The sequence below is a fragment of the Aeromonas sp. TS_SC_11 genome, assembly GCF_057318915.1.
Genome location: NZ_CM170470.1, coordinates 1,643,725 through 1,699,121 on the forward strand (window position 1 = coordinate 1,643,725; position 55,397 = coordinate 1,699,121).

A 55,397-nucleotide genomic window follows, 5' to 3' on the forward strand; every position below is an offset into this window, starting at 1 on the left:
CAGGATGTGACGGGCGGGCATGAAGACAACGGCGCCGTTTTCGCGCAGGCGCAGCTTGAGACCGGCGCGCATCACGTCGATGATCTCGGCGTTGAACACCTGATCGGTGCCGGCGGCAGCCTTGAGGTAACGGACATAGAGCCAGTCGCCGATGTCGCGTTCCACCATGCGGTGCAGGCGACGACAGGCGGTCAGGTGCTCGGTCAGTTCCTGGCTAGGACGATCGCCCGGGGTCTTGCCGGCGATGACGGCTTTGAGCAGGCGATGGTTGACCATGTCGCCGTATTTGCGGATCGGGGAAGTCCAGGTCGCGTAGGCATCCAGCCCCAGGCCGTAGTGGGCACCCGGCTCGGAGGACATAAGCGCATAGCTCTGGAAGCGGCGGATCTTGCCATCCAGCCAGCGGGTGTCCAGGTTGTCTATCCAGCGGCGCAGGGCGCAGAAGCCGGTCAGGCTGGCGATCTCGTCGCGCTCGAATGGGGCCTCGGCGCTTTTCAGCAGGTCGATGGCGCCGTCGAGGGACTCTTCATCGAACCCTGTGTGGACGTTGAAGATGCCGTAGCCGACGCTCTTGCCCAGCACGCGACCGGCGCAGATGTTGGCCGCGATCATCGACTCTTCGATCATGCGGTTGGCGATGCGGCGCGGTTCCACGTGAATGGCCAGCACTGCGCCATTTTCCCCCAGCTCGAAGTCGTAGTCGGGTCTGTCCGGGAACACCAGGGCGTGCTCGGTACGCCACTTGATCCGCGCCTCCGTCATGGCCTTCATCAGCGGCAGCTGGGCCATCACGCCGGCGTCGATCTCGAGAGGTTTACCCTGTTCGGCCCAGTCGGAGACCTCGTCATAGTTGAGACGGGCATGGGAGATGATGCGGGCGGCGAAGAACTCGGTCTCCTCCAGCAGCAGGCCATCTTCGGCGATCAGCAGGCGGGCGCAGAGCGTGTTGCGCTCCTCGCCCTCTTTCAGGGAGCAGAGCTCGTCCGAGAGGGTGCGCGGTATCATGGGCACGTTGCGACCCGGCATGTAGACGGTGAAGGCGCGCTGGGCAGCTTCCTTGTCCAGCTCGCTGCCTTCGGCCACATAGGCGGTCGGGTCGGCGATGGCGACCAGCAGCTCCCAGCCGTTGTCCAGTTTGCGGATGGCCAGGGCGTCATCCATGTCCTTGGTCTTGGCGCCGTCAATGGTGAAGAAGGGGGTCGCGGTCAGATCGGTACGTGGCAGCTCCTCTTCCTCGATCACCTTCCACTCCGGCAGATCAGCCGGTTCTATCTGGGCCAGGTTATGGCGAGCCAGCACCACCCACCAGGGCACATTGTGGTCTTCCTGATCGGCGATCTTTTCGATGATCTCGGCAGAGAAGTTGCCATCACTCAGGGCGTGGCGCTTGAGGGTCGCAACCACCCAGTCCCCTTCCTTGAAGGACTTCTCATCCAGACCCTTCTTGGCGCGGGCCTTGATGGCATCCTTGATGAGGGGGTGGTCCGGCACCACGTTGAGGCGGTCACGGAACATTTTGACGCGACCGACGAAACGGGTCACTGCCTGCTCCAGCAGGGCATCCGGCTCGGCCACTTCCTTATCTTTTTCGGTACGGATCAGGGCGCTCACCCGGTCACCGTGCATCACCTTTTTCATGTAGGGGGGCGGCACGAAATAGCTGGTCTTCTCATCGACTTCCAGAAAGCCGAAGCCCCGGTCCGAGGCGCGGATAACACCCTCTTTCTTGGGGATGTTTTCGCGGATTTGTTGCTTGAGCTGGGCCAGCAGCGGATTGTCTTGGAACATAAGTGAGGAACCTGAGTGGAGACCTGATGAAGAAACGCCCAGCACTATACGATTTTACCCCCTCAAAGCCAAGGTGAATGGCCCCGTCAACCGGGTTGCAGTGTGCGGCGCCCCTCGCTGATCAGACGCTGGGAGATCTGTTTGTGCAACCCGCGCTCCAGCACCCAGCGGTGCCAGTAGAGGCGCTCAATGAGGTGATGTGAGGGGCTGAGATCGAGCAGTCTCCCCTGTGCCAGCTGCTGGCGGATCTGCAGTTCCGGGATGAGACAGTAGGCGAGTCCCTGCTCTGCCATGGCGACGAAGGCTTCCGACGAGCGCACCGTATGGCAGGGATAGCCACCGGGTTCCAGCCCGAAGTGGCGCTCCATGAAGCTCACATGCATGTCGTCGCGCTGATCGAAGGCCACCGCCGGTGTCTTTGCCAGCGCTGCCGGGGTGAGCCCGGCGGGAAAGTGACGGGCGACGAAGGCGGGGCTGGCGGTGAGCAGGTAGCGCATCTCGCCGAGCTCGTCCACGCAGCAGCCCGCCAGTGGCTGGCCGTGCAGGCTGACGGCACCGAAGGCCTGACCCTCGCGCACCCGATCCAGGGTGCGGCATTCGTCATCCACCAGCAGGTTCAGCTCTATAGGGTGCTGCTCCAGCAGAGGTGCGAGGGCTGGCAGGAACCAGGTTGCCAGGCTGTCGGCGTTGACCGCTATGCTGACCCGGATCGGGGCCTGCGGTTCGTCGGGCGCGATCTCGCCGGCCAGCTCCAGTTCCAGCTGGCGTACCTGGCGGTAGTGGGCCAGCAGCTTTTGGCCAAGAGGGGTCGCCTGTAGTGGCTGGCTGCGAATGAGCAGCGGCTCGGCAAACTGTTGTTCCAGCTGCTTGATGCGCTGTGAGATGGCGGACTGGGTGATGTGCAGGCGCTGGGCGGCGCGCTCGAAGTTCTGCTCCTGCATTACGGCATCCAGCGCCAGCAGCAGCTTGTAGTCCAACGCCTTCATCAGCATTCCTTATCAGAGAGGGTATTGAGAAGAGATGCTACTGGAGTGATGGCAGGACGACAACGAAACTCTGACCGGATCGCCGAGAGGCACGGCTGGCGTGGTGTGCGGGGTGAAAGCGGGTTTGTCACTGCGAGATGTGACAGTGGTGGTCAAAAGGTATTCAGGAGATACTCTTTTGCGTCCGTTTTTGCATGGGGTGGAAACGGGCCATAGCGAGAACTTTTAATCCCGGGCCTTATCCCGGGATTTTTTTATGTGGCGTTTACTCGGTGACCAGTTCCCTGGCATCGGCATACTCGCCCTGCATGGGGTGGCCGACGGCACGGGCGAAACGTTCATCCAGATGAAAGCGGATTCCGACCCCGCGCACTGCGCCCAGATCCACGGCCTGACGGTGACCGAGTCGCTCTATGGGCAGGCCGAGACGGCGGAAGATACGCTCCACCGGCAGGCTGACCACGGCGACCAGTTCCCGGATCCCCTTCGCCCTGGCGAAGGCATAAACCTCGCGGAAGATGACGCAGGTCAGCTCGCTCACCCCGTTGCCCATGCGCGGCGCCCGGTTGGCGTCGATGGCGAGGCGAGTCAGTTCCCACACATCGCTGCTGCGTGGTGCCATCTCCCCGGCGAGAGCGGTGGGGAATATGCTGGGCAGCATGTAATCCTGGGCGCAACTGAGCAGACGGATGCAGCCGCACAGGCCTTCTTCGTCCTCGATCAGCACCCAATGGGTGTCTGGGGTGTCGAAGCTGTCCTGCTCCAGACCACGGTGAGACTCCACATCCCAGCCGAGACGATCGGAGAAGACGCGATTACGGAAGCGATAAAGCTCGTTTTCTACCTCCCATCTGGGGTGTTCTTTTAATTTTCCTTTGAAAACAAGCATTCAGATGTCTCCATTTCAGTGTTCGGCGCTATAATCGAGGCCCTGGCCAGGGGGGCTAGCATATGAAACAAGACCAACTGCTTGAGTACCTCGAACATTTCACTTCGGTAACAGACGGGGATCGTTTGGCCGAGTTGATCGGTCGATTCACGCTCGGTATGGGCTATGACTACTACCGGTTCGCACTGATCATTCCCATGTCGATGCAAAGGCCCAAGGTGGTGCTGTTCAATCAGTGCCCTGACTCCTGGGTGCAGGCCTATACGGCCAACCATATGCTGGCCTGTGATCCCATCATCCAGCTGGCCCGCAAGCAGACCTTGCCCATTTATTGGAACCGACTGGATGAACGGGCGCGTTTTCTGCAAGAGGGCAGTCTGGATGTGATGGGGTTGGCGGCGGAGTTCGGGCTGCGAAACGGTATTTCGTTTCCGCTGCACGGTGCGGCGGGGGAAAACGGCATACTGTCGTTCATCACCGCCGAGCGGGCGTCAAGCGATCTGCTGCTGGAGTCCTCGCCCATCCTCTCCTGGATGTCCAACTACATCTTCGAGGCGGCGATCCGGATTGTGCGGGTCAGTCTGCGGGAAGATGACCCTCAGGAGGCCCTGACTGACCGTGAGACCGAATGCCTGTTCTGGGCCAGCGAAGGGAAAACGTCGGGTGAAATTGCCTGCATCCTGGGGATCACGGAACGTACCGTGAACTACCACCTCAATCAGGTCACCCGTAAAACGGGGTCGATGAATCGCTACCAGGCCATCGCCAAGGGGGTGAGCAGTGGCATTTTGCTGCCCAATCTGGAGCAGGTCGTTGTCACCAACTTCCCCAAGCTGATGCAATAAAACCCAATGATTCTCGGGGCAGAGCGACAGGCTCACAATTGTCAGATCATGCAATTGACAGTTGGTGCCGGATGGAATTCATCCCTGCCCTCAGGATCCCGCTTGATTAGAGAAATGAATCACTCAGCAGATTAATGAATTTCTCTGAACACCCCACCGCCCTTTATAGTGCCGTCCACTCACTCTTCTGGACGGTTTATCCATGTTCGCGACCACTCTGCAAGGCTTCACCCTTGGCCTTGCCATGATCATTCCCATTGGTGCCCAGAACGCTTTCGTGCTGAGCCGGGGCATACATCGCAATCACCATCTGCTGGCTGCGACCCTCTGCTGTCTGTGTGATCTCATCCTGATCGGGATTGGGGTATTCGGCGGGGCCAACCTGCTGGCAGCCAGTCCCATCGGGCTGGCGCTGCTGACCTGGGGTGGTGTGCTGTTTCTTTGCTGGTTCGGCATTCGCTCCCTGCGCAGTGCCTGGCAAGGGCAGGGGGCTGCGCTGGTGGATTCACCCCGGCTGATGGGGGTCAAGAGCGTGCTGGCCATGACGCTCGGGGTGACCCTGCTCAATCCTCACGTCTATCTGGATACCCTGATGCTGCTCGGCTCCTTTGGCAGCCAGTTTGCCGAACCGTTGCGCCCGGCCTTTGCGGCAGGGGCCATGCTGGCTTCCCTGGTCTGGTTCTACAGTCTCGCCTTTGGTGCGGCCGCGCTCTCACCCTGGCTTGCACGGGGCCGGGTGCAGCAAGCTATTGATACTATTGTTGGTTTAATCATGTTGGGACTGGCATTGCAACTGGCGAGTGGGGCCTTGCTGGCCTCATAAGGCTATTTTTGTGCCACACCTCATAAAAATTAATCCCGGCTTCATGCCATGACATATTCGTCTGTTAAATTCCCGTCGCTGGTAAAGCGACACTCATAATAAAAGGGAAAAAACAGTGAATAAAACCATGAAGCTGGGTGCTATTGCAGCCATAGTGCTGTTGTCTGCCTGTAGCAATGAAAGCGACAGCAAGACGCAACCGGGCGCTGTGGCCCTGCGTCTGATCCAGACCTCCGATATCCACTCCAACGTGCTGGGATACGATTACTACCAGAACAAGGAAGATCGCAAGTTTGGCCTCTCCCGTACCGCCTTGCTGATCCGTGCGGCGCGCTCGGAAAATCCCAACAACCTGCTGCTCGACAACGGTGACCTGCTCCAGGGCACGCCGCTGGCGGATTACATCTTCGAGCAATCGGGCGCCGGTTACCTCGACAAGCAGGCCCACCCCGTGTTCAAGGCCATGAACGAGCTGGGTTATGATGCCGGAAACCTGGGCAACCACGAATTCAACTATGGGCTGGATTACCTCACCAAGACACTGCAGGGTGCCAAGTTCCCCTATGTGAACGCCAACGTGTTCGAGGCGGGCGCCTTCAAGCGCGATGCCAAGGGGCAGATCGACTGGAGTGGCAACAAGTTCACCCCTTACCTGCTGCTGGAGCGTAAGGTGAAGGATGACAAGGGGCAGGAGCAGACCGTCAAGGTGGGCATATTGGGGCTGACTCCGCCGCAGGTGCTGCAGTGGGACAAGCGTCATCTGGAAGGCAAGGTGGTGGTGGCCGACATGGTCGAGACCGCCAACCACTATGTGCCAGAGTTGCGTGCCAAGGGCGCCGACATAGTGGTCGTGGTCGCCCACACCGGCATCAACGCCAGCAGCTACGAAGCCATGATGGAGAACTCCGCCTGGCACCTGGCCAAGGTAAAAGGGGTGGATGCCCTCATGCTGGGGCATGCCCACAAGAACTTCCCCGGTGATTTCCCGGATCTGCCGGAGGTGGACAACCAGGCCGGTACCCTGAGCGGCGTGCCAACCGTGATGCCAGGCTATTGGGGCAACCATCTGGGCATCATAGACCTCACCCTGGAGCAGGTTGAGGGCAAGTGGCAGGTGAAGCAAAGCCAGGCCAGCCTGCGCAAGATCGATTCCAGTGAAGGCAGCGCCGTGGATCAGCGAGTCGTCGATCTGGTGCAGGCGGATCACGATGCCACCAACCAGTGGCTGGATGAACCGCTCGGCAAGATCACCTCCTCCATCCACAGCTTCTTCGCTCTGGTACAGGACGACCCTTCGGTGCAACTGGTGAGCGATGCCCAGCGCCGCTATGCCGAACAGCTGCAACAAGACGGTCTGCTCAAGGAGTCCTACCCCATTTTGTCGGTGGCGGCCCCCTTCCGTGGCGGTCGCAACGGCATCAATGACTTCACTTATGTGGCCCAGGGCGACATCTCCCTGCGCAACGTCTCCGACCTCTATATCTATCCGAACACCTTGCAGGTGGTCGAAGTGAACGGGGCCACCGTCAAGGAGTGGCTGGAGATGAGCGCCGGTCAGTTCAACCAGATCGACACCGGCAAGACAGAGGTGCAGTGGCTGGTGAACGAGAAGTTCCCCACCTACAACTTCGATGTGATCGATGGCGTGAACTATGAAGTGGATATCACCCAGCCGGCCCGGTACAACAAGGAAGGGGACAAGGTCAGCAACGGCCAGCGCATCAGTGCGCTCACCTTCAACGGCCAGCCCATTGACCCGGTCCAGAAGTTCTACGTGGTGACCAACAACTACCGCGCCAGCGGTGGCGGTCATTTCCCGGGCATAGACGGCAGCAACATAGTGCATGAAGATCCCTCCGAGACGCGGGAGATCATTGCCCAGTACCTGAAGGCCCAGTCTGCCGACAACCCGGGTGGTTTCAGCCCGGCGGCCAACAACAACTGGCACATGAAGGCCCTGCCCGCCAACGTGGACGTGCGGCTCTACTCCTCTCCCCGCGAGGAGGCCAAACAACTGGCCGGCGCGGATCTGGAGTACAAGTCCACCCTGCCGATGGACGATGCCAAGCATCCGGGCTACGCCATCTTCCGCCTGATCCGTCAGTAACCCTGGCTGGAAAACACGATAAAAAAAGCCCTCGCAGTGCGAGGGCTTTTTCGTGGGCGGCTGGTGGTCTGTGCTTAGTTCACCACGGCCACGTTGATGCTGCCGTTGCCTTGGGTCATGCGTACCCGGGCGCCAGGTACGAAGGTGGGGCTGGCTTTTTGCACCACCACGATGGATTCGCCGTTCTCTTTCTTGATCTCGAGCTCGACACCGTCAACCTGATTGAGCTTGTCGCCGGCAGCTTTACCGGCGGCGGCACCTGCGATGGCACCACCGGCGGCGGCGATATCGCTGCCCCGGCCACCCCCTATGGTGCTGCCGAGCAGGCCACCGACCACGGCGCCGCCTATGGTGCCGACCAGAGAGTTCTCATCGGCCTGGATCTTGACCGGGCGGGTGGAGAGTATGGTGCCGTAGCTCACTGTCTGGACCTGCTTGGCACGATCCTTGGTGTAGACATCGCCGGAGTAGACATCGCTGTTGGCACAGCCGCTGAGGGTGGTGGCAGTGGTGGCGGCCAACAAGGCGATAAGGGTCATACGTTTCAACATGATGGGCCTCCTGGGCTGGCATCTAATCTGGTTAATTCGGTCAGTGAGTGCAACTTTACGCCAACCGGATTGAGCATGAAACCAGCAAAGTGTAACCAATTATGAGACTCGGGGACGGGAGGCGACGCCTGCAGCGGGATTAGCCGAGGCTTTTTTCCAGCAGCAGGCGATCTTCACCCGGGCCGAAATAGTCGCGCTCCTCGGCAACTTGCTGATAACCGAGTCGAAAGTAGAGGCGTTTGGCCGGATTGGCCGGATCCACCGTCAGTCTGACGCGTTCGACCAGCACCTGGGTCAGTGCCTGCTCCAGCTGCAGCATCATGCGCTCGGCAAGACCGAAGCCGCGCGCCTCGGGCAACACAGCCAGGGAGAGCAGCCAGCCTTGCGACCGATCCTGTCCCAATCCACCCAGGGCATAGCCAAGCAGCTTGCCATCCAGTTCGGCCACCAGCAGCAGCTCGGGCCAGAGATCCATGGCCTGGCGAAAGAAGAAGCCTGGATAGACATCCTCCCCGAAGACGTTGACGTCTATCTGCCAGATGGCGTGCATGTCGGCGTGGGTGGCCACTCTCAAAACGGGGGGCTGATGCATCCGGGCTCCTGTCATTGCATTCGTGCTGCCGTGCGGCAGTCAAAGGAGTCACAGGTTAGTGGGCCATCCTGGCTGATGCAAGCTTACCTGATGATGTCGGGCGCGCGTGGTCGAAGGTCTGTGTCAGGGCGGCAGGGGCCGGCTGTTGGGCAATCTTGGGGCCTTGCGGCGGCTGTCCAGCAGATGGCACAGGGCAAGCCAGGGGTGACGCCACAGCATGCGCGGGCCGCTCCATTTCATGATCTGCTGGATCTGTTTGCGCATGGCGGGGGCATAGCAGTGGATGTGGCAGTTGGCGCAGGTCGGTTTGTGGCCGTGACCATAACGGCAGCGCCGCAGTCGCTGGTGGGCGAAGGCTTGCAACTGCTGGCAGTGCCGACAGGCGGGATCCTGATGGTGGTGGTGGCAGTAGAGGCGGATCATGGCGCTGACCGTTTGCTGCTCCCGCTTGAGCCTGGGGTGCTCGGATGCCTTGCTGGCACGAGTGCTGTGCATTGAGTCGGGATCATGGGGTTTCATGGCGGTCATTGTCCTGACCTGAGGGGACTGGGTGTTGATACAGGTCAAGACGTGAGGCAAAAAAACAGGGCCCGCAGGCCCTGTGTCATCAGATGAGGCTGGTTGCTTGTTCCAGCCAGAGGAGATCCTCGCCCTCCAGCATGGGGCTCAGGCGGCGGAACACCTCGACATGGTATTCGTTGATCCAGCGGAACTCGGCCGGGCTCAGCAGGCTGCGATCGATGAGGCGGGTATCGAACGGCACATAAGTCAGGCGCTCGAAGCCCAGCATCGCCAGTTCGCCCATCTGTTCCTGTTCGGTCACGACCACCAGGTTTTCGCAGCGGATGCCGAACGCATCTTCCCGGTAGTAACCCGGCTCGTTGGAGAGCACCATGCCCGGTTGCAGCGCCACCAGGCTCCCCTTGGGCGCGATGCGCTGGGGGCCTTCGTGCACGCTCAGGAAGTGACCGACACCATGGCCTGTGCCGTGGTCATAGTTGTAACCCGCCTGCCACAGCGGCATGCGGGCCAGCACGTCGAGCTGGATGCCGGCGGTACCGCGCGGGAAGCGGGCCTGATCCAGCGCGATATGGCCCTGCAGCACCCGGGTAAACATGGCCTTGTGCTCGTCAGTCACCTCACCCACCTTGACGGTGCGGGTGATGTCAGTGGTGCCGTCCAGATACTGGGCACCGGAATCCACCAGATAGATGCTGTCCTGACCGAAGGGGCGTGGTGTGCCGTTGGTGTGACGGTAGTGGCACATGGCGGCGTTGGGCCCCAGCGCCGAAATGGTGTCAAAGCTCGGCTCGACGTAGTGTTCCTGCTCGTGACGGAAGGCTTCCAGCTGATCTGCCAGGGTGCCTTCATCCACCCCCTCGAATTCGCCGGAGGCGATCAGCCGATCCAGCCAGGCGAGGAAACGGGTAACGGCGACGCCGTCACGCAGGTGGGCGCGCTGCATGCCGGCCAGCTCCACCGGGTTCTTGCACGCCTTCGGCAGCATGGTCGGATCCTGACCGGCCACCAGGATGGCGCCTGCCTCTTCCATGATGAGCTGGGTCCAGGCGTTGGCCGTGTTGGGATCGGCCAGTACTCTTTGCTGGTTTTCACCAATGCGTTGCAGCACATCACCCAGCTTGTCGATGGGGTAGACGGAGACATCCTGTCCCACATGTTTGGAGAAGGCGATGCAGTCAATCTTGTCGGTGTCGACGAAGAAATCCATGCTGGTGTTGGCGTAGAGCACCGCAAAACCCAGCACTACCGGCAGACGCTCCACGTCACGGCCACGCAGGTTGAGCAGCCAGTTGATGGGCTCGGCCTGGGTCAGCAGTACGGCATCCAGCCCGCGCTTGCGCAGGTCTGTGGCCAGCAGTTCGCGCTTGGCCTGGCTCGACTGGCCTGCCAGCTCTTCGCTGTAGAGAATGACAGGGGTTTTGGTCGGCGCGGGGCGATCGCTCCAGTGCAGGTCGATGGGGTTCTCATCGACCCGTACCAGCTCGATGCCACGTTCGGTCAGCAGGGCCTTGGCGTGTTGATACCAGGCCAGGCTGTGCAGGCGGGCGTCAAAGCCGACCCGGGAACCGGACGGCAGTTGTTCAGCCAGCCACTGCACATGGGGATCTTCGTTCAGGTGAAGAAACTCGAATAGCTCGGCCGGTGCCTGCATGCGGGCCTGCACCGTGTAACGACCGTCGATGAACAGGGCCGCCCGCTGCGCCATTATGATGGCGAGCCCGGCGGAGCCGTTGAAACCCGTGATCCAGTCCAGACGCTCTGCGTAGGCTGGAATGTATTCGCCCAGGTGCTCGTCATCGTGGGGGACTATGAAGGCGTCCAGCTCTTGAATGGCCAGAGCGGCCCTGACCTGGGCGACGCGGGTTTCAATAATCTCGAAATGATTCATGTCGTTAATGCCAGATTGTAGTGATGTGAGTGTTCAGTGGTTGTGGCCGCTGTCCAGGATCCGTTTGATCGACTGGCCAGCCGCCTCGATATGTTGTTTGAGCAGCACCACAGCCTCGTGTTTGCGGCGGGCGCGACACAGCGCCAGCAACTGGGCGTGCTCACGTTCGGCCTTGTCCACTCCGTCGCTGGCAAACAGCAGCTCGAAGCGTACATAGCGGTCACAGCTCAGATTGATCTGGGCAATCAGCTCCAGCGCCTGGGGGCGACCGGCAGCCTGATAGAGGGTGGCGTGAAAACTGTGGTTCAACTCTGCCCAGTGTTCGATCTGGGTGCCTGACTCGAGCGCCTGATCAAACTGGGCCAGGATGGCCTCTGCCTTGGCAAAGGTCTCCTCCGTCATCAGGTCGACGGCGTGAAACAGGGTATCGGCTTCCAGCAGGGCTCGCAAATAAAAGAGCTCCTCGATGGCCGAGGCGTCCAGCATGGTGACCACGGCGCCGCGGTGGGCCTCGAATTTCACCAGTCCCTGGGCCTCCAGTTGCATCAGGGCTTCCCGCACCGGAATGCGGCTCACCGCCAGCTCCTTGGCGATGGCATCCTGACGAAGAGGGGCGCCGGCGGGAAACTCCCCACGCAGGATCCGGCCGCGGAGGTTCTCCATCACCATCTGGGTTCGGGTCTTGTAGGGTGGGGTCATGGTCGGGTCACAGGGGAATCGTTACAAAATTGTATATTGTATAAAGTTGGGCTGAATCTAACGCGCAACCGCCCACAAGGCAAGGTTTGGGGGGGATCAAACGCCGCCATCTGGTTAAAAAAATACCGGTCAGCAGGGCTGACCGGTATTGGAGTTTGCAAGAAGACGGGTGCTGGCGTTACAGCTGCGGACCTGCCGCGACCAGGCGCTTGCCCTCTTCGTTGTCGGTGAAACGCTCGAAGTTCTTGATGAAGCGCTGGGCCAGATCCTCTGCCTTGGCGTCCCACTCGGCCTTGTCGGCATAAGTGTCACGCGGGTCGAGGATCGCCGGGTTCACGTCGTGCAGTGCGGTCGGCACTTCCAGATTGAAGACCGGCAGTATCTTGGTCTCGGCTTTCTCGATGGAACCGTCCAGGATGGCGTCAATTATGGCGCGGGTATCCTTGATGGAGATGCGCTTGCCGGTGCCATTCCAGCCGGTGTTGACCAGATAGGCTTCCGCGCCGGCCGCTTCCATCCGCTTCACCAGCTCCTGACCGTACTTGGTCGGATGCAGGCTGAGGAAGGCCGCACCGAAGCAGGAGGAGAAGGTCGGAGTCGGCTCTGTGATGCCGCGCTCGGTACCGGCCAGTTTGGCGGTGAAGCCAGACAGGAAGTGGTACTTGGTCTGCTCCTTGGTCAGCTTGGAAACCGGGGGCAGCACGCCGAAAGCGTCGGCAGTCAGGAAGATCACCTTGTTGGCATGACCCGCCTTGGAGACCGGCTTGACGATGTTCTCGATGTGATAGATGGGGTAGGAGACACGGGTGTTCTCGGTCTTGGAGCCATCATCGAAGTCGATGGTGCCATCGGCAGCAACGGTCACGTTTTCCAGCAGCGCATCGCGACGGATGGCGTTGAAGATGTCCGGCTCGGCTTCTTTGGAGAGCTTGATGGTCTTGGCGTAGCAGCCCCCTTCGAAGTTGAACACGCCGTCATCGTCCCAGCCGTGCTCGTCATCGCCGATCAGCTGACGCTTGGGATCGGTGGAGAGGGTGGTCTTGCCGGTGCCGGAGAGGCCGAAGAAGATGGCAACGTCGCCGTCCTGACCCACGTTGGCGGAGCAGTGCATGGAGGCAATACCGCGCAGGGGCAGGAAGTAGTTCATCATGGAGAACATCCCTTTCTTCATCTCGCCACCGTACCAGGTGCCGCCGATGAGCTGGATCTTCTCGGTGAGGTTGAAGGCAACGAAGTTCTCGGAGTTGAGACCCTGTTCCTTCCAGTTCGGGTTGGTGCATTTGGCACCGTTCATCACCACGAAGTCAGGTTTGAAGGCTTTCAGCTCTTCATCGCTCGGGCGAATGAACATGTTCTTGACGAAGTGAGCCTGCCAGGCCACCTCTGTGATGACGCGCACGGCCAGACGGGTATCCGGGTTGGCACCGCAGAAGCCATCGACCACAAACAGGCGCTTGCCGGAGAGCTGTTTGGTCACCAGGGATTTCAGATGTGACCACACTTCCGGGGTAATGGCTTTGTTATCGTTTTTACCCTGGTCAGACCACCACACAGTATTCTGGGTGGTGGCGTCTTTGACGATATATTTATCTTTCGGGGAGCGGCCTGTAAAGATACCGGTGTTGACATTAACGGCGCCCAGTTCAGTCACTACACCGCGCTCGAACCCTTCCAGGTCAGAACGTGTCTCTTCCGCGAACAGCTGCTCGTAGGAAGGATTGCGAACGATTTCTTGGCTGTTTTTGATGCCGTACTGGTCCAGTTCTAATTGTTGGGCCAGGGTGGGTTCTGCCACGATTGTCATTGTATTCTCCTGGGTTCAGAGGTTGGTAGGGTTCTATCTGGCATTCATCCTATCACTTAGGTGGTAGAGTTTAGAGATCGCCATCAAACTTTATAAAATAGGGTATTTTTTTGTTATTTAAGTTAAAGGCGGGTTTTGCCCGCCTTCAATTAGTGTAACTTGTTTGCATCATTATCGGGAGCCCTGCTGAACAGGGTTTCGACGTCGATCCCATCAAATTGGTACTGGGCGCCGCAATAATCACAGTGCATGTCGATCTTGCCGAGCTCCTGCACCATCTCCAAGACTTCTTCCTTTTCTATCTGCAGCAGGGCCCCTTCACAGCGTGCGCGGGAGCAGGTGCAACGGAATTCGACTGCCTGGGGATCGAACACCCGCACCTTGTCCTGGTGGTAGAGACGGTAGAGGATCTCTTCCGCTTCCAGCCCGAACAGCTCTTCATCCTTGATGGTGGCGGTAAGCTGGGTCAGGTGATCGAAATCTGCGCTGTGATCCTCGCTCTGGGCGGGCAACGCCTGCAGCAATATGCCGGCGGCGCGCGGTTCACCCTGGTGGTAGCCGGTACGGATCCAGAGCTTGGTGGCCAGCTGTTCGGATTGGGCGAAGTAGTGCTCCAGGCAACCTGCCAGGGTATCGGCGTCCAGGGCTATGATGCCCTGATAGCGCTCGCCCTGCTCCGGAGTGATGGTGATGATCAGCTGGCCGTTGCCAATCAGGCTCTGCAGCTTGCCATCGCTCGGCAGCTCCCCTTCATAGCGGGCCACGCCGCGCAACTGCTGGTTGTTGTCACCGTTGATCACCGCCAGACGGACAGGGCCATCACCCTGCAACTGCACAGTGATGGAGCCTTCGAACTTGAGGGTGGCGGTCAGCAGGCTGGTGGCGACCAGCAGTTCACCCAACAATTTTTGCACCTGCACCGGATAACTCTGGGCTTCCACCACGTGGCGGTAGGTGTGATCCAGCTGGACCAGCTCACCCCGGACTTCGTACTCTTCAAACAGATAGCGATACAGGAGATCTTGGTTACTCATCATGCATTCCTGGGTTTTTAGGTGAGGTGAATAGATAAAAACAATAATAAACAGGTGGTTAGGAACTTATCTCGCCCCCTGTCGTCATAAAAGGGCCACGTTGGCGAGTCAGTATTGCTTGACCTTGATCAGCTGGCGCCGCTCCTGCTTGTCGGGACGACGCTCGGGGCTTGGGGCAAACTGGCTGTTGAAGCGGCGCGCCTCGCTGTTCTCGGCCCGTTTTTTCAGGCTGGCTTCCGTCTCTTCATAGAGCAGCTGGGCCAGCGGGGCGGACTTGCGCTGTTCGCTCACTTGCAGTACCCGCACCTCCCGCTCGTCCTGGCCCTGCCAGACACGGATGAGGGCGCCGGCTTCAACGGCCTTGCCAGGTTTGCTGCGCTGGCCGTTATAGTGCACCTTGCCCCCTTCAATCTGATCGCGGGCCAGGCTGCGGGTCTTGTAAAAACGCGCGGCCCACAACCATTTGTCGAGGCGGACCTGGGTTGTGGTTTCTGCGGGATTCGGCATGAATCGACTCCGGGATGGCTGAAAGGGGAGCCTGATTATACCAGAGGCAGGCCTCGGGATAGAAACAGGGGGCTGATGGTGTGACGGAATGTCAATTTTCACAGCTTGATACCATCCGGTCGGTTGTCTCTGGGTCCATTGCCGTACACAATAGCCAACCGATTTGGAAGCCAGAATATATTGATAAACATGACGCTACCGTTCAGGGATGACTTGTTGAGCTCCCTTCTGGCCCGTTGCAAAACCGTGCCGCTCTCCCGTTTCAGCCAGCCCCTGTTCTGGCTCTTGCTGCTGTTGCTGGCCCACCAGTGCGCCGGTCTTACCTGGCGGCTGCTGGATCTCGGTAGCCAGCAGAGCAGTCAGCCCTGGCAACCGGCCGTGGCAGGCAGTCAGGGTCAGGGCAAGGCCCGGCTCGATCTCGGCGGCGTCAGCCGGCTGGCACTGTTTGGCAAGGCGAAGCAGCAGGCCCGGGCGGCCGATGCTGTCGCAGCCGACGCACCCAAGACCCAGCTCAATGCGCAGCTCAACGGTGTGCTGGCCAGTTCCGATCCCGCCAAGTCCATTGCCATCATAGCTCACAGCGGTGTGCAAAATTCCTATGGCATAGGTGACTTCATCGATGGCACCCAGGCCAAGGTTCGCCAGGTGTTTGCCGACCGCGTCATCATAGAACGTGACGCGCGTGACGAGACTCTGATGCTGGACGGGGAAGAGTACGGCAAACCCCTGCCCAAGCAGGGCAACCCGGATGAGAAGCTCTCCTCGGTGCGCAGCGAATTGCTGGGCAACCCCGGCAAGATCACCGATTACCTCAATATTTCACCGGTACGAGTGGATGGCCGCATGGTCGGCTATCGCCTCAATCCGGGCAGCAATCCAGAACTGTTCAATCAACTCGGTCTGGTCGCCAATGACATGGCGGTCAGCATCAATGGTCTGGATCTGCGGGATAACGCTCAGGCCATGCAGGCGATGCAGCAGGTGGCAGGCGCCACGGAAATGACCGTCACCGTCGAACGGCAGGGACAGCTCTACGACGTTTATGTCGGCTTGTCAGAATAATGATTTGGAGTAGCACCAAGAATGATAAATAAAGGGAAGAGCTGGCGTCTTGCCACGGTCGCGGCGGCGCTGATGATGGCAGGCTCTGCCTGGGCCACCGAGTATTCTGCCAGCTTCAAGAATGCCGACATCGAAGAGTTCATCAACACGGTCGGCAAGAACCTGAGCAAGACCATCATCATAGAGCCTTCGGTGCGCGGCAAGATCAACGTCCGCAGCTACGACCTGCTCAACGAAGAGCAGTATTACCAGTTCTTCCTGAGCGTGCTCGACGTCTATGGCTTTGCCGTTGTGCCCATGGATAACGGCGTGCTCAAGGTTGTGCGCTCCAAGGATGCCAAGACCTCGGCCATCCCCGTGGTGGATGAGACCAACCCGGGCATTGGCGACGAGATGGTGACCCGGGTGGTGCCGGTGCGCAATGTCTCGGTGCGTGAACTGGCCCCCTTGCTGCGTCAGCTCAACGACAACGCCGGTGGCGGCAACGTGGTGCATTACGATCCCTCCAACGTGCTGCTCATCACCGGCCGTGCCGCCGTGGTCAACCGTCTGGTGGAAGTGGTGCGCCGGGTCGACAAGGCGGGCGATCAGGAAGTGGACATCATCAAGTTGAGATATGCCTCCGCCGGCGAGATGGTGCGACTGGTGACCAACCTCAACAAGGATGGCAACACCCAGGGCGGCAACACTTCCCTGCTGCTGGCGCCCAAGGTAGTGGCCGATGAGCGCACCAATTCCGTGGTGGTCAGTGGTGAACCCAAGGCGCGGGCTCGCATCATACAGATGGTGCGCCAGCTCGACCGCGACCTGCAGAGCCAGGGCAATACCCGGGTCTTCTACCTCAAATATGGCAAGGCCAAGGACATGGTGGAGGTGCTCAAGGGCGTCAGCACCAGCATAGAAGCGGACAAGAAGGGGGGCGGCACCACGGCCGGTGGCGGCAACGCCAGCATAGGTGGTGGCAAGCTGGCCATCTCGGCCGACGAGACCACCAATGCGCTGGTCATCACGGCCCAGCCGGATGTGATGGCCGAGCTGGAGCAGGTGGTTGCCAAGTTGGATATCCGCCGTGCTCAGGTGCTGGTGGAGGCGATCATCGTCGAAATCGCCGACGGTGACGGCCTCAACCTGGGGGTTCAGTGGGCCAATACCAACGGTGGCGGAACCCAGTTTACCGACACTACTCTGCCCATTGGCTCGGTGGCCATCGCCGCCAAAGACTACAAGGATAATGGCACCACCACAGGTCTGGCTGCCTTGGCAAAAGACTTCAACGGCATGGCCGCCGGTTTCTACCATGGCAACTGGGCTGCACTGGTGACGGCGCTCTCCACCAACACCAAGAGCGATATTCTCTCCACCCCGAGTATCGTCACCATGGACAACAAGGAAGCCTCCTTCAACGTGGGTCAGGAAGTGCCGGTGCAGAGCGGCTCCCAGAGTTCCACCACCAGCGATCAGGTGTTCAATACCATAGAGCGCAAGACGGTGGGCACCAAGTTGACGGTGACGCCGCAAATAAACGAAGGGGATTCAGTGCTGCTCAATATCGAGCAGGAGGTCTCCAGTGTCGCGCAGAAACAGGCTACAGGTACGGCTACCTTGGGTCCCACCTTCGATACCCGCACCATCAAGAACGCCGTGCTGGTCAAAAGTGGCGAAACCGTGGTGCTGGGCGGTCTGATGGATGAGCAGACTCAGGAGAAGGTCTCCAAGGTGCCTTTGCTGGGCGACATTCCCGTGCTGGGCTACCTGTTCCGATCTACTTCCAACACCACCTCCAAGCGCAACCTGATGGTCTTTATCCGCCCCACCATATTGCGCGATGCCAACGTCTATTCGGGGATATCCAGCAACAAGTACACCCTGTTCCGCGCTCAACAGCTGGAGGCGGCGGCTCAAAAGGGATATGCCACCTCGCCGGATCGGCAGGTGCTGCCCGAATACGGGCAGGTGCTGCCCGAATACGGGCAGGATGTGGTCCAGTCGCCCGAGATACAGAAGCAGATCGAGCTGATGAAGGCCCGCCAGCAGGCGACGGCCGATGGAGCACAGCCGTTCGTACAGGGTAACAAGTAATGGCGGCGTACCAGCTTGATGGAACGGATCTGCCAGCAGCCCTGCCCGAGCTGCCGTTTGCCTTTGCCCGCAACTTCGGTGTCATTCTGACCGAACGGCAGGGGACTCCCTTGCTGCTCTGTCGTCAGGGGGTCGCGCCGCAAACCCTGCTGGAAGTTCGGCGGGTAGCGGGCTGCGCCTTCGAGGTGGAGCAGCTCGAGAACGATGCTTTTGAAGAGTTGCTGATGGCTCACTACCAGCGCGACTCTTCCGAGGCGCGCCAGCTGATGGAAGATCTCGGCAACGAGATGGACTTCTTTGCCCTGGCCGAAGAGCTGCCGCAAAGCGAGGATCTGCTGGACGCCGATGACGACGCCCCCATCATTCGCCTCATCAACGCCATGTTGAGCGAGGCGATAAAAGAGGAGGCGTCCGACATCCATATCGAGACCTTCGAACGGGTGCTGGTCATTCGCTTCCGCATCGATGGCGTGCTGCGGGAGATACTGCGTCCCCATCGCAAGCTGGCCTCCCTGCTGGTGTCGCGCATCAAGGTCATGTCGCGGATGGACATCGCCGAGAAGCGGGTCCCACAGGATGGCCGCATCTCATTGCGTATCGGTGGTCGGGCGGTGGACGTGCGGGTTTCGACCATGCCGTCCAGCTATGGCGAGCGGGTGGTATTGCGTCTGCTCGACAAGAACAACGTGCGCCTCGAGCTCAAGCAGCTCGGCATGACGCTGGCCAACCGCAACATCATCAGCGAACTCATTCGCAAGCCCCACGGCATCATATTGGTGACGGGCCCGACCGGTTCGGGCAAGTCCACCACCCTGTATGCGGCGCTCTCCGAGATCAACTCGCGGGACCGCAACATACTGACGGTGGAAGATCCCATCGAATATGACCTCGAAGGGGTGGGCCAGACCCAGGTCAACACCAAGGTGGACATGACCTTCGCCCGCGGCCTGCGCGCCATCTTGCGTCAGGACCCGGACGTGGTGATGGTGGGGGAAATCCGGGATCTGGAAACCGCCCAGATAGCGGTGCAGGCGTCGCTGACCGGTCACCTGGTGATGTCGACCCTGCACACCAACACTGCCATCGGCGCCATCACCCGAATGCGGGACATGGGGATAGAGCCTTTCCTGCTCTCCTCATCCTTGCTGGCGGTACTGGCCCAGCGGCTGGTGCGTACCCTCTGTCCCGATTGCCGCACTCCACGCCCCATCACTGAGCAGGAGCGGGAGGCCATGGGTATGGAGCTGGCGCCGGATCAGCAGGTGTGGCGCCCGGTTGGTTGCGAGCAGTGCAACCACACCGGCTATCGCGGCCGGACCGGTATTCACGAGCTGGTGGTGATCGACGAGGCGGTGCGCGAGGCGATCCACAGCGCCAGCGGCGAACTGGCCATAGAGCGGCTGATCCGCGGTCATACCCCCAGCATCCGCCGGGATGGCATCGACAAGGTGCTCAAGGGCCAGACCAGCCTTGAAGAAGTGCTGCGGGTGACCCGGGAAGATTGATGTTCGGTCAGGCAAGTGATTTGAATCGGGATAGCAAGACGTCACAGTGCTAGGGCAGAGGAGCAAGAGTATTGTCAGCATTTGAATACAAAGCCCTCGACAGCAAGGGGCGCCAGAAGCAGGGGGTGACCGAGGGCGATTCGGCCCGTCAGGTACGCCAGCAACTGCGCGAGCAGGGGCTGACCCCGCTCGAGGTGAACGAGACCACAGAGAAGGCAAAGCGGGAAGCGAATCGCTTCGTGCTGTTTCGCCGTGGTGCCTCCACTTCCGAGCTGGCCCTCATTACTCGCCAGTTGGCGACCCTGGTTGGTGCAGGCCTGACTATCGAAGAGGCGCTGCGGGCAGTGGCCGAGCAGTGCGAAAAGGCTCACTTGCGCAGCCTGGTGGCAACCGTGCGCAGCAAGGTGGTAGAAGGCTACTCGCTGGCCGATTCGCTGGGGGCCTTCCCCCACGTGTTCGATCAGCTGTTCCGCTCCATGGTGGCGGCAGGGGAGAAGTCCGGTCATCTGGAGAAGGTGCTGAACCGGCTCGCCGACTACACGGAGCAGCGCCAGCACATGCGCACCAAGCTGCTGCAGGCGATGATCTACCCCATAGTCCTCACTCTGGTGGCGGTCGGGGTCATTTCGATCCTGCTCACTGCCGTGGTACCCAAGGTGGTGGCCCAGTTTGAACACATGGGCCAGCAGTTGCCTGCGACGACCCGTTTCCTCATCGGCACCAGCGAGCTGATGCAGCATTACGGCCTCTGGTTCCTGCTGCTGCTGTTCCTGGGTGGCTTTGTCTGGCGCTGGTGGCTGACCGACGAGAAGCGTCGCCGTCACTGGCATCAGGTGATTCTGCGCTTGCCGGTCATAGGCCGGGTCAGCCGTGGTCTCAACACGGCCCGCTTCGCCCGCACCTTGAGCATCCTCAATGCCAGTGCCGTGCCCTTGCTGGAGGGGATGAAGATCGCCGGCGAAGTGCTCTCCAACGACTTTGCCCGCACGCGCATTGGTGAGGCCACCGAACGGGTACGTGAGGGGACCAGCCTGCGCAAGGCGCTGGATGAAACCAAGATTTTTCCGCCCATGATGCTGCACATGATCGCCTCCGGCGAGCAGAGCGGCGAGCTCGACAACATGCTGGAGCGGGCGGCGGACAACCAGGACAGGGAATTTGAAACCCAGGTGAACATAGCCCTCGGCGTGTTCGAGCCCCTGCTGGTGGTCTCCATGGCGGGGGTCGTGCTGTTTATCGTGATGTCGATCCTGCAGCCGATCCTCGAGCTCAACAACATGGTGAATCTGTAAGGTTCGGGTGTCCGAATACGCTTCGCTATTCGAACCTACAAATCCAATCGAACTCGCAGGTTCGATTAGCCGGCAGGCGTAATCGAACGATCGCGGTTTAACAGTTAATCGTTGATGGTTCATGCCATCTCATTTCGTTAGGGAGTAAGTCATGCAAAAGCGTCGTCAATCCGGTTTTACCCTGCTGGAAGTCATGGTGGTCATAGTGATCCTCGGGATCCTGGCCAGCCTGGTGGTGCCCAACCTGATGGGCAACAAGGAGAAGGCTGACCAGCAGAAAGCCGTCTCCGATATAGTGGCGCTGGAAAATGCCCTCGACATGTACAAGCTGGACAACAACCGTTACCCGACCACGGAGCAGGGCCTGGATGCGCTGGTCAACAAGCCGACCGCCGCCCCCGAGCCGCGCAGCTACCGTGACGGCGGCTACATCAAGCGCCTGCCGCAGGATCCCTGGGGCAATCCTTACCAGCTGCTGAGCCCGGGCCAGTTCGGCAAGATCGACATCTTCTCCATGGGGCTGGATGGCGAAGCCGGTACCGATGACGACATCGGCAACTGGAATCTGAAGGATTTCCAATAAGTGATTGATTGCGCTGCCATCAAGGTGCTGTGGGCGAGGCTGCCGTGAGGGGCTCCTCGTCTCGTCATCGCCAAGCCGGTTTCACCCTGCTGGAAGTATTGCTGGTGGCCATGCTGATGGGGCTGGTGGCCACTGCCGTCACCCTCAGCATGGGAGGGGCCAGAGGCGATCGCGAGCTCGACAAGCAGGCGCGCCGCTTCATGGCGACCCTGCAACAGGCGCAGGAGTATTCAGTGATGGATGGTCGGCTGGTGGGGCTGCGTATCGAGGCGAACGGCTGGCAGTTCATGCAGCGCGGGGCCAAGGATCGCAAATGGCAGGCGTTGACCGATGACAAGATCCTGGGGCAGGTCACACTGCCGGACGAGATGACGCTGGCCATCGAGCTGGAAGGGTTCAGCTGGCGGACCGAGTCCGACGAGAAAACCGAGCAGGGTCGGGACGAGAAGGAGCGCACGCCCCAGGTGCTGATCTTCCCCGGTGGCGAGCTCAGCCCTTTCGTATTGACCCTGACCCAGCAGAATGAGGACGTGCGCTACCTGCGGACTGTCAAGGCGGATGAATTCGGCCGTTTGCGACTGCTGCAGGACGAGGAGGAAGAGGAGTGAACGCCCGTGGCATGACATTGCTCGAGGTCATGGTTGCACTGGCGGTGTTTGCCATCGCGGGTCTTGCCGTGATGAAAACCGCCAGCGAACACCTCTCTGCACTCAGTTATCTGGAAGAGAAGACGCTGGCGACCTGGGTGGTGGAAAACCAGCTGGTGCAGCAGAAACTCGAAGCCAAGTGGCCCGGCGACAGCTGGGTGGAAGGGGACGAGAAGATGGCTGGGCAGACCTGGTATTGGCGCTATCGCGGCGTCGCCACCGCCGACAACAACTTCAAGGCACTGGATATGGAAGTGCGTACCGCCCCCAAGGCCGAGAGTCCTGTGGCCATGATCCGGACCTATATCAGCCGATGAGCCTGGTCAACGACACCCAAATGAAGTCCCGTCAGGGTGGTTTTACTCTGCTGGAGATGCTGGTGGCCATCGCCATCTTCGCCAGCCTCAGCATGGGCGCCTATCAGGTGCTGCAGGGGGTGCTCACCAGTGACGAGGTGGCCAAGAAGAAAGAGGCCCGTCTCTCCGAGTTGCAGCTGGCCTTCACCCTGATGGAGCGGGACATCACCCAGATGGTACCCCGCAGTGGCCGTATCGATGGCGAGAACAACAAGGTGCTGCTGGCGGCATCCCGTTTTGGCCAGCAGAGCGATGACTGGGGCATGGCCTTCATTCGCGGTGGCTGGCTCAATCCGGATGGTATGCTGCCACGCTCCGGTTTGCAGCGGGTTGGCTGGCGTCTCAAGGATCACAAGCTGGAGCGGCTGAGCTACCTCTATCCGGATCCGGTGATCGGCACAGAGCCGCGCATTCAGCCCATGCTGGATCGGGTGACGGCGCTGCGGCTCTATTTTTACGACAAGGGTGCCTGGAAGGAGGAGTGGACCCAGCGCAACGTGCTGCCTTACGGCCTGGCGGTGGAGCTGGATCTGGAGGATTACGGCACCATCCGCCGTCAGTTCCTCATCGGGGCCGGTGGCCAGAGGGCTGACAATGGTAATTGATCGTCGTTTTCCCCTGAGCGTTACTGAAGATGACGGCACAATTCGTCGCTGTCAGTGCCTGATAGGGGCCGGTGGCCAGAGGGCTGACAATGGCAACTAGGGGCAATCGGGGAGTGCACGCAGCCAGACCGGGTCGTCAGGGCGGCATGGCCCTGCTGGTAGTGCTGCTCATCTTGTCGGTGATGGTGATCATCGCCAGCAACATGAGCGGTCGCTTGCAGCTGGAACTGCGCCGCACCGGCAACCTCACTGCCGGCAAGCAGGCATGGTGGTATGCCATGTCGGCGGAGGCGCTGGTGAGCAAGGTGCTGGCTCAGGATTTTAAAGACGACCCCAATGTGGTGAGCCTGGGCCAGAACTGGGCCAGGCAGGATGCTGTCTTCCCGGTGGATGACGGCAAGCTGACCGGTCGGGTGCGGGATCTGCAATCCTGCTTCAACCTCAACAGCCTGAGCGTGCCCCTGAAAGACGGGGTGAGCGGCGATGACCTCGAGAAGCAGCCCTATCAGGTCAAGGCGTTTCGCGCCCTGCTCAAGCAGCTCGAAGTCGAGGATTACGAGGCGGTGCAGCTGACCGATGCCATCCGCGACTGGACCGACAAGGATACGGCGCTGGTCTCCAGCTACGGTGCCGAAGATGCCTATTACGAAGGGCTGACGCCCCCTTATCTGACCGCGAACCAGTGGATGATCAGCACGGATGAGCTGAGGGCAGTACGCGGTGTGAGTGCCAAACTGTATGCCCGGCTGGCGCCCTATGTGTGCGCCTTGCCGACCGACAAGCTGGTGGTGAATATCAACACCATCAAGCCGGATCAGGCCGCGCTGCTGGTGGCGCTTTATCAGGACAAGGTTGGTCTCGATGACGCCAAACGGGTGCTGACCAGCCGCCCCCAGAAGGGGTGGAAGGATAAGAAAGCGATGACGGATCAGATGCCGGTGCAGGTGAGCACCATCCAGGGGCTGGATGCGGCGCTGGACGTCAAGAGCAGCTATTTCGAAGCCAAATTGATCGCCGAAGTCGGTGATACCCGGGCCAGGCTGGAGAGTGTCTTCGTGCGTGGCAAGGACAACAAGCTGGTGATGCTGCGCCGCCTCAGCGGTGGCGCCGAATAACAAACAGGTGTGGGTGACGGCTGATGGCCGAACCCGCTCTGAATCCGTATTGGACAGCAGCCAAAGGCTGCGCTCCCGCCCATCCCCTGGATGCGGACGGGAATGGCAGGAGAGATATTTGTGAGCGAGAGTCTGGTCATCCGTCTGGGGACCAATGCGCAGCAACCGGTCGAGTGGCTGGTGTGGTCGGCGAAAGAGGAGGAGATCATTGCCTCTGGTACCCTGGCCTCGGCCCATGCCCTCGGCGAGCTGCGGGAGCGTGCCGGTGGCCGCCCCGTGGTGACCCTGGTGCCGGGCAGCGACCTTATCTTCCGGCGGGTTAGCCTGCCGGGCAAATACAGTCGCCAGGCCGCGGCCGCCTTGCCCTATCTGCTGGAGGAGCAAATCGCCTCCGATGTGGATGAGCTGCATCTGGTGGTGCTGGTCCACGAGGGCCACGATGTGGACCTGATGGCGGTCGACAAGGAGAAGATGCAGACCTGGCTGGGCTGGCTGGAGGCGGCGGGCCTCAAGAGCCAGCAACTGCTGCCGGACGTGCTGGCGCTGCCTCAGGCCGCAGACGGCTGGTCAGCCCTGCAACTGGGCAAGGAGTGGCTGCTGCGCCAGGGCCCTTGCCAGGGCATAGTGGCCGACGAGCCGCTGCTGGCCATGTTGCTGGCGGTCGAAGCCGAACCGGTCACCATCCACAGCCATACCCCGGTACCGCCGATCCCGAATGCCAATTGGCAGGCGGCGGATCCCGAACTGCCCATGCTGCTGCTGGCCAAAGGGGCGTTGAACTGTCAGGCCAACCTGTTGCAGGGCCCCTACCGGCCGCAAACCGAATACTCCCGTTACTGGTTGCAGTGGCGCAAGGTTGCCGTGGTCGCCGGCTTGCTGCTGTTGGTGGCGCTGACCCAGCGCGGTGTGCATCTCTATCAGCTGGCGGAGCAGGACAAGGCTCTCAAAGCCGAGATCCGGCAGGTCTACACCCGCATCTTCCCGGGGGAGACCCGCATCGTGAACGTGCGCAGCCAGATGGTTCAGCACCTCAAGTTGCTGGGGCAGACGCCGCAGGATGGCGTGCTCTTGTTGCTGACCGAACTGGCACCCACCTTCGCCGAGGTGCCGGGTCTCAAGCCGCAGGTGCTGCGTTTTGACGCCGCCCGGGGCGAGCTGAGATTGCAGGTGACTGCGCCCGGTTTCACCGAGATAGAGCGTTTTCGCGAGCTGGCGGGCAAGCGTTTCGAGGTGCAGCAGGGTGAGGTGCGCAGCACAGAAGGCAAGGTTGAGGGGGCACTGGTGCTGAAAGGTAAATCATCATGATGGACAAACTACAAGGCTGGTGGCGCAGTATCAGCGCCCGCGAGCAGCGGCTGGTGGCAGTAGGTGGCAGCTGCTTGCTGATCGGGCTCTTCTACTGGATCGTCTGGCAGCCCATCGCCAACCGCATCGCCGAGCGCGAGCGGCAGGTGCTGAGTCAGCAACAGACGCTCGCTTGGCTGAAAGAGAAGGGGGAAGAGGTGCTGGCGATGCAGGGCGGTCAGGGCCGCCAGATCGACACCAGCGGCACCCTGGAAGGTGTGGTGAACCGCACTGCCTTCAACCAGAAGATCAAGATTGCCCGTCTGCAACCCCAGGGTCAGGAGCTGCAGGTGTGGATCGACACAGTGCCGTTCGATGATCTGCTGATCTGGCTGGCGAGCCTAGCCGATCAGCACGGTGTACAGGTGCAGGTCATAGAGGTGGCCCGTGAGAATCTGGCCCCGGGTCTGGTCAAGGTCAGACGCTTGCAGTTGAGTCGTCCCCAATGACATCCAGCGGGCTGAGTGCCGCCGAGTGCCCGGTATTTCGTCCCTGTGGAGCTCCGGGCCTGGTCAAGGCCAGACATTTTCAGTTGAGTCATTTTCTATGAAGAAAAAAGTACTGATCGCCGCCCTGTTTCTGGTGGCCTATCTCGGTTTTCTGTTGGTGAAGCTGCCCGCTACTCTGGTGGTGAGCCATCTGCCGTTGCCGCCCAACCTGGTGCAGCTGGAAGGGGTGAGCGGCACCCTCTGGAGCGGCCAGGTCGCCCGGCTGCAATATGCCAGCGAGTCGCTGACCCAGCTGCGCTGGGAGCTCAACGGCTGGTCACTGCTGCGCTTCGCCCCTGAGGTCTTTCTGCGTTTCGGCGATCGCAGCGGCCTCAATGGCCAGGGTGTGGTCGGCTGGAACGGCGCCGCCTTTGGTCGCGACATTACCCTCAATGTGCCCGCACCCTGGGTGCTGGATCGGGTGCCCATGCGGCTGCCGTTCCCGCTGACGGTGGCGGGTCAGTTGCAGCTCAAGGTCGATCAGTTTGCCCAGGGCAACCCCTGGTGTGACAACCTCTACGGCAACCTCTATTGGTATGGCGCCGATGCAGACACCTCGGCCGGCAAGCTGCCGCTGGGGGATCCCGAGATCAAGCTGACCTGCATCGACTCCCGTCTGGTGGCCGAACTCAAGCAGAGCTCGGAGGCGGTGCAGGTGATGGGCAAACTGGAACTGCAGGCCAATCGCCAGTACCTGTTCCAGGGCTCTCTCAAACCTGGCCCTGAGCTGCCGGAAGAGATGAAGCAAGGATTGCCCTTCCTCGGTCAACCCGACGGTCAGGGCCGTTTCCCGCTGCGCTACCAGGGCCGTATCTGACGATACTGTCTGGTATTGTGGACGCATGATGAAAATAACCCCGCTTCTGCGGGGTTATGTCGTTATGGGGTTTGTATGTCGCCAACCGGCGCCGTGATCAGGTGGTTCAGAAAGAGATTGAACAACTCGGCGCGCGAGCCGAGCCGCAGCTTGCCATAGAGGTGCTTGCGGTGATTCTTCACAGTGCCGCCGCCAATCCCGAGCTCCGCGGCAATCGCCTCGGTATCCAATCCCTGCAGCAGCAACTCCGCCACCTGCCGCTCGCGCCGGGTGAGCAGATCCCCCCCGACACTCGACATAGCCTGCTCCACCGCACTCCGGAGGCTGGCGCTGTCTGGCAGCGCAGTGCTCTGGGCCAACAGCGGCTGGCTCTGCCGCCACTGCTGGCGACAGAGCGAATGCACCAGCGGGAACAGCTGCTCCAGCCTTACCAGCTCGTCACGGCTGAGGGTACTGCGCTTGTCGAGGCGACCGAAAAACAGCATCAGCGTCAGCCCGTCCCGCACCGGCAGGATCAGTCCCACCTCCTCCTGCCAGCCGGTGGCCTGATAGAAGTGATGGCGATATTCGGGATCGAGCCGCCCTTGGGAGACCTGCGCCAGGGTCCAGACGCCGGCAGGCAAGCCCTGCTCCAGCGCCTGCATAAAGGGATCCTGACTGAAGTGGCTGGTGAGGTAGCGATCAAACAGCAGATCCCGCTGATGATTGAGGTTGTCGTAGAGGTAGACGGGCCGCTGCCCCACCCCGAGCAGCAGGGCGCAATCAAACGCCACCTGCTGCTGGATCAGCCGCACCAGCGCCGCAGGAAAGGCGCTGCTATGCAGAGCATCGACCACCTCTGTCATGCTGCGGGTCAGGGCATCAGTGGCGAATGGCGGAGTCATGGTCGTTGAGTCACGGTGGTGGATTTCCGGTGGCGGGGAGCATCTCCCCACTATGGCTGGATGCTAGCACGAGAGTGGCAAAACTGTCCCTCAGGGGACATATCCGCCACCGACCAGAACAGCGAGGATGACGGCTTTCCCCCTGCTGTTGGAGCACCCATGATCAACCCCCACCTGCTCGATGAGCTGAGCCAGCGCGGCCTGGTGGCCCAGAATTCCGACCCGGCGGCCCTGGCCGACCACCTCGCCACCCCGCGCACCATCTATTGCGGGTTCGATCCCACCGCCGGCAGCCTGCATATCGGTCATCTGGTGCCGCTCTTGATGCTGCGCCGCTTTCAGTTGGCGGGCCACACCCCGGTGGCACTGGTGGGCGGGGCAACCGGCCTTATCGGCGATCCCAGCTTCAAGGCGACCGAGCGCAGCCTCAACAGCGCCGATACCGTGCTGGGTTGGGTCGCCAGCCTGTCGGCCCAGATCAGGGCGCTGCTGCCCGCCGATGACGGCCTGTCCGCCCCGCAACTGGTCAACAATGGCGACTGGATGGGGCAGATGTCCGCCCTCGATTTTCTGCGGGATATCGGCAAGCACTTCTCGGTCAACGCCATGCTGGCCCGCGAATCGGTGCGCCAGCGGCTGGCCCGTCCGGATCAGGGCATCTCGTTCACCGAGTTCTCCTACGCCCTGCTGCAATCCTACGACTTTGCGGTGCTGCACCAGCGGCTCGGCTGCACCCTGCAGATTGGCGGCAACGACCAGTGGGGCAATATCACCAGTGGCATGGATCTCACCCGTCGCCTCCATCAGGCGCAGGTGCACGGCATGACGTTGCCGCTCATCACCAAGGCGGACGGCACCAAGTTCGGCAAGACGGAGGGGGGCGCAGTCTGGCTGGATCCTGCGCTCACCTCGCCCTACGCCTTCTACCAGTTCTGGCTCGGCACCGCGGATGAGGATGTCTACCGCTTCCTGCGCTACTACAGCTTTATGTCGCTGAGCGAGATTGCCGAGCTGGAGGCGGAAGATGCCAAGCGGCAGGGGCGCAAGCAGGCCCAGCAGGTGTTGGCAAACGAGCTGACCGAACTGGTGCACGGCAAGGCGGCGCTGGCGGCGGTGCAGCGCATCAGCGAGCTGCTGTTTAGCGGCGACGTGGCCCGCCTCGGCGAGAGCGATCTGGCCCAGCTGGCGCAGGATGGCATGCCGAGCAGCACAGTCAGCGGCGAGACTGATCTGGTCAGCCTGCTGGTCAGCTGCGGTCTGGCGAACTCCAAACGCATCGCCCGCGAGCTGCTGGCGGCGGGGGCCATCAGCCTCAATGGCACCATCAGGCAGGATGAGCAGCTCAGTGCCGAGGAGCGGCTGTTTGACCGCTACCTGCTGCTGCGCAGGGGCAAGAAGCAGTACCAGCTGGTGGCGTGGTTGGGCTAGCCAGCTTCCCGACATCAACGAGAAAGGGCTGCCCGGGCAGCCCTTTCCATTGTGCGTCCCCGTCTGTCAGCCGCTTGGTATGCTGGGGAAGGCGGTGAATTCTGTCCCCGTATCGGCATCAAATAGTCAGCGGCAGCAATTCGGCGTAGTCACGGAATACATCGGGGAGGGTGGTGAATCCTGTCCCCGTATCGGTATCAAGTAGCCAGCGGCAGCAGTTCGGCGTAGTCACGGAATACATCGGGGAGGGTGGTGAATCCTGTCCCCGTATCGGTATCAAGTAGTCAGCGGCAGCAGTTCGGCATAGTCACGGATCGCCGGGAAGGCGGTGATGTGCTGCTCGGGCTGGCAACTGTCCGGATTCTGGATGGCAAGCTGATAGCCGATGCCGTAGTCGGCGGCGGCGCGCAGGATCCGCTCGCTGTCATCCACAAACAGGGTGCGGGCCGGATCGAACGCCAGTCGAGCAGCCAGCGCCTGCCAGCAGTGCTGGCTCTCCTTCGACCAGCCCAGCTCGTGGGTGCTCACCATCAGGTCCAGATGCCCGGCGAGCCCGAGCCGCGCCTCCTTGACCGACAGGCTGGCGGGGTGGGCGTTGGTAAACAGCACCAGCTGCTTGCCAGCCGCCCGCAGCTCGGCAAGGAAGGGGATGACGTTGGGCCGCCACTGGATCTTCTCCAGGATCTCCTGCTTGAGGGCGCGAATATCCAGCCCCAGGGTCTGGCTCCAGTAATCCACACAGTACCAGTCGAGGGTGCCGCTGACGGCGTGATAGTGGGCATCGATCTGTGCTCTGGCTTGGTCCAGCGGCAGGTCGAGTCGCTCTGCGTAGCGTGCCGGCACCAGTTGTTGCCAGAGGTGGTTGTCAAAATGGAGATCGATCAGGGTGCCATCCATATCGAGCAAAACAGTATCTATCTGGTGCCAGGGCAGCTGGGTCGGCATGGGGCCTCTTGGTGTCAATATTCGGGAGGAAAACGGGGCGGCATTATAACGGATTTTTCCGTCCGTTTTCCCGTCCTTGCCCCGTGGTGTTCGGTGTGGGAGTCGTTTACTCTTGAAGCACTATTTTTTAACGAGCAGCCAACGCCCGATGAGTGACCACCACAAGAGCAAGCCCGAGCATATCTGTGTCGAGACCCTGGATCTCGACAAGAACAAGCCGGAGATCCTCAAGGCCGAGATAGTGGCCGAGAGCCGGCTGTTCAAGGTGGAATCCCTGCACCTCAAATTCTCCAATGGCGAGGAGCGAGTTTATGAGCGGATGCGGGGAGGCAACCGGGGCGCCGTCATGGTGGTGCCCCTTTATGACGCCCACACCCTGCTGCTGGTGCGCGAGTACGCGGCTGGCACCCACTCCTACGAGCTGGGCTTTCCCAAGGGGCTGATCGACCCGGGTGAGAACGCCTTCGAGGCGGGCAACCGGGAGCTGATGGAGGAGGCCGGTTTTGGCGCCAACAGCCTGATCCCCCTCAAGCAGGTGTCACTGGCGCCGGGTTACTTCTCCAGCCGGATGGACATACTGCTGGCGAGGGATCTCTTCCCCGAGCAGCGGGTCGGCGATGAACCCGAGCCTCTGGAGGTGATCCCCTGGCCGCTCAACCGGATTGATGAATTGCTGGCGCGTTCCGACTTTACCGAGTCGCGCAGCATCAGTGCCCTGCTGCTGGCCCAGAAGTGGCTGGCGGAGCAGGAAAACTAGCCCGAACGTGGGCAAAGGCAATAAAAACAGAGGATAACAAGATGCAGGAGTTGTTGGCCTGGGTTCCAGGGGTCAAGGAGATCGCCCGCGAAGCGGGACGTATCCTTCACGAAATCTATCACGGCGGTCAGTTCGAGCGTCAGCTGAAGGAGGATGCGACCCCGGTCACCAGTGCCGATCTTGCTGCCGATGCCTACCTCAAACAGGCGCTGTCGGCGCTCACCCCCCATGTACCTGTGCTGACCGAAGAGGCGGCTGATGTGCCCTTCAGTCAGCGATCCAACTGGCGGCAGTACTGGTTGGTGGATCCCCTTGACGGCACCGGCGAGTTCATTGCCGGCAGCGGCGATTTCGCCACCCTGATCGCCCTGGTACGGGACAATGTGCCGGTGCTTGGTGTCATCTACGCCCCCGAGTCTGACGTGCTCTACTGGGCGGTGCGTGGTCACGGCGCCTTCAAGGAGGTGAACGGCGAGACCTTGCCCATCAGCGCCATGCATCACGAACATGACCAGCCAGACTCTCTGGTGGTGGCCATCAGCCGTCGCCAGAAGCTGGAGAATCTGACCCGTCGCCTCAATCCGGCCATCAACTACGAGCTGATACCGCTCGGTTCCAGCTCCCTCAAGTCCTGCCTGGTGGCGGAAGGGGCTGCAGATTGCTATGTGCGACTCGGCCCCACCGGCGAGTGGGATACCGCCGCTGCCCAGTGCATCGTCGAGGCGGCCGGTGGCCGTATCCTCAGCCTGGCGTTGCAACCGCTCAGCTACAACGAAACCGAGTCGCTGGAGAACCCGGACTTCATAGTGATGGGAGATCCGGATCTCGCCTGGGGCACTATTCTCGCTCACTGAGTTGCCTGACATGTCATCGCAAGACTCAATCAGGCGACCTCATGGTCGCCTGATTGTCTGGTGTGATCCGCTGCTTTTATCCGGCATGCATAGGAGTATCCACTGGCAAAGAACGTGAATGACAGTGGAACGTCATCATCGAGCGGGAAGATTTGGCATGGATTTTCAGGTAATCCTGCGAACGATCATTTGGTCAAAATAAAAAAGTGAGTATGGATGTAAATTTGGATTTATATATCGCAATTTTTCTGTTTTGTAGTTTTACACGATTATCCAATCCCGATTGAATTCCCTATCTCACTGGCTTGAGCGCGTTATGGTAGTGATATGTTTCAGTCCCTTATTTTGAGAATTAAATCCTGATAAACCACAATATGCTCAGATTAAAACACTGACAAAAAGTGGATTAGTAATGAGTTTATCTGTAGATGTCGTCAAGGAGCTGTCTGCTTCCCAGCCAGCCGTTACCAGCACTGCCCGTTGGCGCAGCCATGATACCCACTGGGTGATCAGCCTGTTTGGCACCGCAGTTGGTGCCGGCATACTCTTTCTGCCCATCAACCTGGGCCTGGGCGGTATCTGGCCCCTGGTCATAGTCGCCGTACTGGCTGGCCCCATGACCTTCCTGGCTCACCGCGGGCTGGCCCGCTTCGTGCTTTCTTCCTCCCGTCCTCATGCTGACTTCACCGAGGTGGCCGAGGAGCACTTCGGCAAGATGGCCGGTCGGCTCATCTCGGCGCTCTATTTCCTCTCCATCTTCCCCATACTGCTCATCTACGGCGTCGGGTTGACCAACACGGTCGAGAGCTTCATGGTCAACCAGCTCGGCATGGCGACCCCGAACCGGGTGATGCTCTCCGGCATGCTGGTGTTTGCCATGATCGCCGTGATGATGGCCGGGGAGAAGGCGATGTTGCGCGCTTTTGCCTTCATGGTCTATCCGCTGGCTGCCATTCTGGCGGCGCTTTCCTGCTATCTCATTCCCCAGTGGCAGTGGCCGGAAGTCACCGCCTTTGATGGCGGCAGCTTCCTTAATACCGTCTGGCTGGCACTGCCGGTGACAGTGTTTGCCTTCAGCCACGCCGCCGCCATCTCTGGCTTTGCCAATGTGCAGCGCCGGGAATATGGCGAGCAGGCCGAGGCCAAAAGCGGCCTGATCCTGCGCAACACCACCATAATGCTGGTGGGATTCGTGCTCTTCTTCGTCTTCTCCTGCGTGCTAAGCCTCACTCCGGCCCAGCTTGCCGAAGCCAAAGCCCAGAACGTCTCGGTGCTCTCCTATCTTGCCAACATCACCGACAACCCTGTGATAGTGACGCTAGGGCCGCTCATCGCCTTTATCGCCATCAGCTCCTCCTTCCTCGGCCATTTCCTCGGTGCCCGCGAGAGCCTCAAGAGCCTGATCGCCAAGCCCACCGGCCTGTCGCTGGCCAAGGCGGACAAGCTGGGCATCGCCCTGATGTTCTTTGCCATCTGGGGTGCAGCCGTCATCAACCCGGGTATCCTGGGTCTGATGGAGACCCTCTCCGGCCCCGTCATCGCCATGATCCTCTTCATCATGCCGGTGATAGCGGTCTACAAGGTGGAGGCGCTGGCCCGCTTCCGCCAGGGCTGGACCAACGGCTTTATCCTGCTGACCGGGGCGCTGGCGGTGTCGGCGCTGATCTTCAGCCTGTTGAAGTAACGGCGAGCGGCGGTAAAAAATGAGAGAGGCGACCCCGGAGTCGCCTCTCTCATTTCATGGGGCCAATGGTATCAGCCCAGCTTGGCGCCATTCTCCACCTCCCGCTCCGGGATGGCCATTACCACGGCGCCATCCGCCCGGTAGAAACCGGTCAGTAGAAACTCCGACTGGATGGGGCCTATCTGTTTGGGGGGAAAGTTCACCACGGCGACTATCTGGCGGCCCACCAGCTCCTCAGGTCGATAGAGGTCCGTTATCTGGGCGCTGCTCTTGCGTACCCCGAGCTCGGGACCGAAATCCGCCCACACCTTGTAGGCGGGCCGGCGTGCCTCGGGGCAGGGCTCGACCCGCACCAGGGTGCCCACTCTCAGCTCTATCATCTCGAACTGCTGCCAGCTTATGGTCTGCATCTTGGCTCCTCGTTTCATACACCTTGCATTGGCCTCAGCATGCCTCGAAACGGCGCTGGCTGTCTTCGGTGACTGGCCGCCCTGTTACGGCAAAAGGCCGTTTTGCTGGCGCCAGAGGGAAGGGGTCAGCCCGCTCTCGGTCAGGAAGCGCTCGGCGAAGGCTCCCTGATTCTGGTAGCCGCAGCGACTGGCGATCTCGCCTATGGGCAGTTGGGTGTGGGAAAGCAGGGTGCGTGCCAGTGTCATGCGCCGTGCCCGTATGTAGTGGGAGACGCTCATCCCCAGCTGCTGGCGAAAGGTGTGCTTGAACTGACTCTGACCGAGGCAGGCGATGGCGGCGAGCTGCTCATTGCCAAGGGGCTCGGCGAGATGGGCCTCGATATGGCGCTGCACCTTGAAGATACGGGCGGCAAGGCGAGGAGGTACAGAGGAGTGCATTTCTTGCCCTTGTGCCAGCAGGGAGAGCCACACCTGCTCCATCCCGGCGACCTGTCGACCCGCTGCCACCATGCGGTGCAGGAAGGCGAGGTAGTGGCGCTGGGGCTCGTCCAGCTCGATAAAGGGGCGGGCCGCCAGATCGCCGGGGAGCCAGTCGCTCTCCTGCACCAGAAACGAGAGGGCCGGATCGGCGGCGTAGTCGTGCCGCTCGCCGGGGGCTATCACGCAGATAAAACCGGGGGCAAGGCGACGTCCCTGGCCCTGCACCTCGATCTCGAGGGGGCCGTCCAGGGGGATCACCAGCTGGGCGAAGTCGTGGCTGTGGCTGCTGATGTCGCTCTGGTAGTGGCGCAGGCTGAAGGGGGAGGAGGTAGATAGCAATGACGCGGCCTGGGGCCGCGTCATCTTCAAAGAGGGATTGCTGTTTGGCATAGGTCGCAGGTATTACTCTGCGTCGAAATCTTCGATCTCTTTGCCCAGCGCTTCCATGATGGCGCGCACCTCGGCGGGGACGCTGTCCGGATGATCCTTGCGCAGATCGTCGTCGCAGGGCAGCGGCTGACCGGTGAAAGCGTGCAGGAAGGCTTCACAGAGCAGCTCACTGTTGGTCGCATGACGCAGGTTGTTCACCTGGCGACGGGTGCGCTCATCGGTCAACACCTTCAACACCTTGAGCGGGATCGAGACAGTAATCTTCTTGACCTGTTCGCTCTTCTTGCCGTGTTCTGCGTAGGGGCTGACGTAGTCGCCGTTCCACTCTGTACCCATGATTCACCTGTTCTCATTTGGCCGTGAGCGCGGATTTTAACCCTTAAGGAAATTAATGGCAATCCAACAGCAAAGCCATTTAGACGTCCAGAAGTGTTGACGGCTTTTTTGCAGTGGCGTAGTGTGGTTCACCATGAGCCAGCAATGGCGGGGATGAGTGTGGCAGAGAAGCCGCAGACACAGTCCCGAGACACATCAAGGAGAGCGGAAATGACCCACAAGGCTACCCTGCCGGTACGTTGCATCGGAAATCGAGCCGGATCAATCGCCCAGTCACAAAGCCAAGGAGAGCAGCATGAGTCATAAGGCCACCCTGGCGGTACGCACCGGGATTGAAACAGACACGCAGCACGGTGCCGTGGTGCCGCCCATTTACCTCTCCAGCAACTACACATTTGCCGACTTTGGCGAGCCTCGTCAATACGATTATGCCCGCTCCGGCAACCCGACCCGCACCAATCTGGCGGACGCCCTGGCGGCGCTGGAAGGAGGCGCTGGCGCCGTTGTGACCGGCACTGGCATGGGGGCCATTCATCTGGTGACCACGGCTCTGCTCAAGGCGGCGGATCTGCTGATCGCCCCTCACGACTGTTACGGCGGTACCTGGCGCCTGTTCGAGTATCTGGCTGCCAAGGGCCACTATCGGGTGCAGTTTGTCGATCAGGGTGATGAGGCCGCACTGGCAGAGGCGCTGACACAGAAGCCGGCGCTGGTGTGGGTGGAGACCCCTTCCAACCCCTTGCTGCGGGTAGTGGACATCGCCGCCATCGCCGCCGCCGCCCATGAGGTGGGTGCCCAGGTGGTGGTGGACAACACCTTCCTCTCTCCGCTGCTGCAACAGCCGTTGTCGCTGGGTGCCGATGTTGTGGTGCACTCCACCACCAAGTACATCAATGGCCACTCCGATGTGGTGGGGGGCGTGGCCATTGCCAAGGATCCCGCGCTGGCTGAATCACTGGTATGGTGGGCCAACTGTCTGGGACTCACCTCCGGGGCGTTCGACTCCTACCTCACCCTGCGCGGCCTGCGCACCCTGGCTCCCAGATTGCGCGCCCATCAGGAGAACACGGATCGCATTCTCGCCTTTCTGCAGCAACAGCCGCTGGTCAAAAAAATCTATCATCCCAGCCTGCAGAGCCATCCAGGCCATGATATTGCGCGCCGTCAACAGTCCGGCTTCGGCGCCATGCTAAGTTTTGAACTCGATTGCAGCGAGGCGGGATTACGCACCTTCCTCGCGGCCCTCACCCTCTTTTCGGTAGCCGAGTCCCTCGGCGGGGTGGAGAGTCTGGTGGCCCATCCGGCCAGCATGACCCACAGGGCCATGACACCGGCGGCGCAGCAGGCGGCGGGCATCAGCGCCCAGCTGCTGCGGCTGTCGGTAGGTATTGAACACGGTGAAGATCTGGTGGCCGATCTGGCTCAGGCTTTTGAACAGGCGCAGCTGGCAGAACAGGTGGCGAAGTAATGGAACAGCAGCAAGGAGATATAGCGGTGGCAACACAAGCAGGGTTGAAGCGGCGGCAGGTACACAAATTCGGTGGCAGCAGTCTGGCGGATCCGGTCTGCTATCGCCGGGTCGCCGCTATCGTCGAACAGCAGGTTGGCGGGGATGAGCTCGTCGTGGTCTCCGCCGCCGGCAAGACCACCAACCGCTTGATCCAGCTGGTGGAGCTGGCCGATGCGGGGGATGAGGCGGCCGGTGAAGCCATCTCTGCGCTGCAAGCCTATCAGCAGAGCCTCATCGATGGCCTGCTGGAGGGAGAGCTGCAGCTCGATCTCAGCCAGCAGCTGGCCGACGACATGCAGCTGATCGCCAAGACCCTGGAGGGGCAGTTTGACCGCTTCGCCCGCAACGGCCTGCTCGCCTTTGGCGAAGTGTGGTCGGCGCGCCTGCTGGCCGCCCTGCTCACCAGCCGCGGTGAGAAGGCCATCTGGCTTGATGCCCGCAGCTTCCTGCGTGCCGAGGATGGTGCCCTGGTCAAGGTGGATACGGCCCTTTCCAGTGAACTGCTCAAGGCCCGTCTGGCCGAACATGCCGGTCGCATCGTGGTGACAGGTTTCATCGCCGCCGACATGGAGGGGCGCTCCCTGCTGCTCGGGCGCAACGGCTCCGACTACAGCGCCAGCCTCTTGGCAGCCCTGGCTGATGGCGAATCCACCACCATCTGGAGCGACGTGGCCGGTGTCTACAGCGCCGATCCGCGCCGGGTGAAGGAGGCGCGCCTGCTGGAGCGTCTCAGTCTGGCAGAAGCAAACGAGCTGGCTCGCCTCGGTTCGTCCGTACTGCACTCCCGTACCCTGCAACCGGTGGCGGACAGTCGCCAGCGTCTCACCCTGCGCTGCAGCTACAACCCGGATGAGGGCTGCACTCACATACTGCGCCGGGCACCGCGCTCCGGTGGTGCCCGCATCGTCTCTTCGGTGGATCAGATCGCTCTCATCGAGCTGAAAGTGTTGCCGCAGACCCACTATGAGCAGACGGTAGCGGCCATCGAAGCCCATCTGGCCCGTCATCGCCTCAATCCGCTCACCCTGCAGCGCCAGCCTGATCGGCGGGTGCTGCGTCTGGCCTATACCCTGGAAGTGGCGGAAGGGGCCTTCGAGATACTGCGTGACTTCCAGCTGCAGGGCAGCTTCACCGGTCTCATCCAGAAAGAGGGGTTCAGTCTGGTGGCCCTGGTGGGCGCCGGTGTCACCGACAACGCAGAGCAGTGTCACCGCTTCTATCAGTTGCTGGCGGATCAGCCGCTGGAGTTCGTGCAGGTGGCCAGAGATGGCCTGAGCCTGGTGGCCGTGCTGCGTCAGGTGGTGCTGGAGCCCCTGCTCATCGCCTTGCACAGCGCCCTGTTCAGTCGCCCTACCCGGGTCGGGCTGGTGGTATTTGGCAAGGGCAACATAGGCGGCCACTGGCTCACCCTCTATGCCCGCGAGAAGGCGCGGCTCGAACGTGAGCTCAATCTGGCGTTGACCCTGTACGGGGTGTTCAGCTCGGAAGGGGGGCTGCTGGACGAAGAGGGGCTGGATCCCCTCAAGGTGCAGGACAAATTCAACCCCAAACCGCTGATCTGGCCCGAACTGCTGACCCAGCTGGAGCAGCACAGTTTCGATACGCTGATTGCCCTGGACTTGACCGCCAGCGAGACGGTGAGTCGCTACTACCCGGATTTTGCCCAGCTCGGTATTCACATCATCGCCGCCAACAAGTTTGCCGGTGCCGCCGAGAGCGAGTTCTACCAGCGCATCAAGCAGACCTGCCGCGATCATCAGGTGCAGTGGCGCTACAACGCCACCGTGGGCGCCGGGCTGCCGATCCAGTCCAGCATCCAGATGCTGCGCCAGAGCGGCGACCGCATTCAGGGGGTCTCGGGTATTTTCTCCGGCACCCTCTCCTGGCTGTTCCAGCAGTATGACGGCACTCGCCCCTTCTCCGAGCTGGTGGACGAGGCGTGGCAACACGGCCTGACCGAGCCGGACCCCCGCGAGGATCTCTCCGGCCAGGATGTGCGCCGCAAGCTGCTGATCCTGGCGCGGGAGGCGGGTTTCGAGCTGGATTCCGCCGATATCGAACTGGAAAACCTGGTGCCGGTGACACTGCGCAAGGTGAGCACGGATCAGTTCATGGACAGGCTGAAAGAGCTGGATGACCCGATCCAGACCGCATTTGAAGGGGCGCGTCGGGTTGGCAAGGTGCTGCGCTACGTCGCCCGCTTCGAGCACGATGGCAAGGCCAGGGTCGGGCTGGAGGCGCTGGAGCCTCACCACCCGTTCGCCAATTTGCTGCCTTGTGACAACGTGTTCGCCATCGAGAGCGACAGCTATCGTACCAACCCGCTGGTGATACAGGGGCCGGGGGCAGGGCGGGAAGTAACGGCCGCCGCCATCCAGTACGACCTGTGGCAGATCTGCGCCAGCCTCTGAGGTGAGAAGAGTGACGCTCGGATCTGGCGCTGTCACCGCAAATAAACAGAGGGTGCCCGGTTGGCGCCCTCTTGCTATGGCTCGCCCGGCCCGAACCGGCTGTGGACCGGATCGTAGAAGTAAGCCTGGTAGTTGAAGCCTATCCCCTTGATGAAGGGGTTCTCAAGCCGAAACAGGCGGCGTGTATCGAGGTGGGCGAAGGTGAGGGAAGGTTTGAAGGTGTTGAGCCAGAGGGTTTGCAACGAACCGTCTTGCCAGGCGGCTTTCAGCCCGGCCTCTACTCTCTGTATGGCCTCCCGATTGGCATTGTGGGCGAAGAAGACCCGGGGCAGGGGATAGTAGAGGGCTATGCTCTCATCCATGACCAAGTCCCTGATCTCCTTGTGGTTCAGTTTCTCCTGCGGCAACTCGTTGATCCCGCGACAGAAGAGATCGAAGCGACCGCGTGCCACCATCTTGAACAGCAGCTCATAGCCTTCTACTTCCTGCACCTTGAACCCTGCCTGCCTCAGGATCTGTACATCGAGCCAGCCCTTGCCCTGGCCGAGAGTAAACTTCTTCAGCTGATCCAGGGTGGTGACGCTGGCGACGGCTGCCTGCTGTTGGGGGCTGACGAAGCAGATGCGGTAGCTGACGATCCCGAGATGGATGGGGAAACGAACATAGTCGACCCCCGTCATGTCACGGTCTGAGCGGTAGCTGTCCATGGCAAACAGGTTGGGATAGTGGTTGAAGCGCAGGCTGATCCACATCCTGGCCAATGTCATGGGGGGGGCGGCTCGCAATTGAAAGTCACCATGGCTGGCGCGAGTCTTCTCCAGCGCCAGTCGCAGCAGTTCACGGTCATAGGTGACTCTGGGATCCCGTTCACTCTCAGGGCTCATGTGGGTGAACAGAGTCGGTGTGGCAGCCTGCGCCGACAGGGTCAGCAAGAGGACAAGCAGAGAGAACCAGATCATCACGACCTCCTGTCGAAAAATAGACTCTTCTGAATATAGTGGCTGCTGCCGTGTTACTGCGTCTGTGTCACCTGGTGTCAGGGCTCGCCGTTTCTCGTGCCGCCTGAGCCAAAGGTGCCCCTGAGCGGATCGTAGGTGTAGTCGCGGTAGTCAATCTCCAGCTCCCGGAGTTGCGGATTGTCCAACCGGAACAGCCGTCGTTTATCCAGTCTGGCAAAGTCGAGGGCTGGCTTGAAGGTCTTGAGCCAGAGCGTCTGCAGGGAGCCATCTTGCCAGGCCAGTAACAGTCCTGTCTGGATGCGTTTGAGGGCGTGCTTGTTCCCCTTGTGGGTATAGAAGAGGTGGATGAAGGGATAGTGGAGGGCTATGTGTTGATCGACCGTGAGGCGGGTGAGATCCCTGTGGGTTTCCAGCTCGGTAAGCAGCTCGTTGGCCCCCCGGCAGAACAGGTCGATCCGGCCCCGCTCTACCAGCTTGAACAGGCGCTCGTAGTTGTCGACCTCCTGCACTCGCATGCCTGCATGACGCAAAATGGTGACATCCTGCCAGCCTCGCCCCTGGCCATGGAGGAAGCTTTTCAACTCATCAAGGCGAGTCAGTCTGGCTAGTGCCTGTTGACGCTGGGGACTGACAAAACAGATCCGATAACTCAGTATGCCGAGGTCTACCGGGAAGGGAACATAGTCGAGAGACTCGGCTTCACTGGCCGGGCGCTGGCTATCCACCGCAAAAAAGTTGGGATAGCTTCCCTGCTGTATGGCTAGCCGCAGCCGTACCCGGTTCATGGGCGGTGCGGCCTGCAGTTCATACTCGCCGTAGCTGTCACGGGTTTTATCCAGTGTCAGCTGCAGCAGATCACGGTAATAAGATGCCCGCTTGTCCTGTTCGCTCTCCGGGCTGGCATGCGTAAAAATCTCGACCGCCAGCAGGGGCTGGGTCAGCAGCAGGTTGCCAAGCAGCAACCAGAACAGGAACAGGCCATAACGGATCATGCGATGTTTCCAGACACACTCTTGCTTGAGTGTAGTGTGCCCAGCCTGTTTGCCCGTGCTACCAGAACATCCGGCCGAGCAGGGGGGCGAGCAGCACCGTCACCATGCCCGCTATCATCATCACCATGCTGGAGACGACGCCCTCCTCGTTACCCATCTGGTACGCCTTGGCGGTACCGGCGCCATGGGCCGAGGCGCCGAAACCGGCCCCCTTGCCGAGGCGGCTGCGGATGGCGAGCAGGGTGAGCACGCTCTCTCCCACCGCCATGCCGATCACCCCGGTCAGCACCACAAACAGCGCTGTGAGATCGGTCTGGCCGCCGATGGCGCGGGTCGCTTCCACCGCGAACGGTGTGGTGATGGAGCGCATCGCCAGGCTGCGCTGCAACATGTCGGAGAGGTGCAACCAGCGCGCCAGCAGCACTGTGCTGCCCACAGCCATGATGACGGAGGCGACGACGCCTACCGAGAGGGAGAGCCAGTGCCGGTGGATCAGCTGGCGATTCTCGTAGACGGGTACGGCGAAGGCGACGGTGGCCGGTCCCAGCAACCAGAGCAGCCAGTGGGATTGAGCCATGTAGTCCTGATAGGGGATGTGAAACAGCAGCACCACGGCCACCAGCAGGGTGGGTGCCAGCAGCAGCGGCATCAGGGGCAGTATGCGCTTGCGGCCATAGAGCCACTTGCTGGCGTAGTAGAACAGCAGGGTAAGGGCGAAGCAGAGCAGGCCGAGCAGGGTATCAGACATGGCGGCGACTCCGGCGGGCGAGCTTCAGTTCGAGGCGATAGACCCTGTCCACCACCAGCGCAGTGGTGCCCAGCACCAGGGTGGTGCTGATCAGCAAGACCAGCATGATGCGCCACCCCTCCTGCAACAGCAGATCCTGATAGTTGACCACGGCCACCACGGCCGGCACGAAGAACAGCAGCATCTCGGCCAGCAGCCAGCGGGCACCTGCGCTGAACCACTGGGTCTTGACCACGCCGAGCAGGATCAGGACCAGCAGCGCCAGCATGCCGGTGAGGTTGGCGGGCAACGGCAGGTGGAAGGTTCGTACCGCCGCATCGGCCAGCAGCCAGATGGCGGCCAGCAGGGCGATTTGAAAGGGAGTCTGGAACCAGCGAATGCAGAGGGCTTTCATGATGGGTGTCTTTCTGTGAACTGGCTCACAGTATAGAGACGGGTTAAACCTGCAAAAAATGAATTTAAATTATCAAATTCATGCCAAAGAGGCATGATCAAGGTTCCAGCCAGCATAGAGAGCACCATGGATATCCGAGCCCTGCGTTACTTTGTGGAACTGGTGCGGGAGCAAAGCTTCACCCGCGCCTCCGAGAAGTTGTTCGTCACCCAGCCCACCATCAGCAAGATGATCCGCAACATCGAGGAGGAGCTGGGCCAACCCTTGCTCAACCGCGAGGGGCGCCGCTTCACCCTGACCGACAGCGGCCAGGTGCTGTTCAACCGGGCCCAGACCATATTGGCCGAGATGCAGCAGCTGGAGGCGGAACTCGCCGATCTGCAGAGCCTGCAATTTGGCCGGTTGGCCCTCGGCATACCACCCATGGTGGGTCACGTCTATGCGGATCTCATTCGTACCTATCGCAGCCGTTATCCCAAGGTGGAGCTCTCCATCGTCGAATATGGTGGTCGGCGCATCGAGCAGGCTGTGCTGGCGGGGGAGCTGGATCTTGCCATCACCATGCTGCCGACCCGGGAGGGGGGCGCCCTGAGCGCGCTGGAGCTGGATCAGTATCCCATTCAGGTAGTGCTGCCGGACTTGCCGCGCTGGCGCGCATGCCGTGAGATCCGGCTGGAGGATTTGCGTGATGAACCCTTCCTGCTTTACACCCAGGCCTTCACCCTGAGCGAGCGGCTGGAGCAGGCATGCCAGCAAGCGGGCTTCGTGCCCCAGGTGGCAGCCCGCAGCAGCCAGTGGGACTTTCTCACCGCCATGGTGCGCAGTGGCATGGGGATTGCCTTCCTGCCCGAGCCCATCTGTCGGCGGCTGACACCGGACGGGCTGGTGCTGCGGCCGCTTTTGCCTGAACTCAGCTGGCGGCTCGGGGTGATCTGGCCGAGCGATCGCTATCTCTCCCGCACCGCCGAAGCCTGGCTCGCGCTCTGCCGCGAGCAGGGCTGAAATCGTGCTCAGCCTTTGCCGAAGCTATCCGTCATGGGGTTGTAGAAGTAGGGGAGATAGTCGAAGTTGATCCCCTCGAGGAAGGGGTTTTCCAGTCGCAGCATGCGCCGCTGCTTGAGCCCGGCAAAGGCGATGGCGGGGCCGAAGCTGTGGCGCCACAGCGCTTGCAGGGATCCGTCCTGCCATGCCCGGTGCAGACCGACCTCTACCCGTTTCAGGGCATCACCATTTGCCATGTTGGTGTAAAAGAGCCGAGGTAGCGGGTAGTAGAGCAGCAGATGCTCGTCTACCAGCAGGTTCGCAACGTCCTTGTGGGTCAGCTGTTCGCTGCGCAATTCGCTCGCGCCGCGGCACAAGAGATCGAAACGGCCACGAGCCACCATTTTGAACAGCATCTCGTAACTCACCACCTCCACGACCTTGAGACCGGCATGGCGCAGTATCTCCACATCCAGCCAGCCTTTGCCCTGGCCAAAGGTGAAACGGCGCAACCCGTCCAGATCGGTTACCCCAGCCATGGCAGTCTGCTGCTTGGGGCTGACGAAGCAGATGCGGTAGCTGACGATGCCCAGATGAATGGGAAAGCGCACATAGGCCAGCCCCTTCCCATTGCGCCTGCTGCTGTAACTGTCCATGACGAACAGGTTGGTAAAGCTGTTGAATTGCAGGCTGATGCGCGCTCTGTCCTTGGTCATGATGGGGGCGGGCACCAGCTCATAGTCACCAAACATGTCGCGGGTTTTGTCGAGCGCCAGCCGTAGCAGCTCTCTGTCATAGGTCATGCGGGGATCCCGTTCGCTCTCCGGGCTGATATAGGTGAAACGGGTAGCTGCCATCAGAATGGAAGGGAGGAAAAGGCAGAGGGTCAGAAACAGGAGTCTATACATCTCGGCTAGGCTCAACGGCTATCTTGCATCCATTATAGTTCGCTGTTTTCGGGTCTTGCCCGGTCGCAGGCCACGTATCTGCTCGGCGAAGAGTGCGTTCACACCGCCATCAGGATGACTTCATCAAGTTTCCCAACTGGCGACATAGCTGGCGCAGTGTCTGGTTGTCGAGGGCGCCAAAGCCGAGCAGCCAGCCCTCCAGATTTGGCTCGCCGAGGTAGAACTGTCCGAGTGGACGAAGACCTATGCCCCGGGCATTGGCGGGGTTGGTCCAGCGGGTCTCGCCGCCAGCGGGCAACAGCACGGCGCATTGCAGCCCGGCGCCGCTGTGAACCGGGGTGAGCAGGGGGCAGTGGCTGGCCAGCTCGGCCAGCAACAGGTCGCGCCGGCTCTGGTAGATGAGCCGGCTCTGGCGCAGGTGGGTGGCGAAATGACCGGCGCGGATGAAATCTGCGGTGACCGCCTGCTGCAACTGGTTGCTGTGGCCATCAAAGGCCGCCCTGGCCTGGCAGAAGGCACTCATCAGCGGCCTTGGCAGTACCAGATAGGCGAGTCGCAACGAACCGAACAGCACCTTGCTGAAGGTCCCCACATAGATGACTCGCCCCTGGTTATCCAGCCCCTGCAAGGCGGGCAGCGGGCGCTGATCGTACTGATATTCCCCATCGTAATCGTCCTCCAGGATCCAGGCGCCGTGACGCTCGGCCTCCCTCAGCAACGCCATTCGGCGGGCGAGGCTCATGGGCACGCCCAGGGGGTACTGGTGGGCCGGCGTGGTGTAGATGAGGCGGGGCGCCGGGTGTTGTCCCAGCGGGTTGAGCCCCTCCCCATCCACTGGCACAGGGTGCACTTTGGCACCGGCGCTCTCCATGGCGGTACGGGCCCCGGGGTAGCCGGGATCCTCTACCCAGACGGTGTCACCGGCATCGATGAGCAGCTGGGTCGCCAGCAGTATCCCCTGCTGGGAACTGGTGAGGATCAGGATTTGATCCGGTTCGCACACCACGCCGCGGGACTGCACCAGATAACTGCTGATGGCGGCCCGCAGCTCAGGCAAGCCTTGCGGGTCGCCATAGTTCATCCAGCGTTCACCCTGCTGGCGCCACTGCTGCTGCATCAGCCGACCCCAGAGCGCATGGGGGAAGAGGCGGGAGTCAGGCTGACTGGACGCAAACGAGGTGCCGATGTCTGGTGTGTCATGACAGGCACCGCCTGCTGCCATCTCCTGACCACGGCGGGAGAGTCCGGCCGCCGACTGGGGCGGACGTGGCGCCGGGCATACCGCTGCCAGGGCTACAAAGCTGCCGGCCCCCACCTTGCGCACCAGATAACCTTCCGCCTCCAGTCGACCATAAGCCAGCTCTACCGTGCTGCGGGAGACCCCCAGATCCCCTGCCAGCATACGGCTGGCGGGCAGCCGGCTGTGCTGGGGCAGATGGCCGGCCAGGATGGCACCGCGCAGGGTGCGCACCAGCTGCTCGTGCAGCGGCAGATCGCTGGCTTGCTGAGTGGCAAACAGGGTTGGCAGGGCGGGCATGGCTATCTCCGGCGCTTGGCATAATTGGTCTGCCCATATTGGCAAAATTGGTCGGCGTGGCAAGGCCATTATCCCGTTACATTGGTGCGCAAGGAACATGAGCAACCACATTGGCAACGAAAGGAGTCTGCATGTCGGAATACAGCGCCATCATCAGCTGGGAGCGAGGTGCCAGCGAGCGCTTCCTCGATCAGCGCTACAGTCGGGCCCATCAATGGGAATTCGACGGCGGCGTCAGGGTGGCCGCTTCTTCATCCCCTCAGGTCGTGCCCTTGCCCTGGTCGGTGGCCGAGCACGTTGATCCGGAGGAGGCCTTTGTGGCCGCCCTCTCCAGCTGCCACATGCTGACCTTTCTCTGGCTGGTGGCCAAGCAAGGCTATCTGGTGGACCGCTATCGGGATCAGGCGATTGGCGTCATGGAGGTGGATGAACGGGGGCGTCAGTCGATTACCCGGGTGACCCTGCGTCCGCAGGTATTGTTTGGCGGCGCACGCCAGCCGACCCTGGCCGAGCTGGAGCAACTGCACCACCAGGCCCACGAGGAGTGCTTCATCGCCAACTCGGTCAGGACCACAGTGACCACCCAAATCGTACTGTGGCCACGGGAGGCTTCCCTATGAGCCATGTATTGGCCTCCGACCTCATCAGCCAGGTCAACACCATCGCCACCACCCGGTTCCGGGTTTAGTCACAAGGAGCTTCACCATGAGTCATGTATTGAGTACGGGTCTTGCCAGCCCGATGGACGCCAGCGCCTTTTTCGAAGCCCAGCTGAGATTTCGCACCGACCCGGCGGACCTGGCTGCCGATCTGCTGGAAAAAGAAGAGCGCATCGTCGTCATCGACACTCGAACCGCGCAGCATTACCGGCTGGGGCATATTCCAGGGGCCGTCTCTTTCCCCCATGGCTCCATGAATCCGGCGACGACGGCCATCCTTGCGCGGGACAAGGTTTATGTCTGCTACTGCGATGGCATAGGCTGCAACGGGTCGACTCAAGGGGCCTACAAACTGGCGGCGCTGGGCTTTCAGGTCAAGGAGCTGATCGGTGGTCTGCACTGGTGGCGTCAGGACGGCTTTGCCGTTGCCCTCGGTGAGGATGCGGGCGTTTTGCTGGAAGGGGGAATGACCTGTGGCTGCTGATCATCATCTGAACGAGTTTGACCAAGCGGTTGGTGTCCCTTTGCCCGACTGGCGCGGGGCCGAGTTTCCTCCTCATCAGCCACTGTCAGGCTGGGGCTGCCGGCTGGAGCCGCTTGATCCCGAGCGCCACGGACCCGCTCTCTGGCAGGCGTTCGGCACCGACAGTGGGGCCATGTGGACCTATCTCACCAGTGGTCCCTTCGCCGATGAGGCGGCCATGCAGGCCTGGCTGCAACAGTGCGTCGCCAAGGCTGATCCCCAGTTCTACGCCATAGTGGACGCAAAAACGGACGCCGACAGCGGCAAGGCGCTGGGGCTCGCCAGCTACCTGCGCATCGATCCCCAGGCGGGCAGCATTGAGGTGGGTTGGCTGCACTTCTCGCCGGCCCTGCAACAGTCGCGTCTGGCGACGGCGGCCATGGCGCTGATGATGGCCAACGCCTTTGCTCTCGGCTACCGGCGCTACGAGTGGAAGTGCAATGCCCTCAACAAGCCCTCCTGGCGGGCGGCGCTGCGGCTCGGTTTCAGTTATGAGGGGACATTTCGCCAGAACAGGGTAGACAAGGGACGCAGTCGGGATACCGCCTGGTTCTCGGTGATCGACAGCGAGTGGCCCGCCCTGCAGGCGTGTTTCACGCGCTGGTTGGCAGAGGAGAACTTCGATGAGGCTGGCAGGCAGCGGCTGCGGTTATCCGATCTGACCACCGCCTGTCATGGGAAAGTCGAGTGATATGCAGAGGCTCAGGGTCGGCCTGGGCCTCTCTTTTTGACTAGTCCTCCTGGTGTTCACCAATCGGGGCCGCAATCCATTTCATCAGCGTCAGCATATCTTGCGGCGCCACCCCGACCGAGAGGCCGCGTTTGCCGCCGCTCACCAGGATCTCGTCAAACGCCATGGCGGAGTCATCGAGTACGGTTGGCAGCAGCTTCTTCTGGGCCAGCGGGCTGATGCCCCCCACCTTGTAACCGGTCAGCTTCTCGGCCTCCGCCGGTTTCATCATCTCCACCTTTTTCAAACCCGTGGCCTTGGCCAGCTGTTTGAGACTGCACATGCCGGATGAAGGCACTATGGCCACCACTGCCTGCTTGTCATGATGGGCAATCAGGGTCTTGAACACCTGGGCTTCCGGCAGGCCGAGCCGGGTCGCGGCGTGCTTGCCGAAATCGTCGTGAGCATCGCATTCATAGGGGTAGAGCTTATGGGGGATCTTGAGCTTTTTCAGCAGGTTGATGGCAGGAGTCATGGTGGTTGCCTTGAGTCAAAACAAGGCCAAACAGTCTGCTCTCGCGAGTCGATAGATGCAATGATGAGCTCTGAACGAATGACATCCGGCTGCCAGTATGGCCGTGCTGAGACCGGCAAGGCGGGCTGCTGCCCTGCTCCGGTTGCGGGGGATGGCAGCAGGATCGCATAATGAGCCTCCTCAACGAGCTAGGGAGCCGGGATGAAACTGGACACAGAGATAGAGCACCTCGCCACCGAACTGGGCAAGGCCCTGGGCCAGCGAGGCTGGCTGGCGGCTACCGCCGAATCCTGTACCGGCGGTGGCGTGGCAACGGCCATCACCGACATTGCCGGCAGCTCTGGCTGGTTCGATCGCGGCTTCGTCACCTATACCAACCAGGCCAAGCAGCAGATGCTGGGGGTGAGCGGCGAGAGTCTGCAGCAGCACGGGGCCGTAAGCGAGGCTGTGGTGCTGGAGATGGCCCGTGGCGCGTTGGCCCACTCGTCGGCCGCCATCAGCGTGGCCATCAGCGGTATCGCAGGCCCGGGTGGTGCAACCGAAGACAAACCTGTCGGTACCGTCTGGTTCGCCTGGGCCGACAGCAACGGCCGTCACCACTCCCTGCTCGCCCGTTTCGACGGTGACCGGCGTCAGGTACGCCAGCAGGCGGTCAGACAGGCCTTGTCCGGACTCTTGGCCCTGCTCAGATAAATTGGGCTTGATACTGTATGAATAGACAGTATACTTAGCCCAACTTCACTTATTACTCACGATTTCCAGCGGAGATTGGCATGGATCAGAACAAACAGAAGGCACTGGCGGCTGCGCTGGGTCAGATTGAAAAGCAGTTCGGCAAAGGCTCCATCATGCGTCTGGGCGACAGCAAGACCATGGATATCGAAGCTATTTCTACCGGTTCCCTCTCCCTGGACGTGGCGCTGGGTATCGGCGGTCTGCCGTGCGGCCGTATCGTCGAGATCTATGGTCCGGAATCTTCCGGTAAAACCACCCTCACCCTGCAGGTGATTGCGGAAGCTCAGAAGAAAGGCAAGGTCTGTGCCTTTATCGATGCAGAGCATGCCCTCGACCCCATCTATGCAGCCAAACTGGGTGTCAACGTTGATGACCTGCTGATCTCCCAGCCGGATACCGGTGAGCAGGCGCTGGAAATCTGCGACATGCTGGTACGCTCCAACGCCGTTGACGTCATCATCGTCGACTCGGTGGCCGCTCTGACGCCGAAAGCAGAAATCGAAGGCGAGATGGGTGATTCCCACGTCGGTCTGCAGGCTCGTCTGATGTCCCAGGCGCTGCGCAAGCTGACCGCCAACATCAAGAACGCCAACTGCCTGTGTATCTTCATCAACCAAATCCGGATGAAGATTGGTGTCATGTTCGGCAGCCCGGAAACCACTACCGGTGGTAACGCGCTCAAGTTCTACGCCTCAGTACGTCTGGACATCCGTCGCATCGGCGCCATCAAGGAAGGTGACGAAGTGGTCGGTAACGAGACCCGCGTCAAGGTGGTCAAGAACAAGGTTGCGCCTCCCTTCAAGCAGGCTGAATTCCAGATTTTCTACGGTGTTGGTATCTCCAAGGAAGGTGAGCTGGTGGATCTCGGCGTCAAGCACAAGCTGATCGACAAGGCCGGTGCCTGGTACAGCTATAACGGCGAGAAGATAGGTCAGGGCAAGGCCAACGTGATGAAGCTGTTCACCGAGAACAAGGTGATGGCGGCCGAGGTGGAAGCCAGACTGCGTGAGTTGCTGCTCTCCGGCGATGTGCCTGCCGAGAAGCCGGTCGTGGCGGATGCCGACGAGCTCGAAGCCGAAAGCGAACAAGAGTTCGAATAACAGTGAGGCCGGGCTAACCCCCGGCCTTGTCATTTATGACTGATACACCTAACTGCGAACCCACTGAACCCTCCTTCGAAGAGCAGTTTGCTGCCGCCCGCGCATTTGCCATGCGCAGTCTGGCTCGCCGCGAGAGCGCCGAGTCTGAACTGGCCAACCGGCTGCACCAGCAGGGTTTCAACGAAGATGTCGCCTGCGCTGTCGTCGACTACTGCCGCGAGTATAACTGGGTCAATGACGAGCGCTATGGTGCCATGGCGGTGCGATCCGGTGCTGCCAAGGGCCATGGTCCCATCAAGATCCGCTTTGAGCTGCGTCGCAAGGGGCTGGACGATGGCAAGATAGAGGCCGCGTTCGATCAGCCTGAACTGGACTGGTTCGAGCTGGCTCTGGCACTGCTTGAGCGGCGAGCCAGAGCCAGCGATCTGGGTGACTTCAAACTGCGGATGAAGTGGCTCAAGTATCTGCTAGGGCGCGGGTTTAATCAGGATCAGGCCCGTTATGCCATCGCTACCATGAGGGAGAGCGAAACTCAAGACGATTGATCTGGAAGCGGCATGCCATCAACCGTGCTGACTGTGCCATTATCCCGATACAGGCCTTGTTCCTGCATTGTTCTGGGTGACCGCCAGTCAGCCTATGAGGCCACAGGTCGCGTCACATCAAGCCACCAAGCGGTGCACAGATCGAACGGCAGGCCCACGTCCGCGTATTGAGGGTAAGTTCCTTTTTTCTGTAGGGTCACCGACCCGTTTTGCCACGAATATTCCCCCGCGTGTGGCCGTATTTTCTCTGCAAAAACGGCTTGTCTGCCTCCATTGCCTGCCAACACACATTTATGCGCACTTTTTCACCCGTGACCGGCTGGCACGTTTTACTTTACTCCGCAGAAAACTTACATTAATGCGGTTAAAAGTCCGTATTCGAATCAAGCAGGATTTTCCATGTATATGTCCACGTCAGAGATACGCGCTGCGTTTCTCGAGTATTTCCGCTCCCAGGGGCACCAGGTTGTCTCTTCCAGCTCGCTGGTACCGCATAACGACCCGACCCTGTTGTTTACCAATGCAGGCATGAACCAGTTCAAGGATGTGTTCCTTGGTGCAGACAAGCGTGCCTACAATCGGGCAACCACTTCCCAGCGTTGCGTGCGTGCCGGTGGTAAACACAATGACCTGGAAAACGTCGGCTATACCGCTCGTCACCACACCTTCTTCGAAATGCTGGGCAACTTCAGCTTCGGTGACTACTTCAAGCAGGACGCCATCCGTTTTGCCTGGGAATTCCTGACCGGTACTCTCCAGCTGCCCAAAGAGCGCTTGCTGGTAACCGTGTATGAAACGGACGATGAAGCCTTCAATATCTGGGCAAATGAAGTGGGTGTGCCGGTCGAGCGCATAGTGCGCATCGGTGACAACAAGGGGGCAGCCTTTGCTTCCGATAACTTCTGGCAGATGGGTGATACAGGTCCGTGTGGCCCCTGTACCGAGATCTTCTATGACCATGGAGATCATATCTGGGGTGGCCCTCCCGGTTCACCAGAAGAAGATGGCGACCGTTTCATCGAGATCTGGAACGTGGTGTTCATGCAGTTCAACCGTCAGGCTGACGGTACCATGGAACCGCTGCCCCGTCCGTCCGTGGATACTGGCATGGGTCTGGAGCGTATCTCCGCCATCATGCAGGGCGTGCACTCCAACTACGAGATCGACATCTTCCAGGCGCTGATCAAGAAAGCGGCCGAGATAGTCGGCACCACGGATCTGAACAATCAGTCCCTGCGCGTCATCGCCGACCACATCCGCTCCTGCGCCTTCCTGATCGCTGACGGCGTCATGCCGTCCAACGAAGGCCGTGGCTATGTGCTGCGTCGCATCATCCGCCGCGCCGTGCGTCACGGTCGCAAGCTGGGTGCCACCGACGTCTTTTTCTACAAGCTGGCTGCCGAACTGGCGGTGCAGATGAAAGACGTGGGCGCCGAACTGATCGCCCAGCTGCCGCTGGTCGAGCGCGTGCTGCGCATCGAGGAAGAGCAGTTCGTCCGTACGCTGGATCGCGGCCTGCTGCTGCTGGAAGACGTGCTGACCAACCTGGGTGATGCCAAGGTCATACCTGGCGAGGTGGTGTTCAAGCTGTATGACACTTACGGCTTCCCGGCTGACCTGACCGCCGACGTGGTGCGCGAGCGCGAGATCGGCATCGACGAAGAGGGCTTCAATGCCGAGATGGAGAAGCAGCGTGCCCGCGCGAAAGAGGCCTCCAGCTTCGGTGTGAACTACAACGAGGTGCTCAAGCTCGACTTCGAGACCCCGTTTACCGGTTACAAGCAGCTGAGCCAGAAAACCAGCGTCGTCGGCATCTACAAGGATGGCGTCGAAGTGAATGGCCTCATCGCCGGTGAAGAAGCCGTCGTGGTACTGGCCGAGACTCCCTTCTACGCCGAGTCCGGTGGTCAGGTGGGTGATTGCGGTGTGCTCAAGGTAGATGACGGCATCTTCGCCGTGACCGATACCCAGAAAGCGGGCAAGGCCATCATCCACAAGGGTTATCTGGAGCTGGGTACCCTGGAGAAAGGCGCCCTGGTCGAAGCCGTGGTCGATGGCGAGCGTCGTCAGGCTGTGGCCCTGAACCACTCTGTGACTCACCTGCTGCACGCAGCCCTGCGCCAGGCGCTGGGGGATCACGTGACTCAGAAAGGGTCTCTGGTGGGAGCCGAGCGCATGCGCTTCGATTTCTCCCACTTCGAAGGACTGACCATGGCGACCATTCGCCGGGTCGAGGAGCTGGTCAATGCCCAGATCCGTGCCAACCACGACATCGCTACCCAGGTAATGGATCTGGAAGCGGCCAAGTCGGCCGGTGCCATGGCGCTGTTTGGTGAAAAATATGAAGACGACGTGCGCGTAGTGCGCATGGGCGACTACTCCACCGAGCTGTGCGGCGGTACTCACGCCAAGCGTACCGGTGACATCGGCTTCTTCAAGATCATCGCCGAGAGCGGCATTGCCGCCGGTGTGCGTCGCATCGAAGCCGTGACCGGCAAGGGTGCCATCGATTTCATGCACCAGATGGGTGAGCAGATCGAAGAGGCAGCTGCTCTGGTGAAGGGGGATCAGTTCTCCATCGCCGATAAAGTGCGCCAGATACTGGACAAGTCCAAGATGATGGAGCGCGAGCTGGAGCAGCTCAAGGCCAAGCTGGCCGCCCAGGCTGGTAGCGACCTGTTGAGCCAGGTGATCGAGATAAACGGTCAGAAGGTGCTGATAGCGGCGCTGGAAGGGGCGGATCCCAAGTCACTGCGTGGCATGCTGGATGAGCTGAAAAACCGGATGAAGTCCGGTGTCGTGCTGTTGGCAACCAGCAGCGATGACAAGGTCAACCTGATCGCCGGCGTGACCAGCGATTTGACCGGCAAGGTCAAGGCCGGTGAGCTGGTCAATCTGGTGGCCCAGCAGGTGGGTGGCAAGGGTGGTGGTCGTCCTGACATGGCTCAGGCGGGTGGCACTCAGCCAGAAGCTGTGCCTGCGGCCCTGCAATCCGTTCACTCCTGGCTGGAAGAGCGCCTGTAAAAGGGCGAGGTGATCTGTGGCACTCTATGTACAGAAGTACGGCGGCACCTCGGTCGGCACGCTGGATCGGATCGAGGCGGTGGCTGAGCGGGTTCAACTGACCCGCGCCCAGGGACACGACGTGGTGGTAGTGGTCTCTGCCATGTCGGGGGAAACCAACCGGTTGCTGGGTATGGCCCAGCGGCTGGATCCTGATGCCAACCGGCGCGAGATGGATGTGCTCGTCTCCACCGGTGAGCAGGTCACCATAGCGCTGCTGGCGATCGCGTTGAACAAACGCGGTTGCGCTGCGGTCTCTATGACCGGCGATCAGGTACGCATTCATACCGACTCCGCCTATGGCAAGGCACGTATCAGCCACATCGACACCGAACAGGTTCAGGCTGAACTGGGGGCGGGCAAGGTGGTGGTGATCGCCGGTTTCCAGGGCCGTGATGAGCACAATGCCATCACGACCCTGGGGCGCGGTGGTTCGGATACCACGGCAGTGGCGGTAGCCGCGGCCATCAAGGCCGATGAATGCCAGATCTTTACCGATGTGGATGGGGTCTATACCACGGATCCGCGCATCGAGCCCAAGGCCCGTCGTCTTTCCACCATCACCTTCGAGGAGATGCTGGAGATGGCGAGCCTGGGGGCCAAGGTGCTGCAGATCCGTTCGGTGGAGTTCGCGGGCAAGTACCGCGTACCACTACGGGTGCTGTCGAGCTTTGTCGATGGAGAGGGAACCTTAATCACATATGGAGGTGAGAGGATGGAAGCTCCCCTGGTATCCGGGATAGCCTTCAATCGCAACGAGGCCAGTCTGACCATTCTGGGTGTGCCGGACAGGCCCACCGTTGCGGCGCAGATCCTGAATCCGATCAGCGACGCCAACATAGATGTCGACATGATAGTGCAGAACACGCTGGGGGATGGCACAGCCGACTTCACTTTTACGGTGAATCGCGATGACTATCGCCGGGCGCGCGCCTTGCTGGAGGAGACCGCCAGCGAACTGGGGGCCGCCTGCGTGCAGGGCAACGGCGAGATAGCCAAGGTGTCCATTGTCGGTGTCGGCATGTGGAACCACCCCGGTGTCGCCCGCACCATGTTCAAGGTATTGGGCGAGGAGGGGATCAACATGCAGTTGATTTCCACCTCTGAAATCAAAATATCCGTGGTGATTGACGAGAAGTACCTGGAGCTGGCCGTGCGCGCCTTGCACGCCGCTTTCGGGCTGGATAATGAGCCTCATGAGCAGCCCTTGGGGAACAATCCCTGATTGATTTAGTTTCAACCATTTACCATATCGGTATCTTTGTAAGATAATGTCGCATATCGATATAAATACAAAACAGGATACAGGAGCAAGCGAATGCTTATTTTGACTCGTCGTGTAGGGGAAACCCTGATGATTGGTGACGAAGTGACTGTCACCGTACTGGGCGTTAAAGGCAATCAGGTTCGTATCGGTGTTAACGCACCGAAAGAGGTCTCCGTACACCGTGAAGAGATCTACATGCGGATACAGGCCGAGAAAGTGCCGGGCCAACCGAATTTCTAAGCCGCATCGATAGCTGCTTTAAGGCGACACTGATTGTGTCGCCTTTTGTTTTTTTGCGCGTCTGAAATGGCCCTGCAAGGCACTAAACTGCGGGGTAAGTGCCGATATTGTTTGAATATTCCACGCTTTGTCCAAATGCTGAGCGAACACGCTTTTTTCTCCAAAAAAGTGTTTGACTAAAAATCCCTGTGAAGTATTATCAGCCCCGCAAACGGAGAGGTGGCCGAGAGGCTGAAGGCGCTCCCCTGCTAAGGGAGTATGCGGCTTATACCCGCATCGGGGGTTCGAATCCCCCCTTCTCCGCCATTTGCGCCCGTAGCTCAGCTGGATAGAGTACCTGGCTACGAACCAGGTGGTCGGAGGTTCGAATCCTCCCGGGCGCACCATATTAAGACTCAAGCAAGAGTCATGTGTTGACCATCAGCAAGTCGACACTTTGGAAAAGGCTTACTGATAAGTAAGCTTTTTTTATCGTTTTAAATCAGGGCGCCCGTAGCTCAGCTGGATAGAGTACCTGGCTACGA

General features: G+C 60.7%; 54 protein-coding genes and 3 tRNA genes (2 of these 57 only partly in view). 34 read left to right on the forward strand and 23 right to left on the reverse strand.

Annotated elements, in window-relative coordinates; translation table 11 throughout:
- The 3 genes from AC1P02_RS07735 to AC1P02_RS07745 form a co-directional block, all read right to left on the reverse strand.
- Nucleotides 1-1,788, reverse strand: partial view of an exoribonuclease II gene (locus AC1P02_RS07735; RefSeq protein WP_485184820.1) — the 5' portion only. The gene continues 264 nt to the left of window position 1, outside the view; 1,788 of the gene's 2,052 nt are visible here — the first part of the coding sequence; its start codon is at nt 1,786-1,788; its stop codon lies beyond the left edge, outside the window.
- An 86-nt stretch (nt 1,789-1,874) separates the two neighbouring features.
- On the reverse strand, nt 1,875-2,774 hold the full coding sequence (locus tag AC1P02_RS07740; protein WP_485184822.1) for a LysR family transcriptional regulator ArgP: 900 nt from the start codon (nt 2,772-2,774) through the stop codon (nt 1,875-1,877).
- A gap of 265 nt (nt 2,775-3,039) precedes the next feature.
- Nucleotides 3,040-3,663: an acyl-homoserine-lactone synthase gene (locus tag AC1P02_RS07745; protein ID WP_058394881.1), complete on the reverse strand. Its 624-nt coding sequence runs from the start codon at nt 3,661-3,663 to the stop codon at nt 3,040-3,042.
- A 62-nt stretch (nt 3,664-3,725) separates the two neighbouring features.
- Here AC1P02_RS07745 and AC1P02_RS07750 point away from each other — a divergent pair, with 62 nt between their 5' ends.
- The 3 genes from AC1P02_RS07750 to AC1P02_RS07760 all read left to right on the forward strand — a co-directional run bounded on the left by AC1P02_RS07750 (nt 3,726) and on the right by AC1P02_RS07760 (nt 7,438).
- The gene (locus tag AC1P02_RS07750; protein WP_005315931.1) at nt 3,726-4,508 is read left to right on the forward strand and encodes a LuxR family transcriptional regulator; all 783 of its coding nucleotides are present in this window, start codon (nt 3,726-3,728) and stop codon (nt 4,506-4,508) included.
- A gap of 202 nt (nt 4,509-4,710) precedes the next feature.
- The gene (gene lysE, locus AC1P02_RS07755) at nt 4,711-5,331 is read left to right on the forward strand and encodes an L-lysine exporter (RefSeq protein ID WP_059113733.1); all 621 of its coding nucleotides are present in this window, start codon (nt 4,711-4,713) and stop codon (nt 5,329-5,331) included.
- Between the two features lie 127 nt (nt 5,332-5,458).
- Entirely contained in the window at nt 5,459-7,438 is a 1,980-nt protein-coding gene (locus AC1P02_RS07760) for a bifunctional 2',3'-cyclic-nucleotide 2'-phosphodiesterase/3'-nucleotidase (RefSeq protein ID WP_485185435.1), read from the forward strand.
- Between the two features lie 74 nt (nt 7,439-7,512).
- Here the strand turns inward: AC1P02_RS07760 and AC1P02_RS07765 are convergent, their stop codons facing one another.
- The 8 genes from AC1P02_RS07765 to hslR all read right to left on the reverse strand — a co-directional run bounded on the left by AC1P02_RS07765 (nt 7,513) and on the right by hslR (nt 15,035).
- Nucleotides 7,513-7,989 carry an outer membrane lipoprotein gene (locus AC1P02_RS07765; RefSeq protein ID WP_005315904.1) on the reverse strand — a complete coding sequence of 159 codons (477 nt, stop codon included), beginning with the start codon at nt 7,987-7,989 and terminating at the stop codon, nt 7,513-7,515.
- Nucleotides 7,990-8,128: 139 nt separating this feature from the next.
- On the reverse strand, nt 8,129-8,581 hold the full coding sequence (locus AC1P02_RS07770; protein WP_059168727.1) for a GNAT family N-acetyltransferase: 453 nt from the start codon (nt 8,579-8,581) through the stop codon (nt 8,129-8,131).
- Between the two features lie 123 nt (nt 8,582-8,704).
- Nucleotides 8,705-9,109 carry a nitrous oxide-stimulated promoter family protein gene (locus tag AC1P02_RS07775; protein ID WP_241519070.1) on the reverse strand — a complete coding sequence of 135 codons (405 nt, stop codon included), beginning with the start codon at nt 9,107-9,109 and terminating at the stop codon, nt 8,705-8,707.
- A 79-nt stretch (nt 9,110-9,188) separates the two neighbouring features.
- Entirely contained in the window at nt 9,189-10,991 is a 1,803-nt protein-coding gene (locus tag AC1P02_RS07780; RefSeq protein ID WP_485184828.1) for an aminopeptidase P family protein, read from the reverse strand.
- Nucleotides 10,992-11,024: 33 nt separating this feature from the next.
- Nucleotides 11,025-11,690: a GntR family transcriptional regulator gene (locus AC1P02_RS07785; RefSeq protein ID WP_005315877.1), complete on the reverse strand. Its 666-nt coding sequence runs from the start codon at nt 11,688-11,690 to the stop codon at nt 11,025-11,027.
- Nucleotides 11,691-11,868: 178 nt separating this feature from the next.
- The gene (pckA, locus tag AC1P02_RS07790) at nt 11,869-13,494 is read right to left on the reverse strand and encodes a phosphoenolpyruvate carboxykinase (ATP) (RefSeq protein ID WP_485184831.1); all 1,626 of its coding nucleotides are present in this window, start codon (nt 13,492-13,494) and stop codon (nt 11,869-11,871) included.
- A gap of 149 nt (nt 13,495-13,643) precedes the next feature.
- Nucleotides 13,644-14,528, reverse strand: coding sequence for an Hsp33 family molecular chaperone HslO (hslO, locus tag AC1P02_RS07795; protein ID WP_058394888.1), 885 nt, complete (start codon nt 14,526-14,528; stop codon nt 13,644-13,646).
- Nucleotides 14,529-14,636: 108 nt separating this feature from the next.
- Entirely contained in the window at nt 14,637-15,035 is a 399-nt protein-coding gene (gene hslR / locus AC1P02_RS07800) for a ribosome-associated heat shock protein Hsp15 (protein ID WP_005315870.1), read from the reverse strand.
- A gap of 213 nt (nt 15,036-15,248) precedes the next feature.
- Here hslR and exeC point away from each other — a divergent pair, with 213 nt between their 5' ends.
- The 12 genes from exeC (at nt 15,249) to exeN (ending at nt 26,928) form a co-directional block, all read left to right on the forward strand.
- Entirely contained in the window at nt 15,249-16,097 is an 849-nt protein-coding gene (gene exeC, locus AC1P02_RS07805; RefSeq protein WP_272481857.1) for a GspC family type II secretion system variant ExeC, read from the forward strand.
- A gap of 21 nt (nt 16,098-16,118) precedes the next feature.
- Entirely contained in the window at nt 16,119-18,176 is a 2,058-nt protein-coding gene (gene exeD, locus AC1P02_RS07810; RefSeq protein ID WP_485184833.1) for a GspD family T2SS secretin variant ExeD, read from the forward strand.
- Nucleotides 18,176-19,681 carry a GspE family T2SS ATPase variant ExeE gene (gene exeE / locus AC1P02_RS07815; RefSeq protein ID WP_087757111.1) on the forward strand — a complete coding sequence of 502 codons (1,506 nt, stop codon included), beginning with the start codon at nt 18,176-18,178 and terminating at the stop codon, nt 19,679-19,681. Before exeD ends, exeE begins: the two co-directional genes overlap by 1 nt.
- 71 nt (nt 19,682-19,752) lie before the next feature.
- Nucleotides 19,753-20,973: a GspF family T2SS innner membrane protein variant ExeF gene (exeF, locus tag AC1P02_RS07820; RefSeq protein ID WP_021139456.1), complete on the forward strand. Its 1,221-nt coding sequence runs from the start codon at nt 19,753-19,755 to the stop codon at nt 20,971-20,973.
- Between the two features lie 151 nt (nt 20,974-21,124).
- Complete coding sequence (exeG, locus tag AC1P02_RS07825; protein ID WP_005315859.1) at nt 21,125-21,556, forward strand: GspG family T2SS major pseudopilin variant ExeG; 432 nt, start codon at nt 21,125-21,127, stop codon at nt 21,554-21,556.
- A 44-nt stretch (nt 21,557-21,600) separates the two neighbouring features.
- Nucleotides 21,601-22,164 (forward strand): GspH family T2SS minor pseudopilin variant ExeH, encoded by a 564-nt coding sequence (gene exeH, locus AC1P02_RS07830; protein WP_059113750.1) that lies wholly within the window; start codon nt 21,601-21,603, stop codon nt 22,162-22,164.
- Nucleotides 22,161-22,520, forward strand: a complete 360-nt coding sequence (gene exeI / locus AC1P02_RS07835) for a GspI family T2SS minor pseudopilin variant ExeI (protein ID WP_021139454.1) — start codon at nt 22,161-22,163, stop codon at nt 22,518-22,520. Before exeH ends, exeI begins: the two co-directional genes overlap by 4 nt.
- A 20-nt stretch (nt 22,521-22,540) precedes the next feature.
- On the forward strand, nt 22,541-23,164 hold the full coding sequence (gene exeJ / locus AC1P02_RS07840) for a GspJ family T2SS minor pseudopilin variant ExeJ (RefSeq protein ID WP_087757458.1): 624 nt from the start codon (nt 22,541-22,543) through the stop codon (nt 23,162-23,164).
- Between the two features lie 89 nt (nt 23,165-23,253).
- Nucleotides 23,254-24,279: a GspK family T2SS minor pseudopilin variant ExeK gene (gene exeK / locus AC1P02_RS07845; RefSeq protein WP_485184838.1), complete on the forward strand. Its 1,026-nt coding sequence runs from the start codon at nt 23,254-23,256 to the stop codon at nt 24,277-24,279.
- Between the two features lie 120 nt (nt 24,280-24,399).
- On the forward strand, nt 24,400-25,584 hold the full coding sequence (exeL, locus tag AC1P02_RS07850; protein WP_485184840.1) for a GspL family type II secretion system protein ExeL: 1,185 nt from the start codon (nt 24,400-24,402) through the stop codon (nt 25,582-25,584).
- Nucleotides 25,581-26,072, forward strand: a complete 492-nt coding sequence (exeM, locus tag AC1P02_RS07855; RefSeq protein WP_485184842.1) for a GspM family type II secretion system protein ExeM — start codon at nt 25,581-25,583, stop codon at nt 26,070-26,072. Before exeL ends, exeM begins: the two co-directional genes overlap by 4 nt.
- Nucleotides 26,073-26,169: 97 nt before the next feature.
- On the forward strand, nt 26,170-26,928 hold the full coding sequence (gene exeN / locus AC1P02_RS07860) for a GspN family type II secretion system protein ExeN (RefSeq protein ID WP_485184844.1): 759 nt from the start codon (nt 26,170-26,172) through the stop codon (nt 26,926-26,928).
- Between the two features lie 62 nt (nt 26,929-26,990).
- Here the strand turns inward: exeN and AC1P02_RS07865 are convergent, their stop codons facing one another.
- Entirely contained in the window at nt 26,991-27,812 is an 822-nt protein-coding gene (locus AC1P02_RS07865) for a helix-turn-helix transcriptional regulator (RefSeq protein ID WP_485184846.1), read from the reverse strand.
- Between the two features lie 159 nt (nt 27,813-27,971).
- Between AC1P02_RS07865 and tyrS the strand changes: the two genes are divergently transcribed.
- Entirely contained in the window at nt 27,972-29,240 is a 1,269-nt protein-coding gene (tyrS, locus tag AC1P02_RS07870) for a tyrosine--tRNA ligase (RefSeq protein WP_485184848.1), read from the forward strand.
- A gap of 276 nt (nt 29,241-29,516) precedes the next feature.
- On the opposite strand, the gene yrfG is transcribed toward tyrS, so the two are convergent.
- Nucleotides 29,517-30,185 carry a GMP/IMP nucleotidase gene (yrfG, locus tag AC1P02_RS07875; protein ID WP_485184850.1) on the reverse strand — a complete coding sequence of 223 codons (669 nt, stop codon included), beginning with the start codon at nt 30,183-30,185 and terminating at the stop codon, nt 29,517-29,519.
- Nucleotides 30,186-30,333: 148 nt separating this feature from the next.
- Between yrfG and nudE the strand changes: the two genes are divergently transcribed.
- From nudE to AC1P02_RS07890, 3 genes are all read left to right on the forward strand, one after another.
- Nucleotides 30,334-30,942, forward strand: coding sequence for an ADP compounds hydrolase NudE (nudE, locus tag AC1P02_RS07880; protein WP_058394900.1), 609 nt, complete (start codon nt 30,334-30,336; stop codon nt 30,940-30,942).
- A 41-nt stretch (nt 30,943-30,983) separates the two neighbouring features.
- Complete coding sequence (gene cysQ / locus AC1P02_RS07885) at nt 30,984-31,796, forward strand: 3'(2'),5'-bisphosphate nucleotidase CysQ (RefSeq protein WP_005315821.1); 813 nt, start codon at nt 30,984-30,986, stop codon at nt 31,794-31,796.
- A gap of 412 nt (nt 31,797-32,208) precedes the next feature.
- A complete protein-coding gene (locus AC1P02_RS07890) occupies nt 32,209-33,480 on the forward strand; it encodes an aromatic amino acid transport family protein (RefSeq protein ID WP_373967264.1) in 1,272 nt (423 codons plus the stop codon).
- Between the two features lie 71 nt (nt 33,481-33,551).
- Here the strand turns inward: AC1P02_RS07890 and AC1P02_RS07895 are convergent, their stop codons facing one another.
- The 3 genes from AC1P02_RS07895 to metJ all read right to left on the reverse strand — a co-directional run bounded on the left by AC1P02_RS07895 (nt 33,552) and on the right by metJ (nt 35,096).
- Entirely contained in the window at nt 33,552-33,890 is a 339-nt protein-coding gene (locus AC1P02_RS07895; RefSeq protein ID WP_485184853.1) for a tRNA-binding protein, read from the reverse strand.
- Between the two features lie 84 nt (nt 33,891-33,974).
- The gene (locus tag AC1P02_RS07900) at nt 33,975-34,733 is read right to left on the reverse strand and encodes an AraC family transcriptional regulator (RefSeq protein WP_485185436.1); all 759 of its coding nucleotides are present in this window, start codon (nt 34,731-34,733) and stop codon (nt 33,975-33,977) included.
- A 39-nt stretch (nt 34,734-34,772) separates the two neighbouring features.
- Nucleotides 34,773-35,096, reverse strand: coding sequence for a met regulon transcriptional regulator MetJ (metJ, locus tag AC1P02_RS07905; RefSeq protein WP_005315809.1), 324 nt, complete (start codon nt 35,094-35,096; stop codon nt 34,773-34,775).
- 295 nt (nt 35,097-35,391) lie between these two features.
- Between metJ and metB the strand changes: the two genes are divergently transcribed.
- Complete coding sequence (gene metB, locus AC1P02_RS07910; RefSeq protein ID WP_219591340.1) at nt 35,392-36,564, forward strand: cystathionine gamma-synthase; 1,173 nt, start codon at nt 35,392-35,394, stop codon at nt 36,562-36,564.
- On the forward strand, nt 36,564-39,017 hold the full coding sequence (locus AC1P02_RS07915; protein WP_485184855.1) for a bifunctional aspartate kinase/homoserine dehydrogenase II: 2,454 nt from the start codon (nt 36,564-36,566) through the stop codon (nt 39,015-39,017). The genes metB and AC1P02_RS07915 overlap by 1 nt, the downstream gene beginning before the upstream one ends.
- 74 nt (nt 39,018-39,091) lie before the next feature.
- Here AC1P02_RS07915 and AC1P02_RS07920 read toward each other — a convergent pair whose 3' ends face one another.
- From AC1P02_RS07920 to AC1P02_RS07935, 4 genes are all read right to left on the reverse strand, one after another.
- Nucleotides 39,092-39,976, reverse strand: a complete 885-nt coding sequence (locus AC1P02_RS07920; RefSeq protein WP_005315802.1) for a type 2 periplasmic-binding domain-containing protein — start codon at nt 39,974-39,976, stop codon at nt 39,092-39,094.
- 77 nt (nt 39,977-40,053) lie between these two features.
- Nucleotides 40,054-40,968, reverse strand: a complete 915-nt coding sequence (locus AC1P02_RS07925; protein ID WP_290068091.1) for a hypothetical protein — start codon at nt 40,966-40,968, stop codon at nt 40,054-40,056.
- 58 nt (nt 40,969-41,026) lie between these two features.
- Nucleotides 41,027-41,716 carry an LrgB family protein gene (locus AC1P02_RS07930; protein ID WP_005315798.1) on the reverse strand — a complete coding sequence of 230 codons (690 nt, stop codon included), beginning with the start codon at nt 41,714-41,716 and terminating at the stop codon, nt 41,027-41,029.
- Nucleotides 41,709-42,110, reverse strand: a complete 402-nt coding sequence (locus AC1P02_RS07935; RefSeq protein ID WP_017412989.1) for a CidA/LrgA family protein — start codon at nt 42,108-42,110, stop codon at nt 41,709-41,711. The genes AC1P02_RS07930 and AC1P02_RS07935 overlap by 8 nt, the downstream gene beginning before the upstream one ends.
- Before the next feature lie 126 nt (nt 42,111-42,236).
- On the opposite strand from AC1P02_RS07935, the gene AC1P02_RS07940 reads away from it, so the two are divergent.
- On the forward strand, nt 42,237-43,112 hold the full coding sequence (locus tag AC1P02_RS07940; protein WP_155603586.1) for a LysR family transcriptional regulator: 876 nt from the start codon (nt 42,237-42,239) through the stop codon (nt 43,110-43,112).
- A gap of 8 nt (nt 43,113-43,120) precedes the next feature.
- On the opposite strand, the gene AC1P02_RS07945 is transcribed toward AC1P02_RS07940, so the two are convergent.
- Nucleotides 43,121-43,999, reverse strand: a complete 879-nt coding sequence (locus tag AC1P02_RS07945) for a hypothetical protein (RefSeq protein WP_485184857.1) — start codon at nt 43,997-43,999, stop codon at nt 43,121-43,123.
- Nucleotides 44,000-44,108: 109 nt separating this feature from the next.
- Entirely contained in the window at nt 44,109-45,536 is a 1,428-nt protein-coding gene (pdxR, locus tag AC1P02_RS07950; RefSeq protein WP_485184859.1) for a MocR-like pyridoxine biosynthesis transcription factor PdxR, read from the reverse strand.
- Between the two features lie 131 nt (nt 45,537-45,667).
- Between pdxR and AC1P02_RS07955 the strand changes: the two genes are divergently transcribed.
- The 3 genes from AC1P02_RS07955 to AC1P02_RS07965 all read left to right on the forward strand — a co-directional run bounded on the left by AC1P02_RS07955 (nt 45,668) and on the right by AC1P02_RS07965 (nt 47,409).
- Nucleotides 45,668-46,156 carry an OsmC family protein gene (locus AC1P02_RS07955; RefSeq protein WP_021139434.1) on the forward strand — a complete coding sequence of 163 codons (489 nt, stop codon included), beginning with the start codon at nt 45,668-45,670 and terminating at the stop codon, nt 46,154-46,156.
- Between the two features lie 85 nt (nt 46,157-46,241).
- On the forward strand, nt 46,242-46,679 hold the full coding sequence (locus tag AC1P02_RS07960; protein ID WP_265433293.1) for a rhodanese-like domain-containing protein: 438 nt from the start codon (nt 46,242-46,244) through the stop codon (nt 46,677-46,679).
- Nucleotides 46,669-47,409, forward strand: coding sequence for a GNAT family N-acetyltransferase (locus tag AC1P02_RS07965; RefSeq protein WP_265466498.1), 741 nt, complete (start codon nt 46,669-46,671; stop codon nt 47,407-47,409). Before AC1P02_RS07960 ends, AC1P02_RS07965 begins: the two co-directional genes overlap by 11 nt.
- Before the next feature lie 40 nt (nt 47,410-47,449).
- Here the strand turns inward: AC1P02_RS07965 and ybaK are convergent, their stop codons facing one another.
- Nucleotides 47,450-47,923, reverse strand: coding sequence for a Cys-tRNA(Pro) deacylase (ybaK, locus tag AC1P02_RS07970; protein ID WP_485184862.1), 474 nt, complete (start codon nt 47,921-47,923; stop codon nt 47,450-47,452).
- A gap of 201 nt (nt 47,924-48,124) precedes the next feature.
- On the opposite strand from ybaK, the gene pncC reads away from it, so the two are divergent.
- The 9 genes from pncC to AC1P02_RS08015 all read left to right on the forward strand — a co-directional run.
- On the forward strand, nt 48,125-48,616 hold the full coding sequence (gene pncC, locus AC1P02_RS07975; protein WP_485184863.1) for a nicotinamide-nucleotide amidase: 492 nt from the start codon (nt 48,125-48,127) through the stop codon (nt 48,614-48,616).
- An 80-nt stretch (nt 48,617-48,696) separates the two neighbouring features.
- Nucleotides 48,697-49,758: a recombinase RecA gene (gene recA, locus AC1P02_RS07980; RefSeq protein WP_005315774.1), complete on the forward strand. Its 1,062-nt coding sequence runs from the start codon at nt 48,697-48,699 to the stop codon at nt 49,756-49,758.
- A gap of 35 nt (nt 49,759-49,793) precedes the next feature.
- Nucleotides 49,794-50,303 carry a regulatory protein RecX gene (locus tag AC1P02_RS07985; RefSeq protein WP_485184864.1) on the forward strand — a complete coding sequence of 170 codons (510 nt, stop codon included), beginning with the start codon at nt 49,794-49,796 and terminating at the stop codon, nt 50,301-50,303.
- Nucleotides 50,304-50,702: 399 nt separating this feature from the next.
- Nucleotides 50,703-53,327: an alanine--tRNA ligase gene (gene alaS, locus AC1P02_RS07990; protein ID WP_485184866.1), complete on the forward strand. Its 2,625-nt coding sequence runs from the start codon at nt 50,703-50,705 to the stop codon at nt 53,325-53,327.
- 16 nt (nt 53,328-53,343) lie between these two features.
- Nucleotides 53,344-54,591 (forward strand): aspartate kinase, encoded by a 1,248-nt coding sequence (locus AC1P02_RS07995; RefSeq protein WP_021139424.1) that lies wholly within the window; start codon nt 53,344-53,346, stop codon nt 54,589-54,591.
- Nucleotides 54,592-54,684: 93 nt separating this feature from the next.
- Nucleotides 54,685-54,873 carry a carbon storage regulator CsrA gene (gene csrA / locus AC1P02_RS08000; protein WP_005315760.1) on the forward strand — a complete coding sequence of 63 codons (189 nt, stop codon included), beginning with the start codon at nt 54,685-54,687 and terminating at the stop codon, nt 54,871-54,873.
- A 213-nt stretch (nt 54,874-55,086) separates the two neighbouring features.
- Nucleotides 55,087-55,179: transfer RNA gene (locus AC1P02_RS08005), tRNA-Ser, on the forward strand.
- A 3-nt stretch (nt 55,180-55,182) separates the two neighbouring features.
- Nucleotides 55,183-55,259: transfer RNA gene (locus AC1P02_RS08010), tRNA-Arg, on the forward strand.
- A 100-nt stretch (nt 55,260-55,359) separates the two neighbouring features.
- Nucleotides 55,360-55,397 (forward strand) — tRNA-Arg (locus AC1P02_RS08015) (it continues 39 nt past the right edge of the window).

Bases quoted from the DNA above. Each gene is read 5' to 3' on its own strand.
- AC1P02_RS07740 (WP_485184822.1), bottom strand. From the start codon at position 2,774: ATGAAGGCGTTGGACTACAAGCTGCTGCTGGCGCTGGATGCCGTAATG.
- AC1P02_RS07745 (WP_058394881.1), bottom strand. From the start codon at position 3,663: ATGCTTGTTTTCAAAGGAAAATTAAAAGAACACCCCAGATGGGAGGTA.
- AC1P02_RS07750 (WP_005315931.1), top strand. From the start codon at position 3,726: ATGAAACAAGACCAACTGCTTGAGTACCTCGAACATTTCACTTCGGTA.
- lysE (WP_059113733.1), top strand. From the start codon at position 4,711: ATGTTCGCGACCACTCTGCAAGGCTTCACCCTTGGCCTTGCCATGATC.
- AC1P02_RS07760 (WP_485185435.1), top strand. From the start codon at position 5,459: ATGAAGCTGGGTGCTATTGCAGCCATAGTGCTGTTGTCTGCCTGTAGC.
- AC1P02_RS07765 (WP_005315904.1), bottom strand. From the start codon at position 7,989: ATGTTGAAACGTATGACCCTTATCGCCTTGTTGGCCGCCACCACTGCC.
- AC1P02_RS07770 (WP_059168727.1), bottom strand. From the start codon at position 8,581: ATGCATCAGCCCCCCGTTTTGAGAGTGGCCACCCACGCCGACATGCAC.
- AC1P02_RS07775 (WP_241519070.1), bottom strand. From the start codon at position 9,109: ATGACCGCCATGAAACCCCATGATCCCGACTCAATGCACAGCACTCGT.
- AC1P02_RS07780 (WP_485184828.1), bottom strand. From the start codon at position 10,991: ATGAATCATTTCGAGATTATTGAAACCCGCGTCGCCCAGGTCAGGGCC.
- AC1P02_RS07785 (WP_005315877.1), bottom strand. From the start codon at position 11,690: ATGACCCCACCCTACAAGACCCGAACCCAGATGGTGATGGAGAACCTC.
- pckA (WP_485184831.1), bottom strand. From the start codon at position 13,494: ATGACAATCGTGGCAGAACCCACCCTGGCCCAACAATTAGAACTGGAC.
- hslO (WP_058394888.1), bottom strand. From the start codon at position 14,528: ATGAGTAACCAAGATCTCCTGTATCGCTATCTGTTTGAAGAGTACGAA.
- hslR (WP_005315870.1), bottom strand. From the start codon at position 15,035: ATGCCGAATCCCGCAGAAACCACAACCCAGGTCCGCCTCGACAAATGG.
- exeD (WP_485184833.1), top strand. From the start codon at position 16,119: ATGATAAATAAAGGGAAGAGCTGGCGTCTTGCCACGGTCGCGGCGGCG.
- exeE (WP_087757111.1), top strand. From the start codon at position 18,176: ATGGCGGCGTACCAGCTTGATGGAACGGATCTGCCAGCAGCCCTGCCC.
- exeG (WP_005315859.1), top strand. From the start codon at position 21,125: ATGCAAAAGCGTCGTCAATCCGGTTTTACCCTGCTGGAAGTCATGGTG.
- exeJ (WP_087757458.1), top strand. From the start codon at position 22,541: ATGAAGTCCCGTCAGGGTGGTTTTACTCTGCTGGAGATGCTGGTGGCC.
- exeK (WP_485184838.1), top strand. From the start codon at position 23,254: ATGGCAACTAGGGGCAATCGGGGAGTGCACGCAGCCAGACCGGGTCGT.
- exeM (WP_485184842.1), top strand. From the start codon at position 25,581: ATGATGGACAAACTACAAGGCTGGTGGCGCAGTATCAGCGCCCGCGAG.
- exeN (WP_485184844.1), top strand. From the start codon at position 26,170: ATGAAGAAAAAAGTACTGATCGCCGCCCTGTTTCTGGTGGCCTATCTC.
- AC1P02_RS07865 (WP_485184846.1), bottom strand. From the start codon at position 27,812: ATGACTCCGCCATTCGCCACTGATGCCCTGACCCGCAGCATGACAGAG.
- tyrS (WP_485184848.1), top strand. From the start codon at position 27,972: ATGATCAACCCCCACCTGCTCGATGAGCTGAGCCAGCGCGGCCTGGTG.
- yrfG (WP_485184850.1), bottom strand. From the start codon at position 30,185: ATGCCGACCCAGCTGCCCTGGCACCAGATAGATACTGTTTTGCTCGAT.
- nudE (WP_058394900.1), top strand. From the start codon at position 30,334: ATGAGTGACCACCACAAGAGCAAGCCCGAGCATATCTGTGTCGAGACC.
- cysQ (WP_005315821.1), top strand. From the start codon at position 30,984: ATGCAGGAGTTGTTGGCCTGGGTTCCAGGGGTCAAGGAGATCGCCCGC.
- AC1P02_RS07890 (WP_373967264.1), top strand. From the start codon at position 32,209: ATGAGTTTATCTGTAGATGTCGTCAAGGAGCTGTCTGCTTCCCAGCCA.
- AC1P02_RS07895 (WP_485184853.1), bottom strand. From the start codon at position 33,890: ATGCAGACCATAAGCTGGCAGCAGTTCGAGATGATAGAGCTGAGAGTG.
- AC1P02_RS07900 (WP_485185436.1), bottom strand. From the start codon at position 34,733: ATGACGCGGCCCCAGGCCGCGTCATTGCTATCTACCTCCTCCCCCTTC.
- metJ (WP_005315809.1), bottom strand. From the start codon at position 35,096: ATGGGTACAGAGTGGAACGGCGACTACGTCAGCCCCTACGCAGAACAC.
- metB (WP_219591340.1), top strand. From the start codon at position 35,392: ATGAGTCATAAGGCCACCCTGGCGGTACGCACCGGGATTGAAACAGAC.
- AC1P02_RS07915 (WP_485184855.1), top strand. From the start codon at position 36,564: ATGGAACAGCAGCAAGGAGATATAGCGGTGGCAACACAAGCAGGGTTG.
- AC1P02_RS07920 (WP_005315802.1), bottom strand. From the start codon at position 39,976: ATGATCTGGTTCTCTCTGCTTGTCCTCTTGCTGACCCTGTCGGCGCAG.
- AC1P02_RS07925 (WP_290068091.1), bottom strand. From the start codon at position 40,968: ATGATCCGTTATGGCCTGTTCCTGTTCTGGTTGCTGCTTGGCAACCTG.
- AC1P02_RS07930 (WP_005315798.1), bottom strand. From the start codon at position 41,716: ATGTCTGATACCCTGCTCGGCCTGCTCTGCTTCGCCCTTACCCTGCTG.
- AC1P02_RS07935 (WP_017412989.1), bottom strand. From the start codon at position 42,110: ATGAAAGCCCTCTGCATTCGCTGGTTCCAGACTCCCTTTCAAATCGCC.
- AC1P02_RS07940 (WP_155603586.1), top strand. From the start codon at position 42,237: ATGGATATCCGAGCCCTGCGTTACTTTGTGGAACTGGTGCGGGAGCAA.
- AC1P02_RS07945 (WP_485184857.1), bottom strand. From the start codon at position 43,999: ATGTATAGACTCCTGTTTCTGACCCTCTGCCTTTTCCTCCCTTCCATT.
- pdxR (WP_485184859.1), bottom strand. From the start codon at position 45,536: ATGCCCGCCCTGCCAACCCTGTTTGCCACTCAGCAAGCCAGCGATCTG.
- AC1P02_RS07955 (WP_021139434.1), top strand. From the start codon at position 45,668: ATGTCGGAATACAGCGCCATCATCAGCTGGGAGCGAGGTGCCAGCGAG.
- AC1P02_RS07960 (WP_265433293.1), top strand. From the start codon at position 46,242: ATGAGTCATGTATTGAGTACGGGTCTTGCCAGCCCGATGGACGCCAGC.
- ybaK (WP_485184862.1), bottom strand. From the start codon at position 47,923: ATGACTCCTGCCATCAACCTGCTGAAAAAGCTCAAGATCCCCCATAAG.
- pncC (WP_485184863.1), top strand. From the start codon at position 48,125: ATGAAACTGGACACAGAGATAGAGCACCTCGCCACCGAACTGGGCAAG.
- recA (WP_005315774.1), top strand. From the start codon at position 48,697: ATGGATCAGAACAAACAGAAGGCACTGGCGGCTGCGCTGGGTCAGATT.
- AC1P02_RS07985 (WP_485184864.1), top strand. From the start codon at position 49,794: ATGACTGATACACCTAACTGCGAACCCACTGAACCCTCCTTCGAAGAG.
- alaS (WP_485184866.1), top strand. From the start codon at position 50,703: ATGTATATGTCCACGTCAGAGATACGCGCTGCGTTTCTCGAGTATTTC.
- csrA (WP_005315760.1), top strand. From the start codon at position 54,685: ATGCTTATTTTGACTCGTCGTGTAGGGGAAACCCTGATGATTGGTGAC.